Raw genomic sequence first — 57,671 nt, forward strand, 5'->3', positions numbered from 1 at the left:
TTAAAATTAAATATCTTTTTCAAATTAGCTAATAAAAAGGGCGTTGAGACTTGATTCTCAGCGCTCTTTTTTAATACATTATATTTGTAAATAAATGCGTATATAAGTTAGGAAAAGACATACAATGATAGAGAATAATTCGCTTTAAGAGGGGGCAGCTAGTGTATGGATAATTTAAGTGAAAAAGCCGCATCCGTGGTTATCAAGTATACTGATTTAGATAATAACTTAGCCGAGCTTTCAAATTCTGGAAGTTTGACCGGGAATATCGGCGAAGTAATTAATTATAGTACGGCAGATGAAATAAAAAAATTAGCAAAACAAGGATATGTATTAGTTAATAATCCTTTTGATAATAAAGGGAAAGCGCCAGTATTTAGTGGAGACCAAGACAGTTACATGGTTACTTTTAAGCATGGTAGAGAACGCGTCACTGCTGATAATCTAAAATATGGCTGCAAACTTGAAGATTTGCAAGTAAAGGGAACACAAACTGTTCATTATGTTGGTGCAGGAAGTCGAACTCCGCGAAATGAAGTATCAACAATTACTTTTAATCAAATCCTGGTTTATGATCAAGTAACTGGGAAAAAAATTGGTAGTAAAGGCTGGGAAAAAGTTGAACAGTCTTTCCCCGTAGTTGCTGCCCCGAGCATTTTAGGCTATATTCCTGATCAAGTATTAGTCGGAGGTAAGGCAGTTACTGCTGATGCTCCTAACCGGGAATATACTATTACTTATAAAGTTAATGAACATATTTCTAATAAAGAACAAAAGGCTGAAGTTAAGTATCTTGACATTGATAGTAATAATGAAGAGATTGTGGAATCTGAACTTTTAACGGGAAAACCAAATACTAAAATTAACTATAGTACTATCGATCAGCTTAAAAAGTTAGGTGAAAAGGGATATGAAGTTGTAAGTAATGGCTTTGACGCTAACGGCGATGTCCAATTCTTCGATACTAGTGATGAATATGTCCAAACTTTTATCGTTACCTTAAAACATAAGCAAGTCTTGGTAAATGCAGAAAATCCACTGGATGGGATTGATGAAGCAGAATATCATAAGACAAGCAAACGCGTTGTTTCTTATGCTGGTGCTGAGGATGAAACGCCAGAAGAAGTAGTTCAGTTGGTAAATTGGAATCGAAATCTTACTGTGGATGCAGCTACAAAAAGAGTTATCGCAGACGGAAAATATACTACTGATTGGAAGCCAGAGCGAGAATCATATTCAGCAATTTCTGTGCCGGTAGTTAGTGGATATCATACTCGTATTAAAGAAGTGCCCGAAGAAAAGGCAAGACTGGCTAATATAACTGAAAAGATTAGGTATGTAAAAAATGGCTACGTGATTCCAGTTGATGAAAATGGACAAAAAATCGATAGTTTACCTAAATTACGTTTTGCGTCAGATAAAGATGACCCAACTTTAGTATCCTTGCCAGAGAATAGTTTAAAGGATGAAAAGTATGAGCCGGAAAAGGTTGATCTTACTGAAATTGATCCAGCAAAAGATTTTGAAGCTAAATATCTTTTGAAACATAAATATGTGACTATTAACAAAGATAACTCTCATTTTGACATTAACCCTGGTTCATATCGTCGTACTGTTACAGCAATAGTTCGCTATGAAGGAGCGGGAGATAAAAATCCTAAGGATTCTATTCAAACTGTTCAGTGGAATAGAAGCATCACTTATGATGAAGTAACAAAAGAAATTCTGGAAGACGGAAAATATACTACTGATTGGAAGCCAGATAAAGAATACTTCGAAGCTGTAGATACACCAGTAATTTCTGGATTTACTGCTGATATCGGAGTTGTTGCTAAGCATGATGTAACGCAAAGCGATCTTTTTGCGACGGTTAAGTACCAAAAGAATGGTGCAATTATTCCTGTTGATGAAGGTGGAAAAGAAATTGCTAAAGCTAAACCAATTCCATTTCTTACTGATTTAACAGATCCAACTAGAGTTTTAGCAACTGAAGAAATTCCTGAAATCAAGGGCTACCGCCGAACTGAAGAATCAGTTTTAATTAAAGATCCCTTAAAAGACATTAAAGTTACATACATTTTAAAGCCAAACTATGTCTTAGTGGATAGTGAACACCCGTATCGAACAGTTAAGCCGCACAACTATAGTATTCCTGTTAAAGAGACTATTCATTATGTAGGTGCTGACGAAAAAACTCCAGCTGATCGAATTCAGGGTGCACGCTGGCGTAGGTCTTTGACAGTAAATGATAATAACGGAAAAGTGATTGAAGACGGCAAATACACTACTGATTGGAGCGTTGATAAAAAAGAATATAGCGCAGCTGTAACGCCAGTCGTTGATGGCTATCATGCAGATCAGTATCAAGTTAAAGCCCATGGGGTTAATAAGGAAGATATTGATGTAGAGGTAAAATACCAGAGAAACGGTCAAATTGTACCAGTAAACTCTAAAGGTGAAAAAATTGAACATGCAGATTGTCCAGTTTATATCACTGATCCAACAGATGCGACAAAGGTTCTGATGGAGCAGCCTGTGCCACGGCTATTGAACTATATGGCGCAAGACTCTTCGATTGTTGTCAAAGATCCAAGTCGTGATACTAAAGTTACTTATTATACTTTTGCTGAAATTAAAGAACTAAGTTCAGCTAAAAACTTGAAAACTGAGATCCAATCAATTGATGGAAAAACTGCAACTTCGAATGTTGTATCTCTTCCAGTTAATGGCAAGAGGAGAAAAGCGGTTGTTACATTCGTTGATTTGAGTAACAATGCAACTCAAATTGCATCTTCTGGTGTTTTAAGCGGAAATGTTGGTGATAAAATTACTGACTTGTATAACACGAGTAAGCAAGTTGAAGAGCTTAAAAAGAAAGGTTATGAAGTTGTCTACAATGGTTTTGATCCAAAAGGTGCAAGTAAGTACTTTGAAGAAGATCAAAGAAAGGTTGCTACCTTTACAGTTGCTGTCAAAAAAGTAAAGCAGTTAAAACCTAAGGAAGAAAAGCAGGCTGAAAAAACTTCTAAAAAAGTAAAAGAAAAATCAAAAGCAGCTAATTCTGATGAAAAAAAGAAGAAAAATCATAAAGTTTTGAAGTATATATTTCCGTGGATGAAATAAAAGATAGAAAACTAGATTTGTTTAGTCAAATCTAGTTTTTTATTGTAAAAATTTTAGACCAATTTTTTATGAAGAAGTGTATAATTAATTTCCGAAAAAACTTTTTCGGAGGAAATATTGTGTCTGACAAAAGCGAATCGCTGACTAAATTAGAAGAGGATGAAAAGTATAACCGACTAACAGCATTGAAGTTATTTGCGATGACTTCATCAATGGTTATTTCAGTTAATGAACTAGCTCCTTTTGGAAAAACTGGACCAACTGCAGTTTTTTATTTACTATTAGCTGGGCTAATATGGTTTGTACCAATTACGCAGATGGCAGGAGAAATGGCTTCTATTGACGGCTGGGATAAGGGTGGAATTTTCACCTGGGTAAAAGGATCGCTGGGAGACCGCGCTGGTTGGACAGCAATGTTTTATCAGTGGATTCACATTACAGTTGGGATGAACACGATGATGTACGTTATTATTGGTGCATTGTCGATTACCTTTAATACCCCCTGGTTTAATACGACACCAAGTATTAGATTTTTGTTGATGATGGTAATTATCTGGTCAATTACCATCGTTGAAATGGTTGGAGTTAAAAAGATTGGTCATATTGCAGAATGGTTATTTGCCTTAGGAATTGCGTTACCAGTTATTTTACTGATCGTTACGTTCTTTATTTATTTAAGTCAAGGGCGTCCCTTATATATGCATTTAAACTGGGATAATATTATTCCGCATCATTTAACTGGGACTACTTTAGTAGCTTTTGTGCCATTTGTGCTTGCCTTTTGTGGTGGGGAAGCATCTGCACCGCACGCTAAATATTTAGAAAACCCTAAGAAGTATTCTACTGTGATGCTTGCTTTAGCAATTACGGCTATTTCTTTTGATTTATTAGGTAGTACAGCAATTGGAATGTCAGTTCCTAAAGATCAAATCCAAAATTCAACTGGTTTTGTCTATACTTTCGGAAAAATTTTAGACTCAATTGGTTTACCTGGTGACTTGATTAAGAAATTTATCGGTGTATTATTAGCAGCTGGTATTATTGGGGAATTAGGTAATTGGCTTGCTGGTCCTAGTCAGGGAATGTTTGAAGCAGCTAAAGAAGGTTACATGCCTAAGTTTTTTGCAAAATCTACTAATCGTGATGTTCCAATGCGATTAATTGTTTTACAGACTTTGATTGTAACGGCATCAGCTGTTTTAATTACTTTTACTAGTGGAAAAAACTCGGATTTTGCCTTTAATGTTTCTTTAGCAGCGACTACTGCGCAATACTTAATGGTTTATATTTTGATGTTAATTTCTTATATTATTTTGAAAATAAGGCATCGAAATTTAAAACGTAGCTATTATATGACTAAAAACAATGCGTTAGGCATTACGATTGCAATTATTGCCCTGGTAATAACTGTAGTTGCTTTCTTTATTTCATTTATTCCTGCTCAAGGCACGCCAGCATACTTAAGAGAAGTTTATATTTGGACGATGATTGGACTTTGCGCAATTGTTACAATTCTACCATTGGTGATTTATCATTATCATCATCGCTTTTAAGTAGAATAAATGAAAGTTTAAAAAACATTAATAAAGTAAACTTTTTGCTTGTAAAAAGTTATTAATAAGATTACATTTAAGATGTATTCAAGTAAGAAGTGTAAAGCAAAAGAGCTATGGTAAATTTGAGGTATCCATAGCTCTTTTGTTTTATTAAAATAATGACTTAAGGAATAAAAGAAAATGAATAATCCTGAAGAAATACAGCATTTTATTGACGTTTTAATTAAAGAAGATAGCTTTGTCAAAGCTGCTAAAAAATTATATATTTCGCAACCATATTTAACTCAATTAATAAAAAGAATTGAAAGCCATTTGGGTACTCCGATTATTAATCGAGATAAAAAGCCATATTCATTAACGCAAGCAGGGTTACTTTATTATCAATATTTAGAAAATGTCTCCTATGATAAACAGCAATTGAATAAAAAAATTGCTAAATATACACATCCTAATAAAGAAATTATCAAAATTGGTATTTTAGAAAGCTTAGGAACGTATTTACTACCAGAAATATTGCCAGATTTTTTGAAACAAAATCCGCAAGTAGAGATTCAGCTTTTTGAAAATTTTCCTAGGGAAAATGAAAAAAATTTGCTGAGTGGAAATATTGACTGCTACATTGGACAAACTCCTGAAGCAATTGATTCAAGCTTAGATATTGTTAGTAATGGCGGAGAAAAGTATTATATTGTAATTTCACCAGCTTCTCCTTATTATCAAGCTGGAAAGTTTATTCTTGATCCAAATGAATTAGATCTAAAAGAGTTACTACAAGAGCCATTCGTTTTAAGTGTTCCAGGTTCCGCAATTCGCCATCAAGTAAATGGTGTGTTTCAAAGATTTCACTTGGAGCCCAAGGTGGTTTTAGAATCTAAAAGTATTATTACGGCTACTAGTTTAGCAATTCATGGAATGGGGCTAACAATTTCTACGGCTAGTATCATTAAACGAATTGGTGAGACGCCGATTAATTTGTTCCCTATTAGCCATGATCTGATTAATGTCGTTTTCTTTATTGCATCTAGGCGGGGAAAAAACAAATCAAAAGCCCTAAAAAATCTAATTAGAGAATTTAAAACTAAAAACTTACAAGCAATGATTAGATAAGATTCTTTTTTAGATAAATTAGCTATAACAAATTTGTTATTAGCAAGTTACAAAAAAGATATTTAAGCAGTGAGTTTTAATCACCTATAATTTAGGTGTGAAAAAGGTTTAAGAAGGGGCAATAGAATTATGAAATCAGGAAAGTATGAAGTTAGAGCTAAGGGCCATGGCGCAAGTTTCATGCCTATGGAAGTAACCCTCTCTGAAGATGAAATTGAAGATATTAAGGTAGATGCTAAGGGCGAAACTAAGGGTGTGGCAGATGAAGTCTTTAGACGCTTGCCAGAAGAAATTGTTAAAAATCAAACTTTAAATGTTGATACCGTTAGTGGTGCCACTATTTCTAGTCATGGTGTGATTGATGGAGTAGCCAGTGCAATTAGTAAAGCTGGTGGAGACCCTGATGAGTGGAAAAAACGTGCCAAGCCTGCAGAACAAAGAGAAAAAGACGAAACATATACTACTGACGTTGTAATTGTTGGTGCTGGTGGTGCAGGTCTAGCTGCAGCAGCAAGAAGCATTCAACATAATAAAAAGGTTATTGTGCTTGAAAAATTCCCACAAATTGGTGGTAATACCAGTCGTGCTGGTGGCCCAATGAATGCGGCTGAACCTGATTGGCAAAAACAATTTAAAGCTTTAGCTGGTGAAAAGGAAACTCTTGAAGAACTGGCAGCAACTCCAATTGAAAAAATTGATCCAGAATATCGAACAGATTTTAAGGAGTTACAAAAACAAATTAAAGAATATGTTGCTTCTGGAGCTAATTACTTATTCGACTCAAAATTACTTCATGAAATTCAAACTTATTTAGGTGGTAAACGTACAGATTTAAAGGGTAATGAAATTCATGGTAATTATACCTTAGTTAAAGAATTAGTTGATAATGCTTTAGATTCAGTTCACTGGTTGGCAGATTTAGGAGTAGTTTTTGATCGCAGCCAAGTAACAATGCCAGTTGGTGCCTTGTGGAGAAGAGGACACAAGCCGGTTGAGCCAATGGGCTATGCCTTTATTCATGTTTTAGGTGATTGGGTAAAAGAACATGGTGGCACAATTTTAACTGATACTCGTGCTAAGCATTTAATTATTGAAAACGGAAAAGTTTGTGGTGTAATTGCCAAAAAGCCTGATGGCAGTAAAATTACTATTCACGCCAAAGCAGTAATTTTAACTGCTGGAGGATTTGGCGCAAATACGCCAATGGTTCAAAAATATAATACTTATTGGAAACATATTGATGATAATATTGCGACTACTAATTCTCCAGCTATTACTGGTGACGGGATTGGTCTTGGTAAAGAAGCAGGTGCAGATTTAGTTGGAATGGGCTTTATTCAAATGATGCCTGTTTCTGATCCTAAGACTGGTGAACTATTTACTGGTCTTCAAACTCCTCCGGAAAACTATATTATGGTCAATCAAAAGGGAAAGCGTTTCGTAAATGAGTTTGCGGAACGTGACGTTTTAACTAAGGCAGCGATTGATAATGGTGGTTTATTCTACTTAATCGCTGATGACAAGATCAAAGATACTGCTTATAACACAACGCAAGAATCAATTGATGCTCAAGTTAAAGCAGGTACCTTATTTAGAGCAGATAGCTTAGAAGAGTTAGCTGAACAAATCGGTATGGATCCTGATACTTTAGTCGATACAATCAAGAAATATAATTCATATGTCGATGCAGGAAAAGATCCTGATTTTGAAAAGTCTGCCTTTAACTTAAAATGCGAGGTGGCACCATTTTATGCTACGCCAAGAAAGCCTGCTATTCATCATACAATGGGTGGTTTAAAGATTGATACTGGTGCACATGTTTTAGATAAAGATGGTAAACAAATTTCTGGTTTATATGCGGCTGGGGAAGTAGCTGGCGGAATACATGCTGGCAACCGTCTAGGAGGGAATTCTCTTGCTGATATCTTTACTTTTGGTAGAATTGCCGCAAACAGTGCTATTGATGAATTAGAAAAATAGTATAGATAGATTAAAACGTTGTAAACACTAGTGTTTGCAATGTTTTTTTGCTAAAATACTAAAAATACCTAATTTTTTGGAGGACTTGAATTGAGAGAAGCGCAGGAAAAAAAGTTAACTACAAAGCGATACTTAATTGTAGCATCGATGATTTTTGCACTGTTTTTTGGTGCAGGAAACTTAATTTTCCCACTTCATTTAGGCCAGCTTGCTGGTAAAAACTGGGGACCAGCAGCAATTGGTTTTTCAATTACAGGAGTAGTCTTACCCTTACTTTCACTTCTTGCAGTTGCAATTACTCGCAGTAATGGTGTTTATCAAATTGGATTACCAGTAGGAAAGGTCTTTGCTCTTTCTTTTATGACTTTGATGCAGCTAGCAATTGGTCCTTTATTTGCAGCACCAAGAAATGCCACTGTATCTTATACTGTGGGGATTGCACCTCTTTTGCCTAAGCAATTTCATGGAATCGGTTTGATTGTCTTTACAATTATCTTTTTTGCCATAGTTTATGTGATTGCCTATAACGAGAGTGATATTCTTTCTTCTTTAGGTAAAATTCTGAATCCGATCTTTTTAATTTTACTTTTTGTTGTTTTTGTAATTGCGTTTGCTCGCCCACTTGGTAATCCTGAGATGGCTGCACCTACTAAAGAATATATGAACGGCGCGATAGTTAAGGGCTTTTTAGAGGGCTATAATACTATGGATGCTTTGGCAGGTTTAGCCTTTGGGGTAACTGTAGTAACAGCAATTAAAGAGCTAGTTAATAATGACGAAAAGAAAACTGCTAAAATGACTGCTAAGTCGGGGTTAATTGCAGTTATTGCAATTGGTGTAATCTATACTTTATTAATTGTTATTGGTGCGATGTCATTAGGGCATTTTAAAATAGCGAGTGACGGCGGTATTTTATTTTCAGAGCTCGTTAAGTATTATGCTGGTATTTTTGGACAGGCTTTGTTAGCTGTTTTAATCTTTTTAGCCTGTTTAACTACCGCAGTTGGAGTCTTAGCAGCTTTTGCCTTAGATTTCAGTGCCCACTATTCAAAGATTAGCTATAAAGGTTGGCTAACAATCGGTTGTTTAGGTTCTTTAGCTACAGCAAATTTAGGTTTAGAAAAGATCATTCACTGGTCACTTCCTGTTTTAATGTTTTTGTATCCCTTGGCTATTGTGTTAATTATTTTATCTGTATGTTCACCACTATTTAAAGGTGACATGGTAGTATACAAAATTACGATGCTTTTAACTCTAGTTCCAGCGATTTTCGATCTAATTACCAACTTGCCTGCACCAATTTCTGGAACGCAGTTTTATAAAGTAGTAAGTCAGATTCGCTTGCAATATCTACCTTTAGCTAATATTGGCTTATCTTGGGTTGTACCAACAATTTTAGGATTAGTTATCAGTGTCTTGATTCATTTTGGGCGTCGTAAAGCTAATAAAATATAGTAGTTCGGCTATGGTTCATTTGAATCATGGCTTTTTTGTTGGGATAATGAAATTAGGTGATAAAAAATGAGTTTAACCAATAAAGTGCCCGAAAAAGATGTGCATGATTTATTTACTCGGGTAGCGCCGCATTATGATCAGATGAATAATTTAATTAGCTTAGGTACACAAAAAAGCTGGCGCAAGAGATTTTTAAAAGAATTAAAAGTAGCACCGGGTGATTTTGCCCTAGATTTATGTTGCGGTACAGGCGATATTACGATTGCTTTGGCAAAACAAGTTGGTCCGTCAGGAAATGTAATTGGTCTTGATTTTAACCAAGAAATGCTTGATTTAGCTGAGCAGAAAATACGTCAGCAAAATTTACAAAAAGAAATTCAGTTAAAGCAAGGGGATGCAATGCATTTGCCTTACCCAGATCAGAGTTTTGATATTGTAACGATTGGTTTTGGCTTACGGAACGTTCCTGACGCAAATCAGGTCTTGAAAGAAATTTATCGAGTATTAAAGCCAACTGGTAAAGTTGGAGTATTAGAAACATCGCAGCCAACTAATCCGCTTATTAAGCTAGGGTGGAAGAGCTATTTTAGGCTGTTTCCTAGCTTTGCGAAATTACTAGGAGCCAATGTATCTGATTATCAATATTTGTCTCATACAACCGCTGAATTTGTTTCTGCGCAGCATTTAAAAGAAATGCTTGTAAAAAATGGATTTAAAAATGTGCAGGTAAATAAATTAAATCTAGGTGCGGGTGCAATTCATGTCGGAATTAAGAAGTAAATGAGCTAAAATATAAAATAAAAACTAAAAAAAGGAGAATTTTATGAAAACTGGTACTAAAATTATTACTTTAGACAACGGTTATCACTTGTGGACTAATACTCAAGGTGAAGGCGATATTCACTTATTAGCGCTTCATGGCGGACCTGGTGGTAATCACGAGTATTGGGAAGATGCTGCAGAGCAACTGAAGAAACAAGGATTAAATGTACAAGTTACAATGTATGATCAGTTAGGTTCATTATATTCAGATCAACCAGATTATTCTGATCCAGAAATCGCTAAAAAATATTTAACTTATGAATATTTCTTAGATGAAGTTGATGAAGTTCGTGAAAAACTTGGTCTAGATAATTTTTACTTAATTGGCCAAAGCTGGGGCGGTCTTTTAGTTCAAGAATACGCTGTTAAATATGGTAAGCACTTAAAGGGTGCAATTATTTCGTCAATGGTTGATGAAATTGATGAATATGTTGACTCAGTTAACAGAAGAAGACAAGAGGTTCTTCCACAAACTGAAATTGACTTTATGCACGAATGTGAAAAGAATAATGATTACGATAATCAACGCTATCAAGATGATGTGCAAATTTTAAATATTAATTTTGTGGATAGAAAGCAACCATCAAAGCTTTACCATTTAAAAAACTTAGGTGGCAGTGCAGTTTATAATGTCTTCCAAGGTGATAATGAATTTGTTATTACTGGTAAGCTTAAAGACTGGCATTTTAGAGATCAACTTAAGAATATTAAGGTACCAACATTAATTACTTTTGGTGAAAATGAAACAATGCCAATTTCTACTGCTAAAATTATGCAAAAAGAAATTCCAAATTCCCGTCTTGTTACTACTCCTAATGGTGGACACCATCATATGGTTGATAATCCTGACGTTTATTATAAGCACTTAGCTGACTTCATTCGTGAAGTTGAAAATGGCAATTTTAAGGGTGAATAAAGATAAAAAGTCCATGCGATAGTTTCTATATTGAAGCTCTAGCATGGACTTTTTAAGCATATAAATCGCTTTCATGACATATATTCTATATAATTAATAGCAAATATAGTTTTATTATTTTAAGGAGAAAAGCCATGAAGAGAAAAATAAGTAAACTACTTGCAGCGACGGCTTTAATGGGGGCACTAGGAATTTCAGTAGTGGCTTGCGGCAATAATGATTCAACCAGTAAAACTAAACAGTCAAGTGTAAAGAAGACTGCTAAAGATAAGGCAAGTAATACAAAAAATGCAACAAGAAAAAGTCAGATTAAACTTAGTCAAACTGAAGCAATAAATAAGTTTGATAAAAAGTATTCTGATAAAAAATTAAAAGAAATAGATCTAAAATTAGATGGTAATAAATATCTTTATGAAATTACAGGATTTGATAAGGATAAAGAATATGAGATGACCATCAATGCCACAAGTGGAAAAGAAGTCAAATCTAGTTCCGAAAAATTAGACTTAGATGAACGTTTGCAAAAGGGACTTGATTTAGATAAAGTGATATCTCGTGATCAAGCAAGTGAAATAGCAGAAAAAGAAGTTAAAAATAGTACTGCTAAAGAATGGACTCTAAAAATGGATCAAGATAAAGCCATTTGGGATGTAACTGTTGAATCAGGTTCAAGCAAACATGAAGTAGAAATTGATGCTATTTCTAAGAAAGTTATTAAATCAGAAAAAGATGATTAAACAAAAAAATTCAGAGTTTTTAAGCTCTGAATTTTTTTATTAGTATTTTTATAGAAATTAATTTAATAGGTGATTAGCTTGTCAGCGTTCATCGTTTCATCGTCTAACTTATAAGTCTTTAATTCAAAATCATTTTCAAAGTTGCAGTAATAAGTCTTAGTAGCAGCAGAGTAGCAAGCGGTGTAGACAGTGTATTCATCGCTACCCAGTTTGTTAACTACGCTACCCTTAATCATCGCAACAGACTTTAAGATGTTAAAGAACTTAGCCACGTTAGCTTTTTCACCCTTAACAGTTGGGTAATTAACATTTAAGTAAGCTGCTTTAACAAAGCGATCTGCTGGAATGCTATCACCTGGTAAACCTAAGCTGCCAGTGCCAACGCCCCATGGAGCAACTTTTTGACCGTTCCAGCTTTGAGCTGTAGCATCATGTGGATCTAAACCAGTATAGTTGCCAAGGTTAGTAAGATGCCAGTTAAAGTCTGGACTGTTAGTTAAAACGCCAAGCTTATCATCAAAGACTTTCATTCCGTATTGCTTTGAAACTTCAACAATGATAGCTTCATCCTTGTCACTAATAATCCAGTGAAGAGGAGCAACTGCAAATGATGAATTAATAGCTTCATTAACTAAGTTAACGTTCTTTAAAGCTTCTTTCACATCGCTAACTTTAGTGAAGTTTTGAGTAACCCAGAGCATAATTTCGTAAGAAGCTAAATTGATTTTTCCATCAATTGGTCCATCGCTAAATTTGGCAAAATGTGGGAAGTTTAGACCAGCAATTCCTAAACCATCTTCATTGAAACAGTCAAAGTAAGAAGGATAGCCATCAACTACAATTCCCATACCGATAACGGCTTTTTTAGTAGTCGTATTATCTAAAAACTTATATGGAAGAGGATAGTTGCGTGGTGTGATAATTACACCTTCACCATAATCTTGTCCAACATCTAAGTTACGTCCAAAGTAGAGATTTCCTTGATCATCTGTAAATCTTAAACCAGTACACATTTTAAAATCCTCCTTAACTATTTAGCAGTAGTTTTAGCTTCTTGCTGAATGATGTATTTCTTTTGACTTCTCTTAATTTGAATAACGGCAAATACTAAGATGATGAAACCAATTGCTACAAAGGCAATCATGAAGTACCAAGCAACTGTAAAGCTGGCTTTTCCTTTAATAATTCCGAATAATGGAGCACCAATAGCATATCCAATTGCATAAGCTAAACCCACATATCCTAGCATTACACCTTGATCTCTTGAACCAAAGAGATCCTTGGCCATAAATGCAGGACCAGACATGTAGCTAAATACAGCTAAACCACAGAAAATAGCATAAGCAACACCTGCGATTTTACTTACGTGAGCACCATAAGGTTGAAAACTGATCAAAACCATCATTAAGATGGATAAAACATACATGCAGCCGGCATAAGTCATTGATTTGGCAGTACCAAATTTATCAAATAAGAAGCCACCGGAAACATTTCCAATTAAACAACCAACACCGTACATTGATCCAATGAGGCCAACATCTGTTAGTGAAAGCTTAGTATCAAGAAAGGCCGCATAATCTTCATTTAAGGAAGCTAGGCCTAAGCCAATAATTAGAAAACCAAGACTGAAAATCCAGAACCATTTCATTTGTAGAACTTGTTTACTAGTCCAGCCCTTAAATTCTTTCGCCTTGGCCAATTCTGCTTCTTTTTTGCTTTCAGCTAATTCAGCATCAGAAACGACGATTTCATCTTTCTTAGGAGTTCTAATAAAGCAAGCAATAACTATACCAATTACTAATAGAGCAACTGCGAAGATGAAAAATGGTGCCATTGAGGTCAAGTGACCTGTCTTAGTGTTACCAGTCATAAAGTGCTTTAAAATAGCTTGCGTTGCAGGTTGTAAGAAAATATTACCAATCGAACCACCGCAGAAAGCAATTCCTAAAGCAGCTCCACGTCCTTTTGCAGGGAACCAGTGGTTAATAACCCAAGGAACACCTTGGCCGGAATAAAAAGTTGAACCGATCATACAAATGATAGCAGCAATATAGAATCCTGGCAGTTTTGTGCTAATTCCAAAGATTACATAGGCAATAACAGAAAGCCCAATACCGATTAAATACATAAGTCTGAAATTAACTTTCTCTAATGCTTTACCAATAAATGGCGAAGCAACTGAAGCAAAAACTGCCCCAAACGTAAAGATTAATGTATACGATGCTAAGGTAAAGTGAAAAGTATTAACTAACGGGTGGATAAACAAAGGTTGAATATTTTGAGCAATCCCATAAGGAATGGCTTGGGTTAACATACAAAGGAAAACCATAAAATATTTATAGCCTTTGCTAACGACTTTATCTTTAGTAGCGACATCAGTAGACATGTAATTACCTTCTTTCTAAACTAATTACTTATCTAAAATAATATTTGGTTTGCTGACGACAATATTTTTTTGCATTTGCTTAATTTTAATAGCTGCAAAAATTAATAATATAAAACCAATTGCTACAAAGAAAATAGTGCAGCACCAAGCAGTTGTGAAACTGGTAGCGCCTTTTATGACGCCAAATAGTGGGGCGCCAATTGCAAAACCAACAGCATAGGCCAGGCTAATGTAACCTAAGTTAACACCTTGAGCTTTTGCACCAAATAAACTTTTCGACATAAATGCAGGACCAGACATATAGCTAAAGACAGATAGACCACTTGTAAAGGCCCAACCCATACCAGCGTAGAAATTAATGCGATCGCCGTAAGGATGAAGGCTAATAAAGATCATCATTAGGATAGCTATAATTAACATTATTCCTGCATATGCCATTGATTTTGCTGTACCGAACTTATCAAATAAATAACCCCCAGAAATGTTTCCGATGATGCCAGCAAGTCCAAAGACTGAGCCAATTATTCCGACCTCAGTTAAGGATAATTTAGTATCAAGAAAGGCCGCATAGTCTTCATTTAATGAGGCTAGGCCTAAACCGATAATTAAAAATCAGATACTAAAAATCCAGAACCATTTCATGTGTAGAACTTGTTTGCCACTCCAGCCTTGAAATTCATGGGCTTGCTTTTGAGCAGCTTCGTGTCGGTTTTGTTCAACTTCTTGAGCAGAAGCTAAAATTTCATCTTTCTTTGGTACCCTAATAAAAGCTGCAATAATCAATCCAACTACTAATAGAGCAACAGCAAAAATAAAGAAAGGTGTCATCGAAGTTAAGTGACCAGTCTTGGTATTACCAGTCATGAAATGCTTTAAAATTTCCTGGGTAATAGGTTGCAAGAAAATATCACCAATCGATCCACCACAAAATGCTAGACCTAAAGCAACACCGCGTCCTTTAAATGGAAACCAGTGATTGATAATCCAAGGGACACCCTGACCAGAATAAAAGGTTGAACCAACCATACAAATAATTCCAGCCAAATAAAAGCTAGGTAGCTTTGTACTAATTCCAAAAATTACATATGCTCCAGCTGAAAGACAAATACCTATCAGATATAAAATCTTAAAGTTTACTTTTTGCAAAGCCTTACCAACTAATGGTGAAACTAAAGACCCTACAACAGCCCCAAAGGTAAAAATTAATGTATAAGAAGCTAATGTAAAATGAAAAGTATTAACCAGAGGGTGAACAAATAAAGGCTGAATTAATTGGGCGATTCCATATGGAACAGCTTGAGTTAACATGCAGAGAAATACCATAAAGTATTTGTAGCCTCGACTGACCACCTTTTGTCTATCGTTTGACATCGTATCTCTCTTCTTTCTGACAAAATACTATTAGCTTGATAAGTTATATATTATTAAACACGTGAGCTTTGACTATAGCCACCTTTATTGTGGCTCACTAAATCGAGTAAATCAAAAATAACGACCTATAATGTTATTTAATAGGCATAATAAAAAGCCTATCTTTTTGAGATAGACTTTAGAAAATTATTTTTTTACATATCCTGCGATATCATCATCGTCAAAATCATAGGTTAACTTCTTACCATATGCTTTTTCATATGCTTTTTTCTTTTGTAGATAATCAATATCACGCATTCTTTTGGCATTTTGATCAACTGTTAGACGGTCAACTGGATAAATTGTTGGTAAAACGTGAAGAATGTAGCGAGTTTTGTGGAATTCGTTGCTATTTTTCTCCATTTCAGGGAGGTCCTGAATTTCTACAAAACAGGAAATAATTGGAACGTTGGCCTTAGCTGCGTAGTAGTAGGCGCCCTTTTGAAGAGGGCGAGGTTTTCGATAGTTATACCACATTTCTTGCTCCGGATAGATCAAGACCCAGCCCTTTTTATCAAAGACTTTTTGCAAATGCTTAGGAAATTCACGCCCCAAATATTGGTAGCTTTGAACAATTGGAATTGCATTAATGTTGTTCATTAGAAAACCAAAGAAACCGGGTAATTTTAAATTAGAATCTTCAATCACAACATAAAGTTTTTTGTGACATTTGTTGGCTAATTTCTTGATTGGAAGACTATCGGTTTGCTTGAAGTGATTACTGGTAATAATTGCGCCATATTTAGGTCCTTGAGCCCGCTTCTTATTTTTGATTTGCGTGTGAGCCATCAAAATTAAAGTGTCAATATTAATAATACCTTGAGCAATAATATTCTTTAGTTTATGACTAAACTTCTTTTGTTGTTTCCAATAATCGTTAACGAGTTTGATTCTTTCGCTTTTAGTCAGGATAGGATCGCCTAATTCGACTTTGGCATGCATTTTTCCCTTTTTAACGGCTGTTTTGATGTTTTCGATAACTTGCGCGCGATTTTCACCAATAATCATAATTTCACCCTTTCGCCTTTTCTTTTAATTTGAGCCCAGTTATTTGGATCAAGTGCCGTGCTCGCCTCTTTTTCAAGCATATGATCTAATTTTGCCCGATCTTCAGCTCGCTCTTGATTAGTATAGTTGTCTAACTCTGATTTTAATTCCTCATAAAAAGGTGTGCTAGAGGCATATTTCCAGAAATAATCATTATATTGGACGTCTTTAAAGTGCCAAGGTTTGAAAAATAAATTATAGTGAATTAGCCCTGGTTCAGGAATGGGGGCGGTATTTTCATTAGGCATTGCGTCCCAACGTGGATCAAGATGTAAAATTCTTCCGTCACCAATCTCATTTAGGTAGTCTTGATCAGGAGCAATACAATCAAAGTGATATTGCTCAAGTAAATGCATAAAGTGATCGATAAAGTGTTCATCCCTAAAAGCTTTAGAATTTAAGACTAACATCCCAGAATTAATATATTTCTTTGGATCGAGAGCTAGAACTTCTTTAATATATTTCACCATTTTATCTACATATTGAATCGATGAATCTGTACAAGCGGCGAATAGATTATTACCTAAGTCGTTATTATACAGTTTAGCAATGTCATCAACGACGACTGTGTCACTATCAATGTAGATTGCTTTATCATATTGTGGAAATAAGTCAGGGATAAAGAGACGATAAAAAATAGACATTGTGAAAAAGTCTGCCCGGAGATAGTTTTCTTTACGATTTTGGATCGGTTTTACCAGTTTTTCATCAATATGGAAAAATTTAACGTGCACATGGTCATTAGCAAAAGCTGCAAGTTGCTTTTGGTGTTTTTCAGACAGGTCTTGATTTAGAAAAGTAGCTGTGTAATCTTTTTGCGGATTAGCATTTTTAACCAAGGAGTTTAGCGAAACTGCCGCATACTTGGCAAAATCATCACTAATACTATAAAAAACAGGGATAGTCATTTTTAAGCCTCTTTATATTTTTACAGATGTCGTTTTCTTAACTTTCGCCCAAGTTACATCTTCATCTTTGATTTCATCAACTTTTTTAATCATCCAATCAAGGTCGGCACGTGCTTTTTTACGGTCTTCATCGGTGAAGTTAGCTAATTGTTCTTTTAGTTCTCCATAATATGGAGACTTTTTAGCAACATCCCAGAAGTATTTGCCATATTGAACATCTGCGAAATGCCAAGGCTTAAAAAAGAGATTATAATGGACAATTTTAGGATTTTTAATTTCATCCATGTGTTCATTGGGCATTGCATCCCACTCAAGGGGCAAATGATAAATTTTGTCTTCACAAATTTCGTTCATATAAGCTTGATCAGGATCGATATTATCGAAATGATACTTTTCAATTAATGAATAGAATTTATCAACAAATTTCTTATCTCTAAAGGCTTTCATATTGAAGAGAATAACGCCGTTATTGATATATTTTTCTGGTGGAAAAATACCTTGGCATTCCTTGATATAAACTTGAAGTGGCTTAATAAATCTGATTGACATGTCTGGTACACTAGCAAACATGTTGTCGCCGATTTCGGTGTTGTAGAGTTCAGCAATGTCAGTACAAATAATAGTATCAGCGTCTAAATAAACAGCCTTATCATACTGAGGAAAAAGGTTAGGGATAAATAAACGGTAGAAAATAGACATCGTGAAAAATTGTGCTCGTAAGTAATTCTCTTCACTGTTGTGAATCGGAGCTACCATTTCATCATCAATATGAAAAATATTAACATGGACATTTTTAATAGAAAGATCTTCTAAATCTTTTTTGTGCTTATCGCTAATGTTTTGAACTAAAAGAGTAATGGTATAGTCTTTGTTTTGATCCACATGGTCAATTAGTGACTGAATTGAAACGGCCGCGTAGGGTGTGTAGTTGTCGCTAATTGTGTAAAAAACAGGTATAGTCATCAAAAAATAAACTCCTTATATATTAAATGTTTCTAGGCCCGCTTTAATTGTGACCTAAGCTCTACGTACTGCTTAAGTAAATCATCATATTCATGTAATTTCAAGACGCTGTGCACTCGCTCTATATCCCATGGTTTAACAGTTAAAGTATGGAAGTATGGCTTAAAACGAAAGCTAGTCGTGAAATGTTGAATTTTGGTATCTGGTCGTAAACGATATTGTTCATTGTAGCAACGTGGAGCAATTTTCTTCTCAGTAGCAAGTTTATTTAGAGCAGACTGATCTGGAAGAAGCATTTTTTTATCACTCATTTTTTCTCTTACTTTGGCAAATAATTGTGTTTTTTTAATTTCAGCCATGTTAAGAAGCAAGACGCCGGAGTTTAGGTAATCAAAAGTCTTGTGGGTATGGATATTGTGAAAGAAGAACCGCCCCCAGAAGTCTAAAACACCGACTAGTTCAATATTAGCTAGATCTTGATTATAAAAGTCGCTAATATCTTTACGCACAATAATATCATCGTCTAAATATAAGATACGATCAGGAATCTGTGGCAGTTGGTCCGCAAAGAGACGCAGCATTGCATATGGCGTAAAACGAGTTTCCATATTTGCGCGTGGAGGTTCTTTTTTAAATAATTCAGTACAATCGATTAATTCAGCAGTATTGTTAGGATCTTTTTCTTTAAGCAATTTTTTAATTAGATTAAAAGCTTGTTGGTTAAAAGCTGTGTATCCCTCTGCGTGCATCGTCAAAATGTAAAAGTGCAGGGGAGTTGATGTGTTTTTTAGTAAAGACAGCGTTGTAATTAAAATACCATCTTCGGCATGAGAATCGCCGCAAAACATAATATTCATTTTTGTCCTCCAATTTTTCGCTGCTGGTAGCGATAATATTCACAGTTACTCAATTTTGAACGGTTCTTCAATTGAGTAAATATTTGATCATGTAGCTTTTTTTGTTGCAGTTTTTTAGGTAGAGAAGTATCTGGAAAAAAGGGGCCATCAATATAAACAGTAATTCTAGGTCGCTTGCTAAATTTTCTTTTCTGGTAGGTCGTTGTCATAACAAAGCTTGGCTTAGTTGTTTGAACTGGAAAGTTAAAACTAGTTGCTGGAAATGGACGAATATCAGTATAGTAGGGCCAAACATGAGCTTCTGGATAGATAATGATATGGGCGTTTTCCTTAATTAGAGTATTAACTGCTTTAAGCAGATGAATTGCTTGCTTAATATTTTTGCCAACTGGTAATCCTCCATAAGGCAAGAGAATTTTTCCAATTATTGGAATTCCCCAGTTTGCTTGATTAGCAATTGCATAATAATCTTTCCAGCCAAAGAGGGTTAAAGGCATAAAGACGTCGTTAACCATTTGAGTGTGATTTGCATAGACAAAATAGCCCTGATGCTTATATTTAAATAACTTATCTCTCCCTATTACTTTGACATGCATTCCGCCATAAGTAAAAAGATAAGCAAAGCCAGTAGCTAAAAAACGCATTAAATAGTTAAGAGGTGTGCGTTTAATTATTTGATAATCGCTAGGTAAGGTAAAATCTTGTTGCTTACTTTTGACAATGTCGTCAGTTAAAGAATTATAGTAAATAACATTATGTTGAGATGGTTTAGTATTCATGATATTAATTATAAAAGAAGTTTAAAAACAAAAAAAGACATCGCTTCAGCGATGTCTTATAAAATATGGGTGGTCAGGGGATCGAACCCTGGACCCACGGATTAAGAGTCCGTTGCTCTGCCAGCTGAGCTAACCACCCAATTGGATAACCAACAGATACTATTATGCCAAAAAAAAATAAAAATGCAAGAACTTTTTTGCCTTTTTTAAATGCAAGAAGTTAAAAACAAAAAAGACATCGCTTCAGCGATGCCTTTTAAAGTATGGGTGGTCAGGGGATCGAACCCTGGACCCACGGATTAAGAGTCCGTTGCTCTGCCAGCTGAGCTAACCACCCAATTGGATAACCAACAAATAGTATTATGCCAGGAAAAGAACTAAAGTGCAAGCTTTTTTTGCATAAGTTTAAAAAAAGTGTGGAAAACAGTATAATATAGTTATTAATATTGAGGAGGCATCATTTATGCCAAAAAAGATTTTAGTCGTTGACGATGAAAAACCAATTTCTGACATTATTAAATTTAACTTGACTAAGGAAGGCTTTGATGTCGACACTGCTTATGACGGCGAAGAAGCGGTTAAAAAAGTTGATGAATATGATCCAGACTTGATGATTCTAGATCTAATGTTGCCTAAAAAAGATGGCCTAGAAGTTGCACGGGAAGTACGTCAAACTCACGATATGCCAATTATTATGGTAACTGCGAAAGATACTGAAATTGATAAGGTATTAGGACTTGAGATGGGTGCAGATGACTATGTTACTAAGCCTTTCTCTAATCGAGAACTAGTTGCTAGAGTAAAGGCAAACCTACGTAGACGTGATTTAACCCAAAAAGCTACTGAAGATGATGAAGATAAAAATATTACTATTAGCAATTTGGTAATTATGCCTGAAGCCTATATGGTAGAAAAAAATGGCGAAAAAATTGAATTAACACATCGTGAATTTGAATTACTTCATTATCTAGCTCAGCATATGGGTCAAGTGATGACTAGGGAACACTTGCTGCAAACCGTTTGGGGCTATGATTACTTCGGGGATGTTAGAACTGTTGACGTAACTGTTAGACGTTTACGTGAAAAAATCGAAGATAATCCGAGTTCGCCAACAATTTTAGTTACACGGCGTGGAGTAGGATATTACGTTAAAAACCCATCAGATGAATAAGGATCAAAGTCACTAGTAATAGTGGCTTTTTTTGCAATTAGGACAAATGAAGAAAATAAAAAGTGTATTAAATTCTATCAATTTTAAAATCGCAGTAATTTTTATGCTGCTTTTATTAGCAACGATTGAAGTGGTTGGTGCGTCTTTCACAAGGCAACTCGAACAAAACTCAATTCAAAATTTTGAATCATCAATTCAAGTTCCAAATATTATTACTAACCAAATTTCTAGCCAATTAAGTAGGGCTAATTCTAAAAAGGCTAATCAGCAGTTAAGCCAGATTATCTCAAACTATAATTTGGGCGATATTAGCCAATTAATGGTAGTTGATAATAAGGGAGTAATTAGAGCTGTTTCAAATGTGAATGATCAAAACCGTATTGGACAGCGAACTAGTAATGTAGATATCAAGAGTGTACTCTCAAATGGAAAGCAAGTTTCAAAAGTTATTAATGACAATGGAAATTATATGGTGCAAATTTCACCTTTGACTTCTGCTAATGGAACTAATACTCCAGTAGGAGCAATTTATGTTCGCGCTAGCTTACAAGGTGTCTTTAATAACTTGAGACAGGTATCGATTTACTTCCTGATTGCTTCGCTGATTGCAGCTGTTTTGGGAGCAATTGTAGCCTTGGTTATTTCCCGGGCAATAACTAGACCTATTGAAGAGATGCGTAAACAAGCATTAAGAGTTGCAAATGGAGACTATTCTGGACACGTTCGAGTTTATGCGCAGGATGAGTTAGGTCAACTAGCCGAGGCTTTCAATACTTTATCAGTAAGAATTGAAAGAACTCAAGAAATTTCAGACAGTGAGCGAAGACGACTAGATAATGTCTTAACACACATGACAGATGGTGTTATTGCAACAGACAGACATGGAAATATCACAATTATTAATGAAACAGCACTCGATTTTCTAGGAAAAACTGAAAAAGACGTTATTGGAAAGCCAATAACTAATTTACTTGGACTAAAAGATGTTACTATTCAGGACTTGTTAAGTACTCAGCAAGAATTAGTTGTTCGAGTTAATGACAATACGCGCGATGAAATGATTTTGCATGCTAACTTTTCTTTGATCCAGCGTGTAACGGGGTTTGTTTCCGGCTTAGTTTGCGTGCTTCATGACATTACCCAACAACAAAAAAATGAACGTGAACAACAACAATTCGTTTCAAATGTTTCACATGAGCTTAGGACGCCGTTAACAAGTTTAAGAGCATATGTTGAGGCATTGAATGATGGGGCATGGAAAGATCCAAATATTGCACCACAATTTCTGCATGTTATTCAAGATGAAACTGAGCGAATGATTCGAATGATCAATGATTTGCTTAGCTTATCTAGAATGGATCGAGGAGTAGCGAGGATGGATTTAGAATGGGTTAACTTGAATGACTTTGTTAACCACGTTTTAAATCGTTTTGATATGATGCTCAAGTCTGATTCTGATAAGATGCACAAAAAGAAATATACGATTAAGCGTGAATTTCCTCATCAAGCCTTATGGGTTGAAATTGATACTGACAAGATGATGCAAGTAATTGACAATATCATGAACAATGCTATCAAGTATTCACCTGACGGTGGCGTCATCACAGTTCGCTTATTGCAGGCTCAAAAACACGTTATCTTAAGTATTTCTGATCAAGGATTAGGAATTCCAAGAAAAGATTTAAACAAAATCTTTGATAGATTTTATCGTGTTGATAAGGCGCGTTCTCGTAAACAAGGTGGAACTGGTCTAGGACTGGCTATTTCTAAAGAAATAGTAGAAGCACACCATGGTCGAATTTGGGCAGATAGTGCTGAAGGAGCCGGCTCAACTTTCTACATTTCTTTGCCATATGAAGCAATTAGCGAGGAAGGAGAAAACTGGGATGAGGTTTAAAGATAAGTTTTCTAGAATTGCATTACGAGTTAGCTTAATTGCAATGGTTGCACTATCAATTATCTTGTCAGCTATTATTTGGGGTTCTGATGCACGATTCTCAAGGATTGAAGAGACATCTAATCAAACTCAAATTAAAGATTTAGGCCAACGTTCTTTAAGAGATATTTATTTACCTACTCAAACTTTTTATTTTAAAGATAAGCAAATGTATCAGGTTTACGATACTAAAAATAATCTTCCGCTAGAGTTTTCAAAATTAACTCAATCAGTTAAGCCACTATTGCCAATCAGAGTTTGGTCTAGTCAAAGTAAATATGAAAAGTTATTAAAAAATCCTGACTATGTTCAGTTAACATATCCGGATCAAATAACGATTTCCTTATTCTTAACTAATGTAAGAAAAACTGATAGTCGGGAATTTAATCGCTTTTTTGTGCCAGCTCGATCCAGTAAGTATATTTATTTAGGCAATGACGAAAACTATACTATTTATCGAGTTCGTCTAAATGATGTATCGTTTGACAATTTGGTGGAACATATTCAAAGCGCTAAAACACAGATGCCAGTTACGCTTCAAAAAGTTCATGATGATTATTTACCTTTCTATGACAAGAATTTAAGTTTACCAACATACAGCTATTTAACTAATGAAGAGTCAGATTCATACTTTGTGTATCGCTTGCTAGGCTCTAATAATCCTACCCAGCATAGTTCTGGCGAAAGCATTACATATTCTAATGGAGTATACGAGCGGTTGATTGCGGCAAAACATACTCATAATTATGAATATGTTGATTATCAACAGGATCAGGTTCCGAAGACTATTAGTCGAAAATTAAATGATAGTTTATATTTTGTTCGTAAAATTGGATTATCTGAGCCAGATTTAAGGTTCTTTGATGCTGATAATAATACAGTTATTTATCAAAATTATGTTGAAGAATATCCGATCTTTTTACCAGGGAAATATAAGATGCGGGCGCAAGTTAAGTTTGCTTCTAATGGAATGACAATTAACTTTAATAGCTTAGACTTGCAGATTCCAATTCCAACTAATGGTGAAAAGAAGACGCTTATTCCGACTAATGAAGCGATGGATGAATTATATCAAAAGGGATATCACCAAAAAGATATTGAGCGCATTGTTATTGGCTATACAGCTAAGTCTGATAATAGTAAAAATAAAAAATTAGTAGATCTAGAACCAGCCTATTATGTAAAGATTAATAAGCAGTGGAAGACCCTAGATGAATGGCTAAATATTAATAATCAAATTACAAATTCTAGAAAGGAGGGGCTAGTAGATGGACTTTAAGAGAATTGAATGGATTTTTTTAGTCGTATTTATTGGAATTAATATCTTTTTGGGTATTGAGCTTTGGCAAACACCGACGCTTTTATCTGCTGGCTCTACTCCAATTCAAACTGATATTAAAAGCGAAACGAGTGCAGATCAGATAACTATCCCTAAAGTTGATGATAAGCAAGATGATGGGTATTATTTAGCTACCAAAGTGGACAATTCTTGGACAAAAAAAGCAGCAGCACAGGTAAATCAACAAGTAGAAACTAATACAACTGAAAATAGTATTTCAGTTAATTTGAACAAACCAATTACTCTGTCGAAAGATTCCAAAAAAGCCCTGAAAGAAATTATTCACTTTAAAAATAATAGTCAAAACGTGTATGAGGGTAAAGATTATGTCTATCTTTCAGAATTATCCGAGGGAGATGATTATGTCTTTAATCAGAAAACAAAGTATGGAGAAGTTTTTGCAGCAACTGCTCGATTGCACATTATTGTTAAAAATAATCAAATTGTATCGTATTCGCAACGCTACGTTAGCAATTTGAATCCAGTACGTGAAAGACAAAATACAATTAGTTCAAAGGCTGCTGTAAATTCTTTATACACTTATAGTGAATTGCCAAATAATTCTAAGATTATCTGGTTAAAGCAAGTTTATACTAAATTGATCACTGTTCGAGGGAGCGAAATTTATATTCCTACATGGGTAGCTGCGATTGAAAACAATAATTCTCATACGATGACCCTTAAGCGCGTAAACGCATTTACAGGGACAATTATCCAAAATAATATTGCTGCTGATGATTCAAAGGAGTAGAGAAATTTGAAAGTATCGGTTTTATCAAGTGGTTCAACAGGTAATTCTACATTGATTGAGACTCCGCAGCATAAAATCTTAATGGATGCAGGTTTATCTGGAAAGAAAACTAAGGAATTACTAGCACAGGTAGGCGTTGATATTAAAGATATTGATATGGTATTTATTAGCCACGATCATACTGACCATTCTGGTGGATTAGGCGTATTGATGAGAAGATATCCTAAAATTTCAGCCTATGCGAATTCAGGTACTTGGAATTATTTAATTGAAAGCAATAAGATCGGTAAATTACCTGTTGAACAAATTAATACGTTTGAGTCTGGTATAACTAAGACTTTTGGTGATTTGGACGTGACAAGTTTTGCGACGAGTCATGATGCGGCGCAGCCACAATATTATGTCTTTACAAGTGGTGGTAAAAGATTTGCGTGTTTAACAGATACTGGTTATGTTTCAAGTACTGTTAAAGGTGAAATAAGGGATGCAGATGGCTATTTAATGGAATTTAACTATGACGATATGATGCTTAGAAATGGCCCTTATTCTTGGGCTTTGAAACATCGAATTATGTCTGATGTTGGACATCTTTCAAATGATCAAGCGGCAGATACCTTACTTGATGTAGTTTCTCCCAAAACTAAACATATTTTTTTAGCGCATCGCAGCCAGCATAATAATACTCAGTATTTAGCGCATGAAACGGCTGAAGACTTATTGGTAGCTGGGGATGCAAATTTACCAGCTGATGTTAAAATTATTGATACCAATCCAATGCAAGCTGGTTCTTTAACGAAAATATAAATTTTTAGCAAATAATTTGACTTGAATTCATAAAAAATTCAAAATTTGTGATTAGGCTAGAAATGAAGAGAAAAGGAGAAATTTTTATGGCAGAAAATAATACTAAACACCCTACTAAGCATAATGCTTTAATTAAAACTGGTATTGTTGGAGTGGTTGCCGGACTTCTTGGGGGTGGAGTTGCTTATGCAGGTTTGTCTCAAGTTAATGGGCAAAATGCACCACAAACAAGTGTTGTTCCAACGACAAAAGTTGAAAAGTCTAGCAGTAAAAATAGTAGCGAGATGACTAATGCCTTTAATACGGTAAAGAAATCAGTTGTTTCTGTTGTTAACTTAAAGAGACAAAGTTCATCTTCAAGTAGTGATCCGTTTGGTATTTTTGGCTCTGACAGTTCTAGTTCTTCAAAGAAAAATTCTAAGTCTGATTTGGAAACTTACAGCGAAGGTTCAGGTGTTATTTACATGAAGTCTAATGGCAAAGGCTACATTGTAACTAATAACCACGTTGTATCTGGAAGTGATGAGATTCAGGTCATTTTAAGCAATGGTAAAAAGGTAACTGCTAAAAAAGTAGGAACTGATTCAGAAACAGATTTAGCTGTTTTAACCATTGATGGAAAATATGTTACTCAAACTGCGCAATTTGGCTCATCTAAGAATTTAGAGCCAGGACAGCAAGTTATTGCTGTTGGTTCACCTTTAGGTAGTGAATATGCTACAAGTGTAACTCAAGGTATTATTTCAGCTAAGAATAGAACTGTTGATGTAACTAATTCTGCTGGACAGGTTACTAACCAGGCAACCGTTATCCAGACTGATGCTGCTATTAATCCGGGTAACTCAGGTGGTCCACTTGTGAATATGTCTGGTCAAGTAATTGGGATTAACTCAATGAAATTATCCTCTTCTAGTGATGGTACAGCTGTTGAGGGAATGGGATTTGCAATTCCAAGTGATGAAGTTGTTTCTATTATTAACCAATTAGTTAAGAATGGAAAAATCACTCGTCCAAAATTAGGTGTAAGAGTTGTATCAGTTGACGAATTAACAGAGTATGGCCGCAAGAAACTTGGTTTGCCTGATAGTGTTAAATCTGGTGTCTATGTAGCTAGCGTTACTAAGAATGGTAGTGCAGATAAAGCAGGAATTAAGTCACATGATGTAATCACCAAGATTGATGGTAAAGATGTTGATAGTGTTGTTTCACTACATACTGCGCTTTATACACATAAAGTTGGCGATACAGTAACACTTCAAGTCGTTAGAGACGGTAAGTCACAGAATATCAAAGTTACTTTAAGTTAAGTGAATATTATTAAATAGAGATAAAAAAGCTATGATTATGCGTTTTGTAAGCGGTGATCATAGCTTTTTCTTAATGTTTAAAATGTGAAACGCAATAAAGTTCGTCTTTTTGAATTGTCAAGAACTGAAAGTTATCCAGAAGATTGTGGGAAAATGTGGAAAACTCTGTGGATTGTGCATAACTCGGTCAAAGTAAAAATAAATGGTGTGGAAAACCTGTGAATTGTGTGTAAATAAAATTCTAAAATTAGCTGTTCTGAACGGCTGTTCAAGTTGATTATGTAGGGAATAGACCCAAAAGTTTGGAAAATTAGTAGTGTTTATAAAAATGTGGAATAAATTTGCTAAAAAAGTTATCCACTTTTTTAGAAACCACAATTTATTGATAATTAATTAAGTCAACCACTAAATATAGTTTTCAATAATCCACAGCTAGGGGAAAAGTGATGTGGACGCTATGTCAATTAGGGGATAAAATTAAAAACTAGATGCGTGAAAGGTTAGATAGTTACAATGAATATCAAAATTGTTTGTGTAGGTAAACTAAAAGAAAAGTATTTTAAGGATGGTATTGCTGAATACGTAAAGAGAATGGGGCGTTTTGCTAAAGTAAAAATAATTCAAGTACCAGACGAAAAAGCCCCCGAAAAGCTAAGTCCTGCTGAAATGGAGCAGGTCAAAGAAATCGAGGGAAAAAGAATTCTAGATAAGATAAAAGATAAAGAATATGTTTATGTAACGGCAATTAAGGGTAAAGAAAGAACTAGCGAAGACTTTGCTAAAGAGCTAGCTGACTTAACTACTTATGGACATTCAGACATTACCTTTGTGATTGGAGGAAGTTTAGGAACAAGTAATGCAGTAAACAAACGAGCTGATGATCTAATTAGTTTTGGTAAATTTACAATGCCGCACCAATTAATGCGGTTAGTTTTAGTTGAACAAATTTACCGTGCCTTTATGATTAATAGCGGTAGTCCGTATCATAAATAATTATTTTATAAAAAATAAGATTGGTTGCAGTAGGATTAAAATACTACTAAAAATAAGCCAGTCTTTTTTTGTTAGGGCAATTGGCACGATGACATTTCGTGGTTTATCTTCACGATACCCATGTGAAATCATTCCTTCAGCAAGGCTGTTTGACCAAGAAATAGCTGCTAAAATCGCTTTAAAATATAATGTTGGCGAATAAAAAGAGAGATGATAATGCCTCATGTCTCCAACTAAGCGAATGCGATTAACTTCAGCATGGATTTTAGGAAGTACGTTGAATGCGGCTAAAGTCCCATAGGCGAATTTACTCGGTAGTTTAAAATTTTGCTCTAATGAGCGAGCGAGTGAAAGAATACTAGTGATTTCAGTAAATGTAGCTCCTAAAAATACATAAGCGTAAATTCGTGTAAATAAAACGCTGGCATGGTAGAAACTATGACCTGGAGTAAAGTAATAGATCGTAATAAAGACTACTAAAGCTGCAAATAATGGGATTAAAAATAGCAAGAGTAGTTTTTTAGGGCTGAGATGCTTAAACGTGAGATAGCCAAGACTAGCTATAATAATTATTATATTTGCAACCAAATTAGGAATAAGCGATATTTCAAGTGAAATAATTAAAATCAAAAATAGTTTCAATCCGGGATTCATGTTATTTACCTTTTTAATTAGTGTAGAAAAGTTTCTGATCTTTGATAGTTAAGTGATAGTCACAGAGATGCTGAACTTGTGCAAGTTGGTGACTAATGACAAGCAAGGTGTGGTTAGAATTAAGAAAGTACTTTTTAAGCAAATAAATGACCTCTGAGACGCTTTCTTGATCTAAACCACTAAATGGTTCATCTAGAAGTAAAACCTCGGGATAAGCCATTAACATGACAAGAATTTGCAATTTTCTTTTTTGTCCTCCAGATAGAGAATAAACAACTTGTTCGCCTAAATTTTCTAAGTTGAGTTTAGTCAGCAGGTGCTTGAGCTCAGTTTTATTCAAGGAAGGGTTTTGATTGTGTTTTAGGCTAAAGTCTAATTCTTCCTTTACTGTAACATTTAAGAATTGGTCATCTGGATTTTGAAAAATTTGTCCTACTTTTGCTAGATAGCGACGCCGGCGCCATTTCTTAATGTCTTTACTTTTAAATATTAATTGTCCTTGATACGGAATAATTTTGGTTAGAGCTTTAAATAAAGATGTCTTACCGCTTCCGTTTTCGCCAGTTAATAAAGTGGCTCTTCCGGAGTAGATTTTTAGATCAGTTGGAGAAATTAGTTTTCTTTCTGGAAAAGATAATGAAAATGATTCAAGTGAAAATACTGGATTTTGTTTTAAGTCAGGAAGAGAGAAAGTTAATGCTTGATTTTTTAGCGTGTTTTCAGGCAAAGTAATAGTTTTAATATTTTTGTCTTTGATAGCCAAGACCGTGGAAACTAGCTTTTCATAGCCAGAGAAATTATGGTCGCTAATTAAAATTGTTTTTCCTTCTTTGTGAAGTGCAGCTAAGCAAGTTAGTAGAAACTTCCGATTATGAGAGTCGCAATTAGCAAAAGGTTCATCTAATAAAAATAAGTCGCTTTTCATGGCAATCAGGATAGCTAAGGCAACGCGCTGCTTTTCACCGCCTGAAAGCTGAAGAAAAGGTTGGTCTAATAAAGATGAAATATTAGTTCTAACACTTGCGTAATTAATACGCTTTAAAGCAGCAGTACGATCAACTAGTTCATTTTCTAAGGCAAAAATTAGTTCTTCTCGAGGAGTCGCCATCGTAAATTGTCGGTTAGGGTCTTGAAATACCATGCCCCAATTAGTGAAAGGCTGTTTTAAAGAACCAGCAGTAATTTTGCCATTGAAAGTTGGGTCAAGGCCGGAGATGAGCTTTAACAGAGTTGATTTGCCACTACCGGTTTGACCAGTCAGTAGAACAAAATCACCTTGATTTATGGTTAAATTTAAATCTTTAAAAATTGGCTGATTTTGATATTGAAAAGATAGCTGATTAATTTTAATTTGTTTGGACGACATGGGCTTTTACCAAGAGGTTAATGATCAATTTAACTAAAACGCAGGTAAACAAAAGCATTGAAAGCCAACGAACTACGAAGTAGAAAATCATGTTAAAAGTTGAAAAATAGCTATAGCCATTCTTAATGAAGTCATACAGGTAGGTAACGATTGTTGTCGTTGTAGCAGATAAGAAAAGGGTGAACCAGTTGTAGCGACGGTAGCTAGTAAAAGTAAAACCTAATTCGCTACCTAAGCCTTGAACAGCTCCAGAGATCAGATTTACGGCTCCCCATTGTTCTCCAGCGATAAGTTCAACGCAAGAACCTAAAAATTCTCCTAGAAATGCAGCCCCAGGTAGTCGAACTAAGAATCCCGCTAAAGGACCTGCCATACACCAGATTCCCATCATAATATCATTGGCTAACATTCCATAACCAACCGGTGTAAGGAGCGCAGTTAAGACATTATAGAGGCCGTCACTAACTAAGTAAATAAAGCCAAAAATAATAGCAATTAAAGCAATTAGGATAATATCTCGAACATGTAATTTTTTCATTTTTTCCTCCCGAAATAAAAAAGCCACCTCAAAGAGGTGACTAAATAAAAGTCTAAAAATAAATCATTTTCCCTACGCTGATGTTAATCAAACAGGTTCAATGGGTATATTCTCAGCCATCTGGCACCCCAGTTATATTTCTAGGTTTAGCTTACGCTTAATAAGCCGAAATGACAATTAAAAATAGCAAAAAGGTTATAATTAAAATAGAGTGAAAGCAAAGGGGACCGGTTGAGATGGCAACAGCGACATTAAAAAATTATTTATCAAGTTTAATGCAGAATACGCAAGGTACTGAAATAGAGATCCGTACTGAAAATCTTCTTTTGCCATATAGTCTTTATTTAGAAACAGTGCATTATGATTTTACTGAATATCAATCTAGTACTAGTCAATTAATTTACTGCTTTGCGGGTAAGTGTGAGGTTGAAATTAATAATAAAACTTTTTATTTGACGGCAGGAAATATTTTGCTAATTGAAAAAGACACTGACTATATAATTAAAGTTAGTGATAAAAACGCAATTATTGTTAAGTTTAAGCTAAAGAGTAATTTTTCATGGCAAAAACAAGTAGAACAGTTAGATGCCAATACACCCACCGAACAAAGATTGAGCACATTATTTTTAAAAAAGTTAAATCAAGATAGTGCTTTTTTATTTACAACTACCTCTGTAACGTGGGGTAGTCAAAACTTGAAAGGTATAATTCAAGACTATCTTAATAATGTCGCTTTTAATGGAACAATTGGCTTAGAGCTACTTAAAATTATAATCTTACGCAATTTGCGCGAACAAAACTTTAAAGCAAATGAAGTAAAAGAAAGTACATTTAAAGATGAAGCGTTAGATCAATACATCGACCAACACTATAATGATATTAGTTTAGCGCAAGCTGCCAAATATTTTGGCTTTAATCGTAATTATTTTTCTACAATGGTAAAAGAAAAAACGGGAAAGAGCTTTGTTGAGCATGTCGATGAAAGAAGGATGAAAGAAGCTAGAAGGTTATTGGCCAAGCCAAATGTTTCATTAAAAGAAATAATTGAAACTATTGGATATTCAAGCAAGTCGTTTTTCTATAAGAAATTTAAGCATTATTATGGCATGACTCCAGCAGAAATGAGAAAGAGACTATTTAGAGAGGCTCATATCAATTTGAAATAATAGAGTACACAAAAAGGGATGCCTTGTGCATCCCTTTTATTACATGTTTTCCAATCTCTTAATTCTGTCTGCTGTAGGCGGATGAGTATCAAATAATGAGCTCAAGCCACGCTTATGAAACGGATTTTCGATGTATAAACCAGCGCTTGACGGATCTGGATCTTTCATTGGCTCGCTATTTGAAATCTTTTCTAAAGCTGAAATTAACCCTTGAGGGTTTCTAGTAAGCTCAACTGAACTAGCATCAGCTAAATATTCACGATTACGTGAGAGAGCCATCTGAGCTAGTGCAGCAGCAAGAGGTCCTAAAATTAATGTGAAAACAATGGCCACTATTTTAAAAATTGTTTCTAGAGAGCTAGAGTCATCGTCATCACGGTCAGAATTGCCGCCCCACCACCAAATACGGGACGCAAAACTAGAGATAAATGAAATTACAGCAGCTAAAGCTACTCCAATTGTAGATACTAAAATGTCATAATTTCGAATATGAGAAATTTCATGGCCAAGAACACCCTCTAATTCACTTCGATTAAGTCGCTTTCTTAATCCAGTAGTAACAGCTACGAAACTGTGCTTAGGATCGCGCCCAGTTGCAAAGGCATTAGGACTTTCATCGTTGATAATAAAGACTCTTGGCATTGGAACCTGTCCCGCAAGTGCCATATCTTCTACAATATGCCACAATTCTGGATCATCTTCTTCATGAATCTCTCGGCCATGATTCATGCTCATGACTAAATTTCCCGGATTTTGAAGAACAATAAAAAGATAAATTAAGCTACCGATTAGGGCAATTACAATTCCTGATAGCGGTTCACCGTTAATCAAATATCCTAACCCACCACCAACAAGAGCTAGAATAATAACGAATATAACAAGCAAAAATGCTGTTTTACGCTTATTGCGTGCTATTTGTTGATAGAGCATTGATAGACCTAGAATTTAACTTTAGGCACAGCTTTTTCTTCAGTTGGTGTTTGAAGGTAGTCCATATTCTTAAAGCCGTGAATCTTAGCGACTAAGTTAGATGGGAAAGTTAATAGTTTCTCGTTAAACATAGCAACAGTTGAATTGTATAACTGACGTGAATATGCAATCTTATTTTCAGTGTTTGTAAGTTCTTCTTGAAGTGACATGAAGTTTTGATTTGCTTTTAAGTCCGGGTAATTTTCAGCTAGAGCAAAAATACTCCTCAACGAATCAGTAATTTGGTTAGAAAGTTTAATAGCTTCTTCGTGATCGGAATTAGGAATATTTACTAATTGATTTCTTAGAGCAACTACTTTTTCTAAAGTGCCGCTTTCATGTTTGGCATAACCCTTAACTGTTTCAACTAAGTTAGGAATTAGGTCGTTACGACGTTTTAATTGGACATCAATTTGACTCCACGCCTCGTCAGCATGAACTTTAGCTTTTTGCAAGCCATTGTAGATACCAATATAAACGGCCACCAGTAAAATTAAAATGATAATAATAATCCATGTTAAAGTCATAGAAATAAATCCTTTCTATTATCATAAAAATATGGTTAGAATGTTAGGAATATTGTACCAAATAAAGAAAGCTTAGAATACCAAAAAAGCGCAAAATTGCGCTTTTTTTATGATATTTAAATAACAAAATCTAATACTATCCAACCTAGAACTGTCAAAATAATTAAACCTGCAAATTCTAGAACTGAAAATACCCAGAAAAACTTTCGTTTTGAAACAGTTCCGTTTTCAACAAAACTCTTGAAAACAAGCATATTGGCCATTGAACCAACGATTGAACCGAATCCTCCGATATTTGAGCCAAGGAATAAGGCTTCCGCAAAGTTAGTAAATTTACCAATTAAAATTGTTGAAGGAACGTTAGAAATGAATTGACTGGAAATAATAGAAGTCAAGAATACAGAATGTTCGGAGAACATTGTCTTAGAAATTAAAGTAACAATAAATGGAATTTGCTGGATATCGCTAATAAAAATGAAAAAGCATGTGAAAGTTAGAAGTAGAGCATAATCCACATGTAACATAATAGAAGGATTAATAATAAGAGCAAGGATCACTGCAACAATTGCAGGAACATATGCAGGTACAATATTGAAAACGCCAAAGAAGAAGAAAATTGAAACAGCAATCGTTAAAAGCATTGGTCGAATGCTGATTCTAATGTCTTCTAAAGGCACAGTAGGGATTGGCTTATCTTTAACAAAAAAGATAAACACTAAAACAATAATTAAACTAACTAGTAATAATGGAATTGACCAACTAAAAAACTTAATTGGTGAAACATTATAACGGTTAACAACAAAGATGTTATGAGGATTCCCCCATGGCGTAAAAGCAGCGCCAATATTTGCGCCCATCCCAATTAAGGTGACAGGCAATATCTCAGGTAAGTGATGGCGTCTAGCAATCGTTAAATATAACGGTATAAGAGTTAAAACAGTTATATCATTAGTTAAAAACATCGCAGAGATAATTGACAAAATTGTGAAGATTGCAGTTAATCTTCGAGTACTCCTAGCGCTTGCAGTTAGTTTATAGGCTAAGACATCCAAAACATGTAAGTAAGAAAAAATTTGGATGATTGTAAGCATTGCTAGAATTGAGTAAAGTGTATGGAAGTTAATATCTTCAATACGCGGTCTTGCGAAGAATAAGCTTATGATCGTTATGACAACCGTAATTTGTAAAATACGGTCTTTAGCAATATTTTTGATGACGGTCATTAAGGTCCCCTCTTAAAATTAATTCAACACTACTATTTTGAACTCTTTACGGCAAGTTCGCAACGCTTTTTTCGCATTAGTCCTTCCTATTAGTAAGATTTTGAGCATTTTATTAGGAAAAACGGTAATTAACCTGCTATATTTAAGTTAGTAAAAGAGGACGGAGGAAAATAAATATGGTTGATTCCAAGAATCTTGAATTAAAAATTAAAGATAGTGCTAAAGAAGTTTTAGAAAAGAAAATTAAGCCAGGACAAGTCGTTTTGCTGGCTTTAAATGATGGTTCAAATGGCTATTCTAAATTAGGTGGAACTTGTACAATCGGTGCTAATTTTCAACTAGTGTTGCTAGATCATAAGGATCCAGAATTTTCAATTAAGGTTAACAACAACATGGGTTTAGATATGTATACATCTGATAAAGAATTAGCCTTTTTAGACGATGGTTTAGTTCTTAATGCTCGTAATGCTACTCTATCCTTATCTTCTAATGAAGGAATCATCGATGGCGGAGTTACTATTTCTGAATTCAAAGGAGAAAAACTTTCTGCTGATGAGATGAAAAAATTAGGTGGAAAGATCTGCTAGGTATTGAAGTGACGTGCTTCTTCGTGGTATGATAATAAAAGATTTTCGAAAATTTTATTTGAGAGGAAGTATAGATCTATGCGTAAAGGTGAAAACTACAACACTGGTGTTACACCAAACTTAAGACCTAAGAACAAGAAGAACTCTAAGGCTCGTGTTAAGAGAGCTGCTGAAGTGGTTGCTTTCTTAAACAAAGCTGCTAAAGATGAAAACAAGTAATTAAATTTACTGCATAAGATAAAGAGAGACGCTGGTTAGCGTCTCTCTTTTTTTGCATGTAAAAGTTATATAAATTCTAATTTATTTAATAACATTTTGTTGTAAATGAATTTATATTATTATATAAAAAGCCTTATAAAATATGAAAAATTGAACATAGGATAGAATTTTAGATGAATAACATTTCGAGAAAAGGGCTAGAAGTAAAGGCAGTTTTTGCCCTTGTTTTACCCTCTCTTTTTTTAGGACTAGCAAGTAACTTTTCCCGCAATATTTTTTTAGGAGTTATGCTGCTCTTAATTTTGGGAGCAGTCGTCGGCTTGAGCATACCAACTATTGTTAGTACCTGGCTTATTTTGATTTTGACTGTACTAGGGATTAGCTCTCTAACTCTTGGATATGCGGCGATAGATTTTTATGGAAAGACCCTGCTGCTTATTTCTTTTCCCTTAGAAACATATTTAACTAGTCAAATTAAAGAGTGCGTTTTTAGATGGCAAATATTTAAGAAAAATCAGTCTAGTGCTTACCGTTATCTTAAGCACTACGATCAAAATGTAAAATTACAAACGACATATAATGCAGAGAAGTTATATAAAAAGATTAAGAGAATTTTAACGGAGAAAAATTATTTACCATTGTGGTGTGATTTTACGATTATTGATTGGGAACATGATCAGCAGTTTGCGCAATTTAATTTAGAAGATCATGACAAAATTTTGCAGCAAATAGCAAGAGTACTTAAAACAAGTAGATTAGTTGATGAAAATTTATATTACCTGGGAAATGGTCAGTTTCTAATTATCTCTAATACGATCGCACCAGGTACATTAATGGTTTTAAATGATGAACTAAAAGCTGAGTTAAAAAGGCTACAGTATGGGGAATATCAGCCTGCTTTTAAAATGGCAACGCAGCACATTACAGAACAAGATTTTCTTGAGTATCCTAATTTTAATGCAATTCTTAAACGTCTAAAAAGAAAGCTTGAAACGGACTTAGTTGTTGAATATTTAAAGGGAGTAGAAGCATGAGTAATTGGTTCTTTTTCTTGGTAATTTTGGTTACTTTAACATTTCTAGTGGCATTTTTTGCTATGTTTCGTAGCCTCTGGACTATTTATCATCAAACTGAGCATACAGTGCGTCATTTAGGAAGAAAGCATAATGTTAAATGATTTTTTAGCTGTTTCAACTTTAGTTTCAATTTGGTTTTCGCTTTTAGCTTCGTTAGTTACTCTTTATGGTGCAACTCGTTTTTGGCTTAAGCATAGTAAAAAAGTCATTTCAATTACGCCACTAAAGCATTACCCCGCAATTACGATTGTTGTTCCAGCACATAATGAAGAAGTGGTAATTGCAAATACCACTAAGGGAATTCTTAACTTGAATTATCCTGCATCAAAGGTCGAGCTACTCTTATATGCCGATAATTGCCAAGATAAAACTGCAGCTGAAATGCGTAAGACGGTAGATTTACCTCAATATAAATACAGAAATGTACAAATAATTGAACGGCGTGGCTCAGGCGGTAAAGCAGGTGTCTTAAACGATGCCTTAAAGATAGCGCAGGGAGAATATATTTGCGTTTATGATGCAGATGCATTGCCCGAGAAAAATGCTTTATATTTTTTAGTGAAAAAAGTTTTAGAGAATCCCCAACGATATATGGCAACTTTTGGCAGAAATAAAACACGGAATGCGAAGCAAAATTTTTTAACTAAATGCATTAACCAAGAAGTTATAGTGTCTCAAAGACTTCAACATGTAGGTGTTTGGAATTTATTTAAAATTGGGCGAATTCCAGGAACCAATTTCATCATCAATACTGAATATGTAAAAAAGATTGGTGGTTGGCAAAGTGGCGCCTTGACTGAAGATACCGAAATTTCTTTTCGCATTATGGAAGATGGCTATTTGATTGCTCTAGCGTATAATTCAGAGGCTTTTGAACAGGAACCTGAGCATTTACGTGATTATTATTATCAACGATTACGTTGGGCTAAAGGAAATTATCAAGTAGTGATGAATAACTTTAAACACTTATTTGATACTAGTAACTGGCGTGTAAAGCTAGAGACTTTTTATTTAGCATGTACTTTCTTTTGGTTTAATTTAGCTGTTGTTCTTTCAGACATTATCTTTTTTGTGGATTTGGGATGTATAATTACAAGATTTTTCAATCCAGAAATCCCAATTATCTTTGCAATGAATTCTAATATTCTCTTAATGCAGCTACTATTAATTAACTGGCTATTAATGATCTTGCTCTATGTAATTCAAATAAATCTCGCTTTAGCTACTCAATATGGTCAAGCAACTAGTGATCAAATCTGGCTAGCTTTAGTGTCATATTTTACTTATTCGCAACTCTTCATTGCTATTTCTCTGCAAGCAGTCTGCTCAGTAATTGGAGATAAGGTGTTTAAACGAGATGGTACTAAGTGGGTGAAAACCAAAAGATTCGCAGATTAGGAATAAGAGATGAAAGTAAAGAATTTAATACTGATTTTAGGAACTATCATTGCTTATTTAGGAATCATCGCCTATGTGAGGATGAGCAATGATCGAACGCTAGAAGAGCGATGTTATCATTCGTGGCGTGAAGATTATATAAAAAATAAAAATCAAAATGAGCAATATGTGAATGCAGCAGGAAGAAATAATCCTTCATTTGCCTTATCTGAAGCACAAGGTTATGGAATGTTACTGGCTGCTAAAGCGGGAGAGAAACATTTAGGAAGTCGGATTGATTTTCAAAAACTAGATAATTATTACCTGGCTCATCGCTTAACAAATTCAAATTTGATGAGCTGGAAACAGAAAGATAGAAAAAATATTTGGCGTGATAATCCTGTGAGTGCAAGTGATGGTGACATAATAATTGCGCAAGCTTTGCTGCATGCTGATAGAGTTTGGCCAGGACATGGTTATAAGTCACAAGCTGTTAACTTAATTAATGATATTAAAAGGCTTGAAATCAATCAGAAAGCTAAAATGGTAACTGTCGGAAACTGGGCTAATAAAGATTCACGCTTTTATAATGTACTGAGAACATCAGATGTAATGCCAAAAGCGTTTGAAGAATTTTATCAAGTAACTGGGGATCAAGCTTGGCTAACAATTAAAAGAAAAATGCTTAACTATTTGCAAAAGTTAAGCAAGAAGTACAATACTGGTTTAGTTCCTGATTTTGCCTGGATTTCTAATAATTATGTTAGGCCCGCACAAGCTAATGAAGTGGCGATTAATGATGATGGTCACTACAGTGCAAATGCTTGCCGAGTCCCAATGTTGTTAGCTGAAAGCAATGATAAAGAAGCAGCTCAAGTAGTAAAGAAGATGCTAAAATTTTTTAAGAAAAAAGGGACTTCAGCTGGTTTTACCTTAAAAGGTGAAAAATTACATCATTATCAATCAGCGAGCTTTAGTGCGCCAATCTTTGTAGCGGCTAGTAAGTATCGTAATCAGGGTTATGATACTTTGATTGAACAAGAAAAATATATCTTTTCAAGACCACTTCCGAAAGATAACTATTACGATGCTACTTTAACGGTTTTAGCTGCTTTAAATACAAATGAGTTGACGGGATTAGAAAAATAGAGAAAGATTAAGTTGTTGAATCTTTCTCTATTTTTGATTTGCAAGAGTAGAACGGTTTTGCTATGATAGTAGAAATTTTAGACATCTTTATATTTCTGGAAGGGGTAAGTTTTTATGGGATTAAATGCATATATTCAAGGTTTTAATAGTTTAGAGTCAATCGATCGTGCACCAGGTTATTTTAAATATCAGCATCATTCTGTCGCTGATCATAGTTTTAGAACAGCTGAACTTGCTCAAATGATGGGAGATATTGAAGAAGTTGTTGGTAAACAAAAAATAAATTGGAAAGCCCTCTATGAAAAGAGTCTTAATCATGATTATACCGAGCGTTTTATTGGTGACATTAAGACTCCAGTTAAATATGCAACTCCACAATTGCGGAAGATGATTGGAGACGTTGAAGAAACAATGACTGCCAAATTTATTAAGGACGAAATTCCAAAAGAATTTCAAAAAATTTATACTAAGCGTTTGTCTGAAGGGAAAGATGATACTTTAGAAGGTAAAATCTTATCTATTTGTGATAAGTTAGATTTACTTTATGAAGCTTATGGTGAAATTGAATTAGGAAATCCAAATCCAGTTTTCATGCAAATGTTTAAAGAAAGCCTTGAAACGATTAAAAAATTTGACGACTTAACTTGCGTTCAATACTTTATTAAGAAGATTTTGCCAGACTTATTTAAAGGTGACTTTGCTGGTAAAGATAAGATGCAAAGAATTGCTTTTAGTATTTTACTAATGGGGGAAGAATAGTTTGAAATTTCAGTGCGCATCCTGTGGGTTGCGACTTGACAGCCTTCATTTTAAGCAAGAAGGATTAATGAATCCCAAGTTAACAAGTATTTGTGATATTTGCCTAACACGCAATCTAAATGCAGAAGATTATGAAAATCCAGTAATTGAGAATATTTCCCAGGTAATGCTCTATGGCTTTGTAGGAAAGAAAAATACGGGTAAGCTTAATCTAGAGTCTTTAAATCAATATCTTGTAGGAAGCGATCATAGACGCCAATATGAATCTTTTATTCAGGATTATGATGGTAATGAAGTAGCTCTCCAGCAATTGTCACGATCTGAATTTAATCAGGCAATTATTAAGAGCGAAGATAAAGAAATAAATTATATTCCTAATAGCAATGTTGATTTTGCGGTTAATATGAAAAACATGGGAATTGAAGTTGACTTTTCTTTAAATGAAGTCGATTTTGTTGACCGTGAAAGAATTCGTCATAAATATAATTATCGCTGCCAATATTGCGGTAGACGCGGGACGAGCGTAGATCACAAAGATCCAGTTTCTTTATCGCATGATAATTCTTTTGATAATCTGATTTTGTCATGTAGCGAGTGTAATCGAATTAAATCTAATATGCCTTATAATTTGTTTACTAAGCTGAATAATCAACTTACTGTTGTAAATAGAAAATTGGTTAAGTACGAAGATACTCTTGCTAATTTAAAAGAAGAATTTCAGCAGGCAAAACGTGATTTGGCTGGACAAGTTCATTTAAAAGGGGTAGTTAATGACCCTGAATTAAATGCGATGAGAAAGCAAAATAAAAAGCTTCAGGATGCAATTGATAGTTTGCAGAGCGATTATGATGCTTTAAGGAAATTGCGTAAGACATATTTTGAAACTGGTTGGAAACTAGCACAAGAAAAAGAAAATAGTGAGATTATATAGTAAAAAAATGCATTGGACATAAAAATCCAATGCATTTTTTGCTATCTTAAAGTTCATTACTTCTAAAGTTACGTAAGAATTTCTTAGTCTTCTCTTCTTGAGGATCATTAAAGATCTCTTGTGGTGTACCTTGTTCAGTGATAACTCCATCACTCATAAAGATAACTTGATCAGAAACGTCACGAGCAAATCCCATTTCGTGAGTAACAATGACCATTGTTAAGCCAGTTTTAGCTAGTAACTGCATAGTATTAAGTACTTCACCAACCATTTCAGGATCTAGCGCACTAGTTGGTTCATCGAAAAGTAAGATTTCAGGATCCATCGAAATTGCCCGCGCAATAGCTACACGCTGCTGTTGTCCACCAGATAATTGTTGAGGCTTTGCAGTTAAGAAAGGTTCCATGCCAACTTTCTTTAAGTTCTCAATTGCAACTTTTTTGGCTTCTTCTTTAGAGCGTCCAAGAACCATTTCTTGACCAATCATACAGTTTTGAAGCACGTTTTTATTATTAAATAAATTAAATTGCTGGAACACCATACCAACCTTTGATCGGAATTTATTGCGATCAAAATGAGAATCTAAAATATTGTTACCATGGAATAAGATCTTACCATTGCTTGGTTCTTCAAGAAGGTTAATACATCTAAGCATGGTCGATTTACCACCACCAGATGGCCCAATAATGGTCATTACTTCACCTTTATTAATATCAAAAGAAATATCTTTTAATACTGTGTGGTCGCCGTATTTCTTTTGTAAATGTTGTACTTGTAAAATGTTTTCTTCGTTATTATTGTTCATGTTCAAATCCAGTCTCCTTTGGATCTTCTACTTGTAATTGATTAGCCATTAAGTTGTAGTTCTTTGGACCTTCAAGCTTCTTTTCAATGAAATTAAAGATTCTAGTAATTGAGAATGTCAAAATTAAGTAGATCATTGAAATAATGAAGTAAGTTTGGAAGAATTGGAAGGTTTGACTGGCAACAGTTGTACCAACAAAGAACAATTCTGATACAGAGATAATACTTAATACTGAAGTATCCTTAATGTTAACAATAAATTCGTTAGTAATTGATGGCAAACAGTTTCTAATTGCTTGTGGTAAAATGATATGCCACATTTGTTGTGAGTGAGTCATACCGATAGCAGAAGCTGCTTCAAATTGACCTTTAGGGGTAGCGTTAATACCACCACGAATAACCTCGGCTAAGTAAGCACCAGTATTAATTGAAACAATTACTAGAGCAGCTACTGTACGGTTTGAGTTAAGGTGCCATAATTGGGCAATTCCGTAGTAGATAACAGCTGCTTGAACCATCATAGGAGTTCCACGGAACACTTCAATATAAACTGCTAAAATCCAATCAACAATCTTTAAGCCCCACTTCTTACCAGTAGACTTAGGAGTTGGGATAGTTCTAACAATACCCACAAGTAAACCAATGAAGAAACCAACAATAGTACCAACTAAAGCTAAAAGAAGAGTCATTCCAACACCGCCAAGGATCATTGAACCATAGCGATGCATAATTGACATAAACCAGTTTTCTTTCTTGCTGCCACCTGCTTGAGGCTGTTCCTTTACAGCATCAGCCATTAATTGGTCGCGCTTTTTCTTAGAAATACCATTTAAAATGCTATTAACTTGGTTAAGTAATTCAGTGTTGCCTTTCTTAACACCAATTGATGTAATTGAATCATCGTGGTCAACTTTGAATCCTTGCATCTTGTTTAAGTTAACGGCAACGATGTTAGGGTTAACTGCCTTGTAACTTTGGTATTCAATATCTTCTGCTACATAACCATCAATAGTACCTGATTGTAAGCTTTGACGCATTGCAGAAAAGCTTCTCATTGCTGGTTCACGCTTAGCGCCATGTAATTGCTTAATTAGATCATAGTGCAATGTACCTTGTTGAGCAGTTAATTTTGCGCCTTTAAAATCATTTAAGCCTTTTGCTTGAGCAAATTTTCCAGTCTTGCTTGTAATAACTACGAAAGTACTCTTTCTGTATGGTACAGAGAAGTTGATTGCCTTTCTACGTTCAGCAGTAGGAGACATACCAGCAATAATTAAATCAATTTTGCCAGAAGTTAAAGCTGGTAATAGACCATCCCATTCGGTCTTTTCAACGACAACTTTACGATGAAGCTTTTTACCGATAATTTTTGCGATTTGTACATCATATCCATTTGCATATTGCTTAGATCCATCAATTGGAACTGCACCATTTGCATCGGTTGTTTGAGTCCAATTGTATGGTGGGTAATTAGCTTCCATACCTATTTTTAGGGGTGCTTCTTTTTTAGCCGCTTCGGTTTGACTAGAATTAGAGCTAAAACCGATAACTAAACTTAAAATTAGGGCTAATAAAGCACTAAACCATCTTATTTTTGACTTCACTTTGAAATACCTCCAAAAATTATTTCAAATAAAGCCAATACAATAAAAGCGTAAATAAAAAGCCTCGCTGTTTACCAAAAACAACGAGGTTTGAAAATCATCAGTAATTAAACCAAATCATATAGCGCTCCCTGGGGACTACCAGGACAGTATGTAAGATATGCTCTCACATCCCAACAAGCTTAATTCGCGAAAGTAAGCTTGTTTCGGCGATAATCCTAAAAACTACTGTCAATGTATTCGCGTACTCAAGTAGATTTTGTGGTTATCGCAACCTCTATTGCATTGGGGATTTATTTAACTGATGAAAAGATTAAACGATTTTTAATATTTTGTCAAATAAATCCGTGATTTTTTTTGACATCTTTTTTCTTAATATCTGAAACATAGGGATTACCAGCAACTATAAATCTTAGCTTTTTCTTGGCCCATTTAGGATCTGACTGATTGATCCCAACTCTTGGAAGAGCAGTAATTTTTTCAATTTTTCGTTTATGATTAATATCAATATCAAAAGGAGAATCTTCTAAACGAGCTAAGTCCCATTTTCTACTAGTAATTCCAAAAGCCTGCATCATCTTTCCAGGGCCATTAGTTAAAAGTGGACCAGTTTTGCCGTTGCGATTTTTAATCATGGTATCAATTCCGGTCAGTGGGTCAATTGCCCTAATTAAAACTCCTTGTGGTTCACCTTCTGCTTGGCACGCAACATCAAAGAAGAAGTATTGTCTCTGAGAATAGATATACAAACTGCCACCAGGACGATATAAGCCTTCATTTGCCTGACTGCGTCTGCCACCATAAGAATGGGCAGCCCGGTCTTTTACACCAACATAGGCTTCTGCTTCAACTATTGTGCCTGATAAAAGTTCATTTCCATTGTTGAAAGATAAAGTTCTACCCAACAGATCTTTACTAATTTCACTAGTAGACCGATTAGTAAAAAATTCTTCATATTACTACTTCTTTCTAAAAATGTTGTACACTCGTACTTGAAAGTAAATATAAATTGTAGGGGGAATCAAAAGATGAATGAAATAAAAGTTGTTAGAATTTATGACCATGAGCAACCCGCAGGTTATAGAATCTTAGTAGATCGCTTATGGCCTCGAGGAATGAGCAAGGTAAAAGCTCATTTAGATGAATGGGATAAGGAAATTGGGCCAACTAATGAATTAAGAAAATGGTTTAATCATGAAGATGACAAGTTTCCTGAATTCAAGACTAAGTATATAGCGCAATTGAAAGCTAATCCAGTTACAACCGAGTTTGTTAAAAATGTAAAAGAAAAGCTAGCTCAAGAAGACGTTATCTTCTTATATGGTGCTAAAAATAAAAAGCACAACCAGGCAGTTGTGCTTAAAGATTTTATTGATAGTCAATTAGGTTAAGGCATTTTTTTGCCATGCAAGTTTTGTCGAACGTAATGAAAAATAATTGTTAAAATAACTGTACCAAAAACGATGCCGGCAAAGATGGCATCGGGCAGTTTGAAGTTTAGCGGTGGCAATGAAACAAGTAGCTTAACTGCAATGATTGTGATTAAAACATAGGCCATTGTTTGAAGTTCAGGAATAATTTCCATTAATTTGATAATAACTTCAGCAACTCCTCGCATGCATAGAATACCAATCATTCCGCCAACTAAGACGACAACTGGATTATTTGACATGGCTAAGGCTGCTAAAACAGAGTCAATTGAAAAGACGATATCCATTGACTCAATTGAAATAACAGTTCTCCAAAATAATGAAAGATGGTGCTTTCTTGTCTTGGAGCTCTTTTTCTTATGGGCTTCTTTTTTTGCCGCTTCTTTCTTAGCAACTTGTGCAGGGTGGCGAAGATCATAAAAATACTTATAAACTAAGTAAAGTAAATATAAACCGCCTAACAGTTTGATTTCCCAGAAATTAATTAGGTAAGTACCAATCCCAATTACAATAAAGCGAAATAGATAAGCCCCCCAAAGTCCGTAAACTAACGATTTCCTTTGCTCATCTTTAGTTGGTAAAACTTGCGTTTGTGCGGCTAAAACCACCGCATTATCAACTGATAGCAAACACTCCATTAAAATTAGAGTCAGAATCATCATCCAATCTTGTCCGCTAGTTAGGACATGAGCCCAGTTATTAGCGTCAAAAAAGGGTTGATAAAGTTTAATCAATTGCATTCAAATAGCCTTCTTCAAGTTTTATTAAGCGTTGCTTTTCTTTCTCTCCCATTCTATAACTTCCAACCTTATCTGACGCTAAAATTACGCGATGACTTGGAATAAAAATTAGGGATGGATTTAGGGCTACCGCATGTGCAACTGTTCGAACCGAAGTTGAGCCATTAATAGCAGAAGCTAAATCATTGTAAGAAATGGTTGTTCCATAAGGAATATTTTCAATCATTTTAACAACTTGATTTTGAAATGGAGTACCAAAGCTTGAGTAGTCGATAGGAACGGTAAAGGAGCGACGCGTGCCTGCAAAATATTCTTTTAATTGTTGAACATAAGGAGCCAATTTTTTGGAATCTTGGACCAGAATGTGGTTAGGATAAAATCCTAAAATAGAAGATTCAATATTACTATTCTTGGAACCGACGAATGCTAATCCCAAGTTACTAATGACTAATTCATAGGTCCATGGCTTAATTTCAACAAAATCGTAATAAAAAACTTTTGCTTGGGCAAGTGGCATTTAATCCTAACCTTTCTTTTAATTAATATATTAACTCCATCTTATATTGTACAACAAAAAATAACAGAAAGAGCTATGGACAAATTAAATAAAATGTTAGTTAAGATAATATCGGTTATATATATAATTTGTCAAATACTTTTTCAGCATTTTCAATAATTGTTAAAACATCTTTAGGAGTTGGTACAGGAGTATTATTGATAACCCAGACTTTGGCAGTAGCTTGTCGATAGGCAAGAAGTTGAGCGAAAGGATAAACAACAAAACTAGTTCCAGCAATAATAACTAAGTCACTATTTTGAATTGCTTTGACTGAATCAGTTAAAACCATTTCATTAATTGGTTCACCGTATAAAACAATGCCGGGACGAATTATTCCGTGATCTTTTGCGTGTAGGTACGATTTCTTATATTCTTCGTATGAAATTTTTTCATGACACTTAGTACAAAAAATATTATAAAGATTGCCATGAAATTCAATGACATGCTTATTGCCAGCTTTTTTGTCTAGACCATCAACATTTTGTGTAATTAAAGTACCATTTTTATTGCAGCTAGCTGCAATTTTTTGGTGAATAATATTAGGTTGAGCATTTGGAAAATACATATTTTCCATTACAAAGTGATGAAACTTAGCTGGTTCATGAAAGAGAGTATCCTCACTTAAAATTTGTTCTGGACTTTCGGATATGCCATTATAAATTCCGTTTTTTGATCTGTAGTCAGGAATATGAGAGGGTGTAGAAACTCCAGCACCAGTTAAGTACGTGACATGGTGGGCATTATTGAGATCTGCTTGCAGGGCAGCAATTTGATTGTTTAAATCCATATGAAACCTCCTATACTTTTAATTTTCAACTAAGTCAATTATAGAATGCTGAGAGAAAAAGTGGTATTTGTTATAATTGAAGTAAGAATTTTAACGTTAATAAATATTTTTAGAAGGAAAGATATGTCACTTTTGTATATTGCTTTTGATATTTTGCTAATTGGCTATATTTTTTATAGTTGGTATTGGCAAGCAAACATTGATTATAAGGCTCGCTTTAGAAGTTCATCGGTTATTTGGGCTTTGATTTTTCTATTAATTGGATTTTATTTAGATTACTTTACTGATCCAACTTTGCTCATGAATGTGTTTATAGCAACATTTTTATTAATGAGTATTATTGATGGTGTTAGTGGATTAGCTAAGAAGAGGTTAGTTGTAAGTGGATATTTTAAACGAACAGTTAAGTATAGCGATATTGCACATGTTACCTTAATTACAGTTCCTAATCCTAAAAAGCCCACTGTGATGGCAATTTTTCAAACTAATAATCGTCAAGCGTATTATTTACGTTTTTCACAGCAAATTAGTGATGTAATTGCTAACATTAGAAAATACTTAGGTTCAAACGTTGGCATTGAAGTACAGTCAATGATGTAAATATAAAAATATGAAAAGAAAGGATAAGAACTCTGATCACTATACAATGAAGTGAAGGAGTACTTATCCTTTTTTGCTTTTTATAAAATTGGAGAAAGTAATCTAGAAAAGGCCTGTTTGAATCGAAGGTAACGAGACCAATTATTGGTGATATCCAACGTTAATTCAGTACAGTTAGCAAGATCTTTTTTAAAAATCTGATTTAATTCCCGGGTAATATTTTTATCATAGAAAACAGCATCAGTTTCAAAATTTAGACTATATGAGCGAAAGTCTTGATTCATTGAACCAACTGCTGAAAAGCGTTCATCAACCATGACAGTCTTAGCATGAATGAAGCCATTATTATAGACGTAAATTTTTATCCCTTCATGTAATAAGTAGTTCGCATACCACTGAGTAGCGCGGTAAATAAAGGGATGATCAGGCATTGAAGGGATCATGATTCTGACATCAACACCTGAACGGGCAGCAATAACCCAAGTGGCGATCATTGGATCGTCTGGAACTAGGTAAGGAGTCTGAATCCAAAGCGTTTTTCTTGCCATCATCATCATTCTAATCATGCCATTGCGTAAGTAAGGGGTAGAAGTATCAGGTCCATCTGACACGATTTGTGTTGCAACGTCATCTTCAGTTAGCTTATTTTCTTCAATCTTTGGAAAAAGTTTTTCATTAAATGAAATTGTCTCATTTTTATTAGTAACTGAAGCGTTCCAGTCCATTACAAAACGTTCTTGGAGTAATAGCGAGGCTGAGCCTACAATTCTAAGATGGGTATCGCGCCAGTAACCAAATTTTTTGCTTTTACTTACATATTGGTCACCAACATTGAAGCCACCTGTCCAAGATATTCGGCCATCAACAACGACAATCTTACGGTGAAGGTGATAATTCATCCGATATTTTTTGATCATATTCTGAGCCGTGATAAAAGCTGCCACTTCTCCGCCTAGATCAGTTAAAGGTTTGAACCAAGCCTTTGAAGCACCTGGCGATCCCCACGGATCATAAATCAATCTTATTTTTACGCCTTCACGAGCTTTTTTGATTAATAAATTGAGAAACTGATTTCCTAAATCATCATTCATGAAGGAATAATATTCAACATTGATTGTTTCCTTAGCCTGATTAATGTCTTTAAAAAGAGCTTTAAATTTCTCTTCTCCATCGGTATAGAAACTAATTTTATTGTTTTTAGAAAGCGGGGAATCATGTTTAAAGTTAAAATAATCAATTAAAATTTTAGCTTCTTTAGAAGTATCTGTTGGCCCAGTATCTTTAGGGATACGCGGAATCATTTTATTTACTTTGTTTAAGCCAATGTGTTTTTGATTATTAATTGCAAAAAGGTTTTCTTGTGATAATCCACGTCCAATAAAACCGTAAAGAATAAAGCCGAGCACAGGAAAAATAAGTAAAATAATTAGCCAGGCCCAAGAGGTAGCGACTGATCTTTTTCTGTGGAACACTACATAAAAGGCTAAAAGTGTGTTAACTGCCCAAAGAAGTGTCCAAAATTCATTTGAAAAAATAATTATCCCTCCCCGTTAACTCAGTTATTATCGTCGTTATGTCCTCCAAAAATAAGAAGAAGTCTAAATAATTGTAGCATGCTTGTTAAAACTGCTGCGACATAGGTTAAGGCTGCCGCAAACAACACTTTGCGTGCCATTGGCATCTCTTGTGGCGATAAAATAGCCCCATTATTTAACATCCTTAGCGCACGATGTGAAGCATTAAATTCAACTGGTAAAGTTACTACCTGAAAAAGAAGGACTAGTGCAAAGCACCAAATACCAATTTTAATCAAGGTTTGATTCATCCCTAAGACTAGTCCTAGAAGAATTAATGGCATTGATAAATTAGAACCAAGAGAAACAATTGGCACTAAGGCAGAACGCATACGCATTGGTGCATAGTTGCTAGCATCTTGTAAGGCATGTCCGACTTCATGTGCTGCTACACCAACCGCAGCAATAGAAGAAGAGTTATAAACAGACTGCGAAAGGCTGAGAACTTTATTAGTAGGATTGTAATTATCAGTTAAGTTCCCGGCAACTTCGCGAATTTCAACTTCATATAAACCAGCTTGGTCTAGAATGTAACGAGCGGCTACTTTACCAGTGTAATTACCTTGATTTTGAATTTGATCATAGCGATTAAAAGTCGAATTAACGTTCATTGAGGCCCAGCCAGAAATTGCTACACCTAAAATAATCATCCAAAAATATGGGTCATAGAAAAATGGCATATAGTACATAACGATTTTCTTTCTTTATAAAATTAATCAGTTAACTTCAAAAACTTATTGATAATATTAATTACAAAAGGATTATCATGTAGAACACTATGTTCAGCTGCATTCCCGCGAACTTCGATTTCTTGGAAGGTGTGGGCAACAGGAGCAAGAATATAGCGAATTGATTTAGCAGAAACAACAGAAATAAACCTATCTGTATTAGTTTCATCTAAGATATTTCCATAAATATTTAAAACAGAAATATTGGGATTAAAGCGACGCTGATTAAATAGCATACCTAAATAGGAAATACTCATCAGAATAGGACGTCCTTTTTCATTGAGACGATTAACATTAGGTAAATCGCCTAAATACATTACTCCATCAAAGGGCCCAGCAATTAAAGCGCAATGGTCTAAGTGAGGAAAGTTTTTTCTCAAGCTTGTTTTCATTTCAACCTTTACTACTGAAGGTGCACCTAGAGAATGGGCGACCGCACTATATTTCTTGAAATGGTATCTCTTACTTAAGTAAGACAAGGCCGTGCGTAAGTAATAGGAACTTGCATAAACACCAGCAATTCGGTCTTTAAAAACTAATTGAACGATGGGCTGTGGATCAGCTGTCCAAGTTCCTTCCAAAATAAAATTACCAAAGGGATCGATTGTAACTTTAAGAAATTTATCTGTTCCTTTTGCCTTGCAAGCAGCATGAACCATTTTGTTAGTTGTATAATCGCCTCCGCGAAAACCGTGTACGTAAAAAATTGGTGTTTGCGTAATTGTAGAAGCTTTTTCTGTTGTTGAACTATCTTCAACTTTACGTTTGTGCATTCTGAGTAGCCAGCGTGTAGGAGTAAAGGTAGCCATTAAACCTAAAAAAGTCATTCTTGCAATGCTAGGTTCTTTATTTTTATGTTTATTATTCTTTTCAACTTCTTCGCTATATCGTTTTTGAATAAAAAACACACTACATCCTCCCTTCGTATTAATTTTAGCGTTAAAATTATTCTAACATTTTATCAGCTAGAGCAGATAAGAAAGGAACATTTATGAAATACTATGCAGTAAAAAAAGGTCGTACACCTGGTGTTTACCGGACATGGGAAGATGCTAAAAAACAAGTTGATGGCTTCTCCGGTGCCGAATATAAGTCTTTTGAAAAGATAACTGATGCGACTGAGTATTTAGACTGGAATAAGGAAACGCAACCAGATATTGTTAAAGAAGATTCCTTAAGCAATGCGATTAAGAAAATCCAAGCTGCTAAGATCGTGCCCCAGGCTAAAAAGAAAAAAATAAAAAAGACTAGTTCTAATAATCCAGCTGACTATTTTGCAACTATTTATACAGATGGTGGATCACGAAATACTGGTGTGCATAAAGGGGGACATGTTAATAAAACTGATAAAGCAGCGTGGGCTTATTTAATTGAATGGCAAGGTGGTCGCACTTATGGTTCGGGCGGAGAATTTGGCGCCACAAACAATAAGATGGAATTATTGGGGCTAATTAATGCTTTAGAGAAATTACTTGAGTTGAAGTTTAATGATAAACATCTTTTATTTGTTTTAGATTCACAATATGTTTTAAATGGAATTAATAAGCACTGGATTGAGGGATGGAAGAAACGTGGCTGGAAACGAGCAAATGGTCCTTTAATCAATGCTTCCGAATGGAAAAAACTAGATAGTTTACTAGGTCATTTTTCGGATAGTACTTTTAGCTGGACCAAGGGACATGCTGATAACGAGGGCAATGTTTTTGTGGACCATGAACTAAATCGTTATATGGATAAAATGAAGTAGTAATCTGCTTGATAAACAAAAAAGTCTGCAAATTGCAGACTTTTTTAATGCACTTTTTTTAGTAGTTGCTATAATAATAATTGAAAGACTAGAACGCACGCAGGTACTAGTTTTGACGACGGAGACGGCTATTTTAAGCCGTCTTTTTCTTTTAATTTTTTAGTTTAAGACAATGACACCGCCAAAGATACTTCTAAACCAGCTAACGATTGAATCAATTAATTTTTGGAACCAGTTACGAGTTTCAGGTGTATTAAATTTTGAAAAGATATTCTTAGCACCAGATTGAATTTGGTCTGCCAGTTGGCCAGCTTGTTGCTGGAAGTTTTTGTCTTTTAAAGCACCAGAATTTTTAATCTTAATTAAGACATTAATAATTTGTTCTTTTTGATTATTAGTAATGGTGTCGCCTAGGTGGTTAATGTTAATTTGATTGTTAACGATATCTCTAATTTGGCTATCGGAAATATTTTGTCCCTGTTTAGCCATTTCTTTTTTTGCACCAGCTACGGCATTGTTTAATTGAGCGTCAGAATAGCCATCTTTTCCCTTATTTTGGCTAGTAATCTTACTTAAGGTATTCATTTCAGTTTGTGCTGCATTAATTTGATTTTGATTTAAAGAATTGCCATTTTTAGCATAGGCAGCATAAACACCAGCTAGAGCACCTGACCCATCAATTGGCGTAGCAGAAGTGACGTAAATGTCCGCGTCAGAAATACCAGCAGTTAAAGCGGCATTTTTGTACTGGTTAGCAGTAATAGTTGTAATGTTATTGTGACCATTATAAGGTAAAATGTGAACATTAATCCCGCTACCAGAGCTAGTTTTTTGGATCATAGCGCTAGACCAAACACCTGAATTATTAGTGAAGTCATAGCCAGAAGGATTAAGATATTTTACAAGATCTGCGCCAGTAATAGTGATGGTGGTATAATTACTACCATTTAAGGACTGCGTTAAAGTATCAATTGTCCCCTGTTTTTGAGAAGAGGTAAGGGATGTACCTAAAGTTACGACAGGAGTGTCATTTTCATTTGCCTTAACTGTTTTAGTATTACTAATAGCAGTTAATCCTAAGATTCCGCTTGTTAAGATAGCGACAAGCGCGGTTAGTATTTTTTTCATAATAAAATTTTCTCCTTATGAATAAAATATACTCAATGTGATGGCTATATTATAACCTAAATAGCTAACTGAATTATGTAAATAAGTATTAAGATGCTATAATCATAAGCAAAAGGAGGCAGACGCTGTGTTACGCCAGCCAATGTTAACGGTAATTATGCCTGTCTACAATATGGAAAAATATTTAGGCCGGGCACTAGAAGCTTTAGCAAAACAAAAAGATAAAAATTTTAAATTATTGATTGTTAATGACGGATCAAAAGATAAAACTCGCGAAGTAGCGGAAGGGTATCGTGATCGGTTTCTTTATTTTGACATTATTAATAAAAAGAATGGAGGCCTTTCTGATGCTAGAAACGTTGGAATGGCTCATGTAACTACTCCATATTTTACTTTTCATGATGGGGATGACTGGGTTGATCCTGGCTATACTGCATATTTTGTAAGAGCATTTGATGAGCATCCAGATGTAGATATTGTTTCTTGTGGTTTTTGGATTGATTCAGAAAAAAGACATGAGAGTCATCCAGTAGGAAATAAGCAAAGCGGTGGTTTAATCGACAAGAGAGAAGCTTATTTGAAGATGACGAATGTCTTTGGCTCGCCTGTAAAGGGGTATACCTGGAATAAAGGATATAAAATTAGCGTCGTTAAAAAATATCATTTGCGTTTTGTGGAAGATTTAGCCTTTATGGAAGATCAAATCTTCAACGTTAAATACGTATCGTTGACTAATGGTTTTTACTATAGTTCAACCCCGTATTATCATTATTGGCAACGTGCTGATAGTATGGTGCATGATCTTAATCCTAAAAAAATACCAGATAATTTCCGAGCTAATTATCGTGTATGGCACCAAATTATTAAAAGCTTGATGGCGGAGCGTGAAGCCCAAAAAGAAAATAAAAAGGTTGCAAAAAAAGCATCTTTAAGTGATTTAGATCATCAAGATTTATAAGAATTTACAGCTAAAGGAATTGGTATGAAAGTAAAAGTTAATGGGGTTGAAATTTACTATCAGAAATTAGGTAAAGGACATCCCTTAATTTTGTTACATGGACATCACCAAGATGGTGGAATCTTCGATAAATTAGTTGCGCCGCTTTCTCTCTATTACACAGTTGTGGTCCCCGATATGCGAGGCCATGGTTTAAGTGAAGGAGAAGCAAGCGAGCATTATCAAACTGAAGTTGAAGATTTACGGGCTTTTATTAGCGCGCTTAAACTTGAAAAGCCTTATATCTTAGGCTTTGGTTCGGGAGGCTTAGTTGCTCTTTCTTTGGCCGCTCAAGCACCAGAATTAGTTTCTAAAATAATTGTTGCTGGTACTTACGTTAATGGAAACGGCGTGAATGCAAAGCACATTGCGGCTAATACCATTCGAGGCTTTTTTAAGGGAGATCGTGACAGCAAAGTAGCTTTAAGAGAGAGTCATATTCCTGTTGAAACGTTAAAGCGAATTAAGACGCCGACCTTATGTGTAGTAGGTGAAAAGGATTGGGTTAAAGTTGAACATGTTCGTTGGTACAGTCAATTGCTTCCTAATTGTCGTTTAGTTTTAATGCCTCGTCAGACGCATTATAGTTATGTTGTTCATAGTTTAAAATTATTAGATTTAATTAAAGATTTTTGTAAAGAGAGCTAAAAAAGTAGCGCTCTTTTTCTTTTTGATCTAAAAATTCGATAGAATTAATATGTAAATGGAAATTAATAGATAGCAGAAGGTTAGAACAATGACAAAAATAGTGGTTCAAGGAATGAATGGCGAGATGTCTGTAGATGATGACAAAATTAAGATTAAGCATACTGCGCCTTTATTTCCAGGTAAACGAGAAGTAACATTAGACATTCACAGTTTACAAGCTGTTGTATATAAAAAAGCGCACATCTTAATTAATGGTTTTTTAAAATTAGTTCCTAAGGGAGATAATCCCATGCTTTATCAAACGGCTAGTTTACACCAAATGGGAAAAGATGAATTGGCAATTGTTTTGAGAGCTTTTGAAAATACCAATCCTAAAGATGCAGAGCATTTTTATAATTATGTCGTTGGTCGCTTAAATCAGATTAAAGCAGCAGAAAATAATCAGTTATAATCTATAGCTAGAAAAGTAGAGCAAAACGGGAATTTTTAGTTATAATAAAACTAGCTGTTAATTTTACAAGGAAGGGCAAATTGATGAATAAAGAAGAATTGCACGAAATGTTGCACCCAATGAAATTAATCGGTCTTGGTGGAAATCAAGCTTTAGCAGAGAGAATTGCGTCAGCTTTGGACAAGCCATTGTTAGAGACTGCTGTTCAACACTTTAGTGATGGAGAAATTCAAGTTAACATTACAGAAAGTGTCAGAGGCTGTGATGTCTACGTAATTCAATCTATTCAAGATCCAGTAAACGAAAACTTTATGGAATTGATGATTGTATTGGATGCTTTACACCGTGCATCTGCTCACTCTGTTAACGTAGTAATTCCTTATATGGCATATTCACGTCAAGATACTAAGAATCGTTCACGTGAACCAATCACTGCTAAATTATTAGCTAACTTGCTTCAATTGACTGATATTGATGACTTGATTGCTGTTGACTTACATGCCTCACAAATTCAAGGCTTCTACAATATTCCAGTTGACCACTTGCACGCTATGCCAATCTTAGCTCAATACTTCTTAGATAACGGTATTGCAAGCAAGGATGATGATGATGTAGTAGTTGTTTCTCCAGACCACTCTGGTGCAAAACTTGCACGTACTTTTGGTTCATATTTTGATGCACCAATTGCAATTGTTGACCAACGTGGAGCACGCTATGATGCAGAAGCTCATGATATGATCGGAGACGTCAAGGATAAGACTGTTATTATCGTTGACGACTTAATTGATACTGGTTCTAGAATTGCTTCTTCAACTAAGTCAGTTTTAGCTGCTGGAGCTAAGAAAGTTTATGTTGCCGCAACTCATGCTTTGCTTTCTCAAAATGCAATTGATGTCTTAAACGAATTACCAGTTGAACAAATTGTTGTAACTGATACCATCAAGCACAAGAAGTATCCAGATAGAATGGTTCGTTTATCTGTTGCACGTTTACTTGCCAAGGGTATTGATTACATTTACAACGATAAATCAATCCACCAAATCTTTGATGAACAAAACAGAATTCAAGGATAGTTTACATTAAATTTTAATATTTTATAAAAAGGCTGAAGCTTAGTATTGTACTAGTTTTCGGCCCTTTTTTTATCTAAAATAAATACTATACATTATTGAACATCCATCAATATTAAGATAATATTAAATGAAAATTAGCTAAAAGATCAAGGTGGATAAAATGAAAAGAGTGTTTCAGGCGCAGCTATATCTAAATATTTTGATGGCTGTAATTATTTTGATTAATTATCGTACAGTTAAAGATTGGATTTATCTTGGAATTTTAGCTGTAGCAGTTGTAGTAAGTAAAAATAAAAGGATTTCGCAGCTAATAAATACAGTACTTATACCCATGGTTTTTATCGATCAAGTTAGAAACTTGAGTGATATTCTCATTCAGCACTTTTCTCAGTTAACACTACTCATCTTTTGGATTTATGCTGTTGGGGCCATAATAGTATTGATTCCGGTCACAATAGTCGAATATGGGAAAATTAAAAAGCCAATTTGGCGATTGATAGCATCGGTCTGGATGATTAATTTTGTTATTATGTTTTGCTATCTTTTAACCTTAAAAAATGTAAATCCAGACGGCTTTTTAGTGAGTTTAAATAAATCTGGCTTGGTTTATGCTTTAGCAATTTTAGTTTATGTATATTTTGCTGTTAAAAGTTGGGGTTATGAATTTTGTTTTAATTTACCAACTTTTAAAGGTAAAAAAATGCAGCTACTTTCATTTATTCTAATTTTTGGGATAGCGATTTGGATTTCATTTTTTAAAGTATTTAGTGAATTTGCTCAGAGATGGCAGGAATTATTTTGGAATTGGGATTTTTCTTTACTTAATCCAACTGAGTCGGCCCTTCTAAAAAATGCTTGGTCTGTCTTTCTCTACTCAATAGAAGCGGGAATTGGCGAAGAGGCGACTCGATATATAAACTTAGTTTTACTATTAGTAATTTTCAAAAACAAAAAGTGGCAAATTAATGGTGCGGTTTTAGGCAGTGCAATTCTATTTGCTTTGCCTCATATTGGAAATGCCTTTGCCTCAGAACTTAAACAAACACCACTAGCAACTGCTTTTCAAGTGATTGATACATTTGGCTTTGGGTGTTTTGCGGCTGCGCTAATTTTATATAGTGGTAAATTATGGCCGACAATGGTAATCCATGCACTATATGATATTCTTGCATTTTCTAAAACCCCATTGACTCAAGATAGCGTGGGAATTTTTGGTGGAAATACAGGTCAGTTTATTCATGTAATTATTAGTTTAGTACTTTGGGTAAGTTTTGCTGCTTTTCTTTTAATCAAGAACAGAAAATTAGTAAAACAGAATGTTCAAATCTTGACTCGGGTTCAAAAAACAGATTTGACAATTTCATGAAGCAAGTTATAATACAAGCAAATAAAATAGCCAATTGATTTACTATACAAGAACTTTAATTTTACAAAAATAGAAATGCCTCTAGTATAAGTTAAGTACTAGAGGTATTTTTGTCTTTAGGGGGAGTACAAAATGGATGAAAAGGAGAAGCTAAAACTAAAAAGATCGCTTAAGAGCCGTCATGTAACGATGATTGCAATTGGTGGAGCTATTGGTACTGGATTGTTTTTAGGATCTGGTACAGCTATTCAAAGTGCTGGTCCATCAATAATCTTGTCATACCTAATTGTTGGAATTATTAGCTTTTTCATGATGAGAGCGTTAGGGGAGCTAATCTTAGCTGAGCCTGATCAACATTCATTTATCGAATCAGTAAAAAAGTACCTGGGAAATAGAATGGAATTTGTTGCAGGTTGGACTTATTGGTTATGCTGGCTTAGTTTAGCAATGGCTGATTTAACTGCAACAGGAATTTATTTAAAGTATTGGTTTAAAGACTTACCACAATGGGTAGGGCCTTTAGTAATCGTTGTTCTGTTAATGCTTG

Annotated in this window: 54 protein-coding genes, 2 tRNA genes, 2 pseudogenes and 2 riboswitches (1 of these 60 only partly in view); of the genes and pseudogenes, 32 read left to right on the forward strand and 26 right to left on the reverse strand. The window is 34.7% G+C overall.

What is annotated here, in order from left to right:
- The first annotated feature begins 165 nt into the window (after positions 1-165).
- From LGAS_RS00220 to LGAS_RS00255, 8 genes are all read left to right on the forward strand, one after another.
- Positions 166-3,123, forward strand: coding sequence for a mucin-binding protein (locus tag LGAS_RS00220; RefSeq protein ID WP_003650159.1), 2,958 nt, complete (start codon positions 166-168; stop codon positions 3,121-3,123).
- Positions 3,124-3,242: 119 nt separating this feature from the next.
- A complete protein-coding gene (locus LGAS_RS00225; RefSeq protein WP_003650157.1) occupies positions 3,243-4,676 on the forward strand; it encodes an APC family permease in 1,434 nt (477 codons plus the stop codon).
- 183 nt (positions 4,677-4,859) lie between these two features.
- Positions 4,860-5,786: a LysR family transcriptional regulator gene (locus tag LGAS_RS00230; protein WP_011678724.1), complete on the forward strand. Its 927-nt coding sequence runs from the start codon at positions 4,860-4,862 to the stop codon at positions 5,784-5,786.
- 129 nt (positions 5,787-5,915) lie between these two features.
- Complete coding sequence (locus LGAS_RS00235; RefSeq protein ID WP_003648102.1) at positions 5,916-7,766, forward strand: flavocytochrome c; 1,851 nt, start codon at positions 5,916-5,918, stop codon at positions 7,764-7,766.
- A 90-nt stretch (positions 7,767-7,856) separates the two neighbouring features.
- A complete protein-coding gene (gene brnQ / locus LGAS_RS00240; protein WP_003648101.1) occupies positions 7,857-9,221 on the forward strand; it encodes a branched-chain amino acid transport system II carrier protein in 1,365 nt (454 codons plus the stop codon).
- Between the two features lie 66 nt (positions 9,222-9,287).
- Positions 9,288-10,001, forward strand: a complete 714-nt coding sequence (gene ubiE, locus LGAS_RS00245; RefSeq protein ID WP_003655493.1) for a bifunctional demethylmenaquinone methyltransferase/2-methoxy-6-polyprenyl-1,4-benzoquinol methylase UbiE — start codon at positions 9,288-9,290, stop codon at positions 9,999-10,001.
- Positions 10,002-10,044: 43 nt separating this feature from the next.
- Positions 10,045-10,959 (forward strand): prolyl aminopeptidase, encoded by a 915-nt coding sequence (locus tag LGAS_RS00250; RefSeq protein WP_003648100.1) that lies wholly within the window; start codon positions 10,045-10,047, stop codon positions 10,957-10,959.
- A 134-nt stretch (positions 10,960-11,093) separates the two neighbouring features.
- A complete protein-coding gene (locus LGAS_RS00255; protein WP_003648099.1) occupies positions 11,094-11,696 on the forward strand; it encodes a PepSY domain-containing protein in 603 nt (200 codons plus the stop codon).
- A 62-nt stretch (positions 11,697-11,758) separates the two neighbouring features.
- On the opposite strand, the gene bsh is transcribed toward LGAS_RS00255, so the two are convergent.
- The 10 genes and pseudogenes from bsh to LGAS_RS00305 all read right to left on the reverse strand — a co-directional run bounded on the left by bsh (position 11,759) and on the right by LGAS_RS00305 (position 20,383).
- Positions 11,759-12,709: a choloylglycine hydrolase gene (bsh, locus tag LGAS_RS00260; protein WP_003648098.1), complete on the reverse strand. Its 951-nt coding sequence runs from the start codon at positions 12,707-12,709 to the stop codon at positions 11,759-11,761.
- Positions 12,710-12,726: 17 nt separating this feature from the next.
- Positions 12,727-14,082 (reverse strand): conjugated bile salt MFS transporter, encoded by a 1,356-nt coding sequence (locus tag LGAS_RS00265; protein WP_003655494.1) that lies wholly within the window; start codon positions 14,080-14,082, stop codon positions 12,727-12,729.
- A 24-nt stretch (positions 14,083-14,106) separates the two neighbouring features.
- A pseudogene (locus tag LGAS_RS00270) lies at positions 14,107-15,453 on the reverse strand (conjugated bile salt MFS transporter).
- 186 nt (positions 15,454-15,639) lie between these two features.
- Complete coding sequence (locus tag LGAS_RS00275; protein ID WP_003648097.1) at positions 15,640-16,500, reverse strand: lysophospholipid acyltransferase family protein; 861 nt, start codon at positions 16,498-16,500, stop codon at positions 15,640-15,642.
- Positions 16,497-17,447: a glycosyltransferase family 8 protein gene (locus LGAS_RS00280; protein ID WP_003655497.1), complete on the reverse strand. Its 951-nt coding sequence runs from the start codon at positions 17,445-17,447 to the stop codon at positions 16,497-16,499. The genes LGAS_RS00275 and LGAS_RS00280 overlap by 4 nt, the downstream gene beginning before the upstream one ends.
- A gap of 12 nt (positions 17,448-17,459) precedes the next feature.
- Positions 17,460-18,410 carry a glycosyltransferase family 8 protein gene (locus LGAS_RS00285; RefSeq protein ID WP_003655500.1) on the reverse strand — a complete coding sequence of 317 codons (951 nt, stop codon included), beginning with the start codon at positions 18,408-18,410 and terminating at the stop codon, positions 17,460-17,462.
- 32 nt (positions 18,411-18,442) lie between these two features.
- Positions 18,443-19,267 (reverse strand): glycosyltransferase family 8 protein, encoded by an 825-nt coding sequence (locus LGAS_RS00290; protein ID WP_003650928.1) that lies wholly within the window; start codon positions 19,265-19,267, stop codon positions 18,443-18,445.
- Complete coding sequence (locus LGAS_RS00295) at positions 19,264-20,046, reverse strand: lysophospholipid acyltransferase family protein (RefSeq protein WP_003655512.1); 783 nt, start codon at positions 20,044-20,046, stop codon at positions 19,264-19,266. Before LGAS_RS00295 ends, LGAS_RS00290 begins: the two co-directional genes overlap by 4 nt.
- Positions 20,047-20,112: 66 nt before the next feature.
- Positions 20,113-20,185: transfer RNA gene (locus LGAS_RS00300), tRNA-Lys, on the reverse strand.
- Between the two features lie 125 nt (positions 20,186-20,310).
- Positions 20,311-20,383, reverse strand: a tRNA-Lys gene (locus tag LGAS_RS00305).
- A 126-nt stretch (positions 20,384-20,509) separates the two neighbouring features.
- On the opposite strand from LGAS_RS00305, the gene yycF reads away from it, so the two are divergent.
- From yycF to rlmH, 7 genes are all read left to right on the forward strand, one after another.
- Positions 20,510-21,217 carry a response regulator YycF gene (gene yycF, locus LGAS_RS00310; RefSeq protein ID WP_003649681.1) on the forward strand — a complete coding sequence of 236 codons (708 nt, stop codon included), beginning with the start codon at positions 20,510-20,512 and terminating at the stop codon, positions 21,215-21,217.
- Between the two features lie 46 nt (positions 21,218-21,263).
- Positions 21,264-23,114 (forward strand): cell wall metabolism sensor histidine kinase WalK, encoded by a 1,851-nt coding sequence (gene walK / locus LGAS_RS00315; protein ID WP_003649680.1) that lies wholly within the window; start codon positions 21,264-21,266, stop codon positions 23,112-23,114.
- On the forward strand, positions 23,104-24,432 hold the full coding sequence (gene yycH / locus LGAS_RS00320; RefSeq protein ID WP_025012187.1) for a two-component system activity regulator YycH: 1,329 nt from the start codon (positions 23,104-23,106) through the stop codon (positions 24,430-24,432). The genes walK and yycH overlap by 11 nt, the downstream gene beginning before the upstream one ends.
- The gene (locus tag LGAS_RS00325) at positions 24,422-25,243 is read left to right on the forward strand and encodes a two-component system regulatory protein YycI (protein ID WP_011678725.1); all 822 of its coding nucleotides are present in this window, start codon (positions 24,422-24,424) and stop codon (positions 25,241-25,243) included. Before yycH ends, LGAS_RS00325 begins: the two co-directional genes overlap by 11 nt.
- A 6-nt stretch (positions 25,244-25,249) precedes the next feature.
- Complete coding sequence (locus LGAS_RS00330; RefSeq protein WP_003655515.1) at positions 25,250-26,047, forward strand: MBL fold metallo-hydrolase; 798 nt, start codon at positions 25,250-25,252, stop codon at positions 26,045-26,047.
- Positions 26,048-26,133: 86 nt separating this feature from the next.
- A complete protein-coding gene (locus LGAS_RS00335; protein ID WP_025012188.1) occupies positions 26,134-27,354 on the forward strand; it encodes a S1C family serine protease in 1,221 nt (406 codons plus the stop codon).
- 513 nt (positions 27,355-27,867) lie between these two features.
- Complete coding sequence (gene rlmH, locus LGAS_RS00340) at positions 27,868-28,347, forward strand: 23S rRNA (pseudouridine(1915)-N(3))-methyltransferase RlmH (protein ID WP_003648006.1); 480 nt, start codon at positions 27,868-27,870, stop codon at positions 28,345-28,347.
- Here the strand turns inward: rlmH and LGAS_RS00345 are convergent, their stop codons facing one another.
- Genes LGAS_RS00345 through LGAS_RS00355 form a run of 3 tightly spaced genes read right to left on the reverse strand, consistent with a single transcriptional unit; the run spans position 28,348 to position 30,905 of the window.
- Positions 28,348-29,001, reverse strand: a complete 654-nt coding sequence (locus LGAS_RS00345) for an energy-coupling factor transporter transmembrane component T (protein ID WP_003648005.1) — start codon at positions 28,999-29,001, stop codon at positions 28,348-28,350.
- A 13-nt stretch (positions 29,002-29,014) separates the two neighbouring features.
- On the reverse strand, positions 29,015-30,367 hold the full coding sequence (locus LGAS_RS00350) for an ABC transporter ATP-binding protein (RefSeq protein WP_011678727.1): 1,353 nt from the start codon (positions 30,365-30,367) through the stop codon (positions 29,015-29,017).
- On the reverse strand, positions 30,348-30,905 hold the full coding sequence (locus LGAS_RS00355) for an ECF transporter S component (RefSeq protein ID WP_003648004.1): 558 nt from the start codon (positions 30,903-30,905) through the stop codon (positions 30,348-30,350). The genes LGAS_RS00350 and LGAS_RS00355 overlap by 20 nt, the downstream gene beginning before the upstream one ends.
- 51 nt (positions 30,906-30,956) lie before the next feature.
- A riboswitch (TPP riboswitch) is annotated at positions 30,957-31,046 on the reverse strand.
- 95 nt (positions 31,047-31,141) lie between these two features.
- Between LGAS_RS00355 and LGAS_RS00360 the strand changes: the two genes are divergently transcribed.
- On the forward strand, positions 31,142-32,071 hold the full coding sequence (locus LGAS_RS00360) for an AraC family transcriptional regulator (protein WP_003648003.1): 930 nt from the start codon (positions 31,142-31,144) through the stop codon (positions 32,069-32,071).
- Between the two features lie 39 nt (positions 32,072-32,110).
- Here the strand turns inward: LGAS_RS00360 and htpX are convergent, their stop codons facing one another.
- From htpX to LGAS_RS00375, 3 genes are all read right to left on the reverse strand, one after another.
- On the reverse strand, positions 32,111-33,001 hold the full coding sequence (gene htpX / locus LGAS_RS00365) for a zinc metalloprotease HtpX (protein ID WP_003648002.1): 891 nt from the start codon (positions 32,999-33,001) through the stop codon (positions 32,111-32,113).
- An 8-nt stretch (positions 33,002-33,009) separates the two neighbouring features.
- Entirely contained in the window at positions 33,010-33,567 is a 558-nt protein-coding gene (locus LGAS_RS00370) for a LemA family protein (protein ID WP_003648001.1), read from the reverse strand.
- A gap of 116 nt (positions 33,568-33,683) precedes the next feature.
- A complete protein-coding gene (locus tag LGAS_RS00375; protein ID WP_003650949.1) occupies positions 33,684-34,790 on the reverse strand; it encodes an SLC13 family permease in 1,107 nt (368 codons plus the stop codon).
- Positions 34,791-34,966: 176 nt separating this feature from the next.
- Here LGAS_RS00375 and LGAS_RS00380 point away from each other — a divergent pair, with 176 nt between their 5' ends.
- The 7 genes from LGAS_RS00380 (at position 34,967) to LGAS_RS00405 (ending at position 40,888) form a co-directional block, all read left to right on the forward strand.
- The gene (locus tag LGAS_RS00380) at positions 34,967-35,377 is read left to right on the forward strand and encodes an iron-sulfur cluster biosynthesis family protein (RefSeq protein ID WP_003648000.1); all 411 of its coding nucleotides are present in this window, start codon (positions 34,967-34,969) and stop codon (positions 35,375-35,377) included.
- Positions 35,378-35,455: 78 nt separating this feature from the next.
- The gene (locus tag LGAS_RS09610) at positions 35,456-35,596 is read left to right on the forward strand and encodes a hypothetical protein (protein WP_003649666.1); all 141 of its coding nucleotides are present in this window, start codon (positions 35,456-35,458) and stop codon (positions 35,594-35,596) included.
- Between the two features lie 173 nt (positions 35,597-35,769).
- Positions 35,770-36,630, forward strand: coding sequence for a hypothetical protein (locus LGAS_RS00385; RefSeq protein WP_003650950.1), 861 nt, complete (start codon positions 35,770-35,772; stop codon positions 36,628-36,630).
- Between the two features lie 132 nt (positions 36,631-36,762).
- Positions 36,763-38,070, forward strand: a complete 1,308-nt coding sequence (locus LGAS_RS00390) for a glycosyltransferase family 2 protein (RefSeq protein WP_003647996.1) — start codon at positions 36,763-36,765, stop codon at positions 38,068-38,070.
- Positions 38,071-38,079: 9 nt separating this feature from the next.
- A complete protein-coding gene (locus LGAS_RS00395; protein WP_003655535.1) occupies positions 38,080-39,198 on the forward strand; it encodes a glycosyl hydrolase family 8 in 1,119 nt (372 codons plus the stop codon).
- A gap of 114 nt (positions 39,199-39,312) precedes the next feature.
- Positions 39,313-39,957, forward strand: coding sequence for a YfbR-like 5'-deoxynucleotidase (locus LGAS_RS00400; RefSeq protein ID WP_003649661.1), 645 nt, complete (start codon positions 39,313-39,315; stop codon positions 39,955-39,957).
- Position 39,958: 1 nt separating this feature from the next.
- Complete coding sequence (locus tag LGAS_RS00405; protein WP_011678729.1) at positions 39,959-40,888, forward strand: HNH endonuclease; 930 nt, start codon at positions 39,959-39,961, stop codon at positions 40,886-40,888.
- Positions 40,889-40,934: 46 nt separating this feature from the next.
- On the opposite strand, the gene LGAS_RS00410 is transcribed toward LGAS_RS00405, so the two are convergent.
- The 3 genes and pseudogenes from LGAS_RS00410 to LGAS_RS00420 all read right to left on the reverse strand — a co-directional run.
- Complete coding sequence (locus tag LGAS_RS00410) at positions 40,935-41,693, reverse strand: amino acid ABC transporter ATP-binding protein (protein ID WP_003650961.1); 759 nt, start codon at positions 41,691-41,693, stop codon at positions 40,935-40,937.
- Complete coding sequence (locus tag LGAS_RS00415) at positions 41,683-43,296, reverse strand: ABC transporter substrate-binding protein/permease (RefSeq protein WP_011678731.1); 1,614 nt, start codon at positions 43,294-43,296, stop codon at positions 41,683-41,685. The genes LGAS_RS00410 and LGAS_RS00415 overlap by 11 nt, the downstream gene beginning before the upstream one ends.
- Positions 43,297-43,410: 114 nt before the next feature.
- Positions 43,411-43,584, reverse strand: a riboswitch (Lysine riboswitch).
- Between the two features lie 47 nt (positions 43,585-43,631).
- A pseudogene (locus tag LGAS_RS00420) lies at positions 43,632-44,252 on the reverse strand (DNA-3-methyladenine glycosylase); the annotation flags it as partial.
- Between the two features lie 72 nt (positions 44,253-44,324).
- Here LGAS_RS00420 and LGAS_RS00425 point away from each other — a divergent pair.
- The gene (locus tag LGAS_RS00425) at positions 44,325-44,687 is read left to right on the forward strand and encodes a DUF488 domain-containing protein (RefSeq protein ID WP_003647992.1); all 363 of its coding nucleotides are present in this window, start codon (positions 44,325-44,327) and stop codon (positions 44,685-44,687) included.
- On the opposite strand, the gene LGAS_RS00430 is transcribed toward LGAS_RS00425, so the two are convergent.
- The 3 genes from LGAS_RS00430 to LGAS_RS00440 form a co-directional block, all read right to left on the reverse strand.
- On the reverse strand, positions 44,684-45,466 hold the full coding sequence (locus LGAS_RS00430; RefSeq protein ID WP_003647991.1) for a TerC family protein: 783 nt from the start codon (positions 45,464-45,466) through the stop codon (positions 44,684-44,686). The genes LGAS_RS00425 and LGAS_RS00430 overlap by 4 nt on opposite strands.
- Positions 45,453-45,983, reverse strand: a complete 531-nt coding sequence (locus tag LGAS_RS00435; protein ID WP_003649654.1) for a methylated-DNA--[protein]-cysteine S-methyltransferase — start codon at positions 45,981-45,983, stop codon at positions 45,453-45,455. Before LGAS_RS00435 ends, LGAS_RS00430 begins: the two co-directional genes overlap by 14 nt.
- Before the next feature lie 115 nt (positions 45,984-46,098).
- Positions 46,099-46,812, reverse strand: coding sequence for an NAD-dependent protein deacylase (locus LGAS_RS00440; protein ID WP_003647988.1), 714 nt, complete (start codon positions 46,810-46,812; stop codon positions 46,099-46,101).
- A 123-nt stretch (positions 46,813-46,935) separates the two neighbouring features.
- Between LGAS_RS00440 and LGAS_RS00445 the strand changes: the two genes are divergently transcribed.
- Entirely contained in the window at positions 46,936-47,412 is a 477-nt protein-coding gene (locus tag LGAS_RS00445) for a hypothetical protein (RefSeq protein WP_003651429.1), read from the forward strand.
- An 80-nt stretch (positions 47,413-47,492) separates the two neighbouring features.
- On the opposite strand, the gene cls is transcribed toward LGAS_RS00445, so the two are convergent.
- Genes cls through LGAS_RS00460 form a run of 3 tightly spaced genes read right to left on the reverse strand, consistent with a single transcriptional unit; the run spans position 47,493 to position 50,622 of the window.
- Complete coding sequence (gene cls / locus LGAS_RS00450) at positions 47,493-48,950, reverse strand: cardiolipin synthase (RefSeq protein ID WP_025012189.1); 1,458 nt, start codon at positions 48,948-48,950, stop codon at positions 47,493-47,495.
- Positions 48,951-48,967: 17 nt separating this feature from the next.
- The gene (locus LGAS_RS00455) at positions 48,968-49,675 is read right to left on the reverse strand and encodes a zinc metallopeptidase (protein WP_003651424.1); all 708 of its coding nucleotides are present in this window, start codon (positions 49,673-49,675) and stop codon (positions 48,968-48,970) included.
- A 23-nt stretch (positions 49,676-49,698) separates the two neighbouring features.
- Positions 49,699-50,622: an alpha/beta hydrolase gene (locus tag LGAS_RS00460; RefSeq protein WP_003647985.1), complete on the reverse strand. Its 924-nt coding sequence runs from the start codon at positions 50,620-50,622 to the stop codon at positions 49,699-49,701.
- An 83-nt stretch (positions 50,623-50,705) separates the two neighbouring features.
- On the opposite strand from LGAS_RS00460, the gene LGAS_RS00465 reads away from it, so the two are divergent.
- A complete protein-coding gene (locus LGAS_RS00465; protein WP_003647984.1) occupies positions 50,706-51,461 on the forward strand; it encodes a ribonuclease H family protein in 756 nt (251 codons plus the stop codon).
- Positions 51,462-51,620: 159 nt separating this feature from the next.
- Here LGAS_RS00465 and LGAS_RS00470 read toward each other — a convergent pair whose 3' ends face one another.
- Positions 51,621-52,589 carry a DUF1002 domain-containing protein gene (locus tag LGAS_RS00470; RefSeq protein ID WP_003657148.1) on the reverse strand — a complete coding sequence of 323 codons (969 nt, stop codon included), beginning with the start codon at positions 52,587-52,589 and terminating at the stop codon, positions 51,621-51,623.
- A gap of 127 nt (positions 52,590-52,716) precedes the next feature.
- Between LGAS_RS00470 and LGAS_RS00475 the strand changes: the two genes are divergently transcribed.
- The 6 genes from LGAS_RS00475 to LGAS_RS00500 form a co-directional block, all read left to right on the forward strand.
- Positions 52,717-53,547, forward strand: a complete 831-nt coding sequence (locus LGAS_RS00475; RefSeq protein WP_003651415.1) for a glycosyltransferase family 2 protein — start codon at positions 52,717-52,719, stop codon at positions 53,545-53,547.
- A 24-nt stretch (positions 53,548-53,571) separates the two neighbouring features.
- Entirely contained in the window at positions 53,572-54,234 is a 663-nt protein-coding gene (locus LGAS_RS00480; RefSeq protein WP_003651413.1) for an alpha/beta fold hydrolase, read from the forward strand.
- A gap of 88 nt (positions 54,235-54,322) precedes the next feature.
- Entirely contained in the window at positions 54,323-54,685 is a 363-nt protein-coding gene (locus tag LGAS_RS00485) for a hypothetical protein (RefSeq protein WP_003651411.1), read from the forward strand.
- Between the two features lie 83 nt (positions 54,686-54,768).
- A complete protein-coding gene (locus LGAS_RS00490) occupies positions 54,769-55,758 on the forward strand; it encodes a ribose-phosphate diphosphokinase (protein WP_003651410.1) in 990 nt (329 codons plus the stop codon).
- 160 nt (positions 55,759-55,918) lie between these two features.
- A complete protein-coding gene (locus LGAS_RS00495) occupies positions 55,919-57,124 on the forward strand; it encodes a CPBP family intramembrane glutamic endopeptidase (RefSeq protein WP_003651408.1) in 1,206 nt (401 codons plus the stop codon).
- 132 nt (positions 57,125-57,256) lie between these two features.
- On the forward strand, positions 57,257-57,671 hold the beginning of the coding sequence (locus tag LGAS_RS00500; RefSeq protein ID WP_003651406.1) for an amino acid permease. The gene runs 935 nt beyond the window's last position; 415 of the gene's 1,350 nt are visible here — the first part of the coding sequence; it begins with the start codon at positions 57,257-57,259; its stop codon lies off the right edge, out of view.

Source organism: Lactobacillus gasseri ATCC 33323 = JCM 1131 (assembly GCF_000014425.1).
GTDB classification, from domain to species: domain Bacteria; phylum Bacillota; class Bacilli; order Lactobacillales; family Lactobacillaceae; genus Lactobacillus; species Lactobacillus gasseri.

What these genes read in the sequence shown, in the direction of transcription:
- LGAS_RS00495 (WP_003651408.1), top strand. Translation starts at nt 55,919, where the DNA reads ATGAAAAGAGTGTTTCAGGCGCAGCTATATCTAAATATTTTGATGGCT.
- LGAS_RS00410 (WP_003650961.1), bottom strand. Translation starts at nt 41,693, where the DNA reads ATGAACAATAATAACGAAGAAAACATTTTACAAGTACAACATTTACAA.
- LGAS_RS00235 (WP_003648102.1), top strand. Translation starts at nt 5,916, where the DNA reads ATGAAATCAGGAAAGTATGAAGTTAGAGCTAAGGGCCATGGCGCAAGT.
- LGAS_RS00375 (WP_003650949.1), bottom strand. Translation starts at nt 34,790, where the DNA reads ATGACCGTCATCAAAAATATTGCTAAAGACCGTATTTTACAAATTACG.
- LGAS_RS00355 (WP_003648004.1), bottom strand. Translation starts at nt 30,905, where the DNA reads ATGAAAAAATTACATGTTCGAGATATTATCCTAATTGCTTTAATTGCT.
- LGAS_RS00345 (WP_003648005.1), bottom strand. Translation starts at nt 29,001, where the DNA reads ATGAATCCCGGATTGAAACTATTTTTGATTTTAATTATTTCACTTGAA.
- LGAS_RS00425 (WP_003647992.1), top strand. Translation starts at nt 44,325, where the DNA reads ATGAATGAAATAAAAGTTGTTAGAATTTATGACCATGAGCAACCCGCA.
- yycH (WP_025012187.1), top strand. Translation starts at nt 23,104, where the DNA reads ATGAGGTTTAAAGATAAGTTTTCTAGAATTGCATTACGAGTTAGCTTA.
- LGAS_RS00435 (WP_003649654.1), bottom strand. Translation starts at nt 45,983, where the DNA reads ATGCCACTTGCCCAAGCAAAAGTTTTTTATTACGATTTTGTTGAAATT.
- LGAS_RS00370 (WP_003648001.1), bottom strand. Translation starts at nt 33,567, where the DNA reads ATGACTTTAACATGGATTATTATTATCATTTTAATTTTACTGGTGGCC.
- LGAS_RS00390 (WP_003647996.1), top strand. Translation starts at nt 36,763, where the DNA reads ATGTTAAATGATTTTTTAGCTGTTTCAACTTTAGTTTCAATTTGGTTT.
- LGAS_RS00285 (WP_003655500.1), bottom strand. Translation starts at nt 18,410, where the DNA reads ATGACTATACCTGTTTTTTACACAATTAGCGACAACTACACACCCTAC.
- LGAS_RS00280 (WP_003655497.1), bottom strand. Translation starts at nt 17,447, where the DNA reads ATGACTATCCCTGTTTTTTATAGTATTAGTGATGATTTTGCCAAGTAT.
- LGAS_RS00360 (WP_003648003.1), top strand. Translation starts at nt 31,142, where the DNA reads ATGGCAACAGCGACATTAAAAAATTATTTATCAAGTTTAATGCAGAAT.
- LGAS_RS00380 (WP_003648000.1), top strand. Translation starts at nt 34,967, where the DNA reads ATGGTTGATTCCAAGAATCTTGAATTAAAAATTAAAGATAGTGCTAAA.
- rlmH (WP_003648006.1), top strand. Translation starts at nt 27,868, where the DNA reads ATGAATATCAAAATTGTTTGTGTAGGTAAACTAAAAGAAAAGTATTTT.
- LGAS_RS00465 (WP_003647984.1), top strand. Translation starts at nt 50,706, where the DNA reads ATGAAATACTATGCAGTAAAAAAAGGTCGTACACCTGGTGTTTACCGG.
- LGAS_RS00290 (WP_003650928.1), bottom strand. Translation starts at nt 19,267, where the DNA reads ATGAATATTATGTTTTGCGGCGATTCTCATGCCGAAGATGGTATTTTA.
- LGAS_RS00230 (WP_011678724.1), top strand. Translation starts at nt 4,860, where the DNA reads ATGAATAATCCTGAAGAAATACAGCATTTTATTGACGTTTTAATTAAA.
- LGAS_RS09610 (WP_003649666.1), top strand. Translation starts at nt 35,456, where the DNA reads ATGCGTAAAGGTGAAAACTACAACACTGGTGTTACACCAAACTTAAGA.
- yycF (WP_003649681.1), top strand. Translation starts at nt 20,510, where the DNA reads ATGCCAAAAAAGATTTTAGTCGTTGACGATGAAAAACCAATTTCTGAC.
- LGAS_RS00480 (WP_003651413.1), top strand. Translation starts at nt 53,572, where the DNA reads ATGAAAGTAAAAGTTAATGGGGTTGAAATTTACTATCAGAAATTAGGT.
- LGAS_RS00485 (WP_003651411.1), top strand. Translation starts at nt 54,323, where the DNA reads ATGACAAAAATAGTGGTTCAAGGAATGAATGGCGAGATGTCTGTAGAT.
- LGAS_RS00275 (WP_003648097.1), bottom strand. Translation starts at nt 16,500, where the DNA reads ATGATTATTGGTGAAAATCGCGCGCAAGTTATCGAAAACATCAAAACA.
- LGAS_RS00325 (WP_011678725.1), top strand. Translation starts at nt 24,422, where the DNA reads ATGGACTTTAAGAGAATTGAATGGATTTTTTTAGTCGTATTTATTGGA.
- LGAS_RS00470 (WP_003657148.1), bottom strand. Translation starts at nt 52,589, where the DNA reads ATGAAAAAAATACTAACCGCGCTTGTCGCTATCTTAACAAGCGGAATC.
- ubiE (WP_003655493.1), top strand. Translation starts at nt 9,288, where the DNA reads ATGAGTTTAACCAATAAAGTGCCCGAAAAAGATGTGCATGATTTATTT.
- htpX (WP_003648002.1), bottom strand. Translation starts at nt 33,001, where the DNA reads ATGCTCTATCAACAAATAGCACGCAATAAGCGTAAAACAGCATTTTTG.
- walK (WP_003649680.1), top strand. Translation starts at nt 21,264, where the DNA reads ATGAAGAAAATAAAAAGTGTATTAAATTCTATCAATTTTAAAATCGCA.
- LGAS_RS00295 (WP_003655512.1), bottom strand. Translation starts at nt 20,046, where the DNA reads ATGAATACTAAACCATCTCAACATAATGTTATTTACTATAATTCTTTA.
- LGAS_RS00440 (WP_003647988.1), bottom strand. Translation starts at nt 46,812, where the DNA reads ATGGATTTAAACAATCAAATTGCTGCCCTGCAAGCAGATCTCAATAAT.
- LGAS_RS00490 (WP_003651410.1), top strand. Translation starts at nt 54,769, where the DNA reads ATGAATAAAGAAGAATTGCACGAAATGTTGCACCCAATGAAATTAATC.
- LGAS_RS00385 (WP_003650950.1), top strand. Translation starts at nt 35,770, where the DNA reads ATGAATAACATTTCGAGAAAAGGGCTAGAAGTAAAGGCAGTTTTTGCC.
- LGAS_RS00250 (WP_003648100.1), top strand. Translation starts at nt 10,045, where the DNA reads ATGAAAACTGGTACTAAAATTATTACTTTAGACAACGGTTATCACTTG.
- bsh (WP_003648098.1), bottom strand. Translation starts at nt 12,709, where the DNA reads ATGTGTACTGGTTTAAGATTTACAGATGATCAAGGAAATCTCTACTTT.
- LGAS_RS00455 (WP_003651424.1), bottom strand. Translation starts at nt 49,675, where the DNA reads ATGTACTATATGCCATTTTTCTATGACCCATATTTTTGGATGATTATT.
- LGAS_RS00350 (WP_011678727.1), bottom strand. Translation starts at nt 30,367, where the DNA reads ATGTCGTCCAAACAAATTAAAATTAATCAGCTATCTTTTCAATATCAA.
- LGAS_RS00430 (WP_003647991.1), bottom strand. Translation starts at nt 45,466, where the DNA reads ATGCAATTGATTAAACTTTATCAACCCTTTTTTGACGCTAATAACTGG.
- LGAS_RS00445 (WP_003651429.1), top strand. Translation starts at nt 46,936, where the DNA reads ATGTCACTTTTGTATATTGCTTTTGATATTTTGCTAATTGGCTATATT.
- LGAS_RS00265 (WP_003655494.1), bottom strand. Translation starts at nt 14,082, where the DNA reads ATGTCTACTGATGTCGCTACTAAAGATAAAGTCGTTAGCAAAGGCTAT.
- LGAS_RS00220 (WP_003650159.1), top strand. Translation starts at nt 166, where the DNA reads ATGGATAATTTAAGTGAAAAAGCCGCATCCGTGGTTATCAAGTATACT.
- LGAS_RS00335 (WP_025012188.1), top strand. Translation starts at nt 26,134, where the DNA reads ATGGCAGAAAATAATACTAAACACCCTACTAAGCATAATGCTTTAATT.
- LGAS_RS00255 (WP_003648099.1), top strand. Translation starts at nt 11,094, where the DNA reads ATGAAGAGAAAAATAAGTAAACTACTTGCAGCGACGGCTTTAATGGGG.
- LGAS_RS00400 (WP_003649661.1), top strand. Translation starts at nt 39,313, where the DNA reads ATGGGATTAAATGCATATATTCAAGGTTTTAATAGTTTAGAGTCAATC.
- LGAS_RS00395 (WP_003655535.1), top strand. Translation starts at nt 38,080, where the DNA reads ATGAAAGTAAAGAATTTAATACTGATTTTAGGAACTATCATTGCTTAT.